This window comes from Haloarcula terrestris, from assembly GCF_031624315.1.
Taxonomy (GTDB): domain Archaea; phylum Halobacteriota; class Halobacteria; order Halobacteriales; family Haloarculaceae; genus Haloarcula; species Haloarcula terrestris.
On record NZ_JAMQOM010000008.1, the window covers coordinates 111264 to 152350 of the forward strand.

Sequence of the window (41087 nt, forward strand, 5' to 3'; positions counted from 1 at the left end):
AGGGCGTCGACATGTGGGTCCTGCCCGGCGGCGAACTCGACGGCGACGAGTCCCTGCAGGAGGCCGCACTGCGGGAGTTAGGCGAGGAAAGCGGCATCGAAGCGACAATCGAGGGACTGGCGATGCTCGGGCGCATCGAGTTCTACTGCGACGGCAACATGGCCTGGGGCGTCCTGCCGGTGTACGAGGCCCGAGCGGAGACGACCGACATCGCCGTCGACGACCCCGATCAGGAGATCAGCGAGGCTCGGTGGTTCGATGAACTGCCTGCCGATACGCGCGACCGCGAGGAAATTCTGGAGTGGCGCGGACAGCGGTTCGGCGGCGAGAGGTAGTCCGCTGAAACCGCTCACTCCGGCCCGAACGACTGCCCCTCACGCGCATCGGCGTTCATCCGCCGGATGGTCGCCCGGGCGTTGCTGGCGTCGTAGCCGAACAGCACGGTCTCGGCGTACTCCTCGGCCACCTCGACGGCCTTCGAGAGGTCGTCCACGTCCACGTCGACGGCGTACAGTTCGATGCTGAATGGGGTCGAAAGGCGGTCCTGCCAGCCCTTTGCGAGAATCTCCAGCCAGTAGGTCGTCGAGTAGGCCATATCGTAAATCGGGACGACGAACTCGTCGACGTACTCGGCGATGTCGTCGACGGCGACGCCCGAGCGGGCTTCGAGGTGGCCGGGGTAGGGATCGGGATACAGCGTCAGGTACATGTCGCCGGGCACACGCTCGCGGGCCTCGGCGACGAACTCCGTGATGACGTTTGTCCGCCAGGCCGACCAGTCCTCGAATTCGCTGTCGGCAAAGCGCTGCTCGCAGCGATCACAGTGGCAGTACTCGTCCCGGGGGAAGCCGACATCGTCGAGACGAACGTCCTCGTTGACGGCTGCCGCCTCCTCGATGATGTCGAGCAGGCCCTCGCGGTAGCGGTCGTGGGTCGGGCAGACGTACGTCCAGTCGAAATACGGTTGGTTCCGTGTGGCTGGCGTCCCCTCGTCGTCGAACGCGAGCAGGTCCTCCTCACTCTCGACCGCGTTGTCGCCGAAGCAGGACACCATGTTCACCGCGCCCGCAATCGGTTCGACAGCGCGGCCGGTCACGTCCTTGACCTCGTAGAACGCCCGGTCGAACTCGGACCACTCCGTCTCCTCCTCGTTGCGGGTGACGACGCCGTACATGCACGCTGGTACGGCGGTTCGCCGGGTAAGGGTTCGGAAAGCGACGGCGCTGTCGCTTGCGGTGCAGAAGCCGAAAAATACTGCCGACCGGCGGGGTTCGATCCTACCCCCCGCGATGCCACAGGCAGGGCGGCCGACAGCACGGTTCAGAGGGCGATACAGCCGATATTGCAGGCTTACCGCTTGACGTAGTACGCGAGGGCAAGCGCCATGACCGCGACCAGGGCGATGAGTTTCTTTTGCATCGTTTCAATAAACGAACACCGATTATAAAGAACTATCGCCGTGCTAATCGTCGGCACGCCCCTCTGGATCAGCACGCGTCTCGCCGTCAGGGGCGGGGATATCGGCCTCGTCGTGAGTGCCGACCGGCGGTCGGTTCACCTCCGCGGCGGGAGAGGCAGCGAGGTCAGTCCGGTCGTCGCCGTCGGCCTCGATCACGTCCATCTCACCGCCGTCGCGTGCGTCCTGATCGATGCGCATCGAACAGAACTCTACGCCGCACATCGAGCAAAAACGCGCTTCTTTGTAGTTGTCGCCGGGAAGCGTCTGGTCGTGGTATTCGCGGGCACGGTCGGGGTCAAGCGACAGGTCGAACTGCTCGCGCCAGTCGAAGGCATAGCGAGCCTCTGAGAGCGCGTCGTCCCAGTCCCGCGCGCCCTCCCGCCCGTTGGCTACGTCGGCGGCGTGGGCGGCGATGCGGTAGGCCGCGAGTCCGTCCCGCACGTCGGCTTTCTCCGGGAGGCCGAGATGCTCTTTGGGGGTCACGTAACAGAGCATCGCCGCGCCGGCCCGAGCGGCCTCCGTCGCGCCGATGGCGCTCGTAATGTGGTCATAGCCCGGTGCGACATCGGTCACGAGCGGTCCGAGGACGTAGAACGGTGCGCCGTCACAGACTTCCTGCTGGCGCTCGACCTGTTTGGCGACCTGGTCCATCGGGACGTGGCCCGGTCCCTCGACCATCACCTGCACGTCGTGGTCCCAGGCCGTTCGGGTGAGTTCACCGAGCGTGTCCAGTTCGGCGAACTGCGCGTCGTCGCCGGCGTCGGCGAGACACCCCGGCCGGAGGCCGTCGCCGAGGCTGAACGTCACGTCGTACTCGCGGAAAATCTCACAGATATCCTCGAAGTTCGCGTACAGCGGGTTCTCCATCCCGCGCTCCTCGATCCACTGGGCAAGGATCGAGCCGCCGCGGGAGACGATACCCGTTTTCCGACCATCGGTCAGGGGCAGGTGTTCCATCCGGACGCCGGCGTGGATGGTCATGTAATCGACCCCCTGTTTCGCCTGTTTCTCGATGACATCAAGCAGGAGTTCGTGGGTAATTTCGCTCGCGTCGCCGGCGCGCTTGACCGCCTCGTAGATGGGGACCGTTCCGATGGGGACTGGCGAATGCTCGACGTTGGCCGCCCGTATCTCATCGAGGTCGCTCCCCGTCGAGAGATCCATCACCGTGTCCGCGCCGTAGTGGACGGCGGTGTGGAGCTTCTCCAGTTCGCCCTCGATATCGCTTGTTTCCTCACTGTTGCCGATGTTTGCGTTGACCTTCGTCGCAAACTCCCGACCGATAATCATCGAGTCGAGCGCGTCGTGGCCGACGTTGGACGGGATCACCGCCTGTCCATCGGCGACCTGCTGGCGGACGAGCTCCGGCTCGACGCCCTCGCGCTCGGCGACTCGCGCCATCTCTTCGGTGATGGTCCCGTTCCGTGCGGCTGCTATCTGCGTCATAATCACTAAGTTATACTACTGGATTATAAATCTGCGGTGATCGGTCATCGAAAAGAGGCCCCGTCAATAATGGGTCCGACCCCAACACCGATGTGCGCGAACGAGAAATAACCGAACAATGGCCCGACAGACTCGTCGTGCGGTGCTTGCGGCACTGGGGAGCGGTATCGCCGCGACGGCGGGCTGTGGGGCGTTCGGTCGGGAGCGGGTGGACGTGCTGGTCGCAGGGAGCTTACAGAACGCGGCCAGCGAAACGCTCCAGTCCCGGACGGATGTCAAACTCGCCGTCGAAGCCCGGGGATCGGTACAGGCCGCCCGCCTGGTCGCCGAGGGGAAGCGCGACCCGGCCATCGTTGCACTGGCGGACCCGACCCTGTTCGACCGGATCATGAACACCGCCTGGCACGCCGTGGTCGCCAGCAACAAGATGGTGCTGGCGTACAACCCACAGACGGCCGGTGGCGAACGCGTCGCGGACGCGGCGCCATGGTACGGCCCGCTCCGGGGAAACGGCGTTTCACTGGGCCGAACCGATCCGACGCTCGACCCGCTTGGGTACCGGACGCTGTTCGTCCTCGACCTGGCCGCGGACTACTACGACGAGCCCGGTCTGGCCGACGCCGTCCTCTCGCCGGACCAGACCTACCCCGAGACGCAACTACTCGCGCAGTTCGAGACGGGGGCCGTCGACGCCGCCTTCGTCTACCGGAGCATGGCTATCGAGCGGGACTACCCCTTCCGGGAGTTCCCGCCGGAGATACATCTGGGCAACCCCGCCCACGCGGAGCGGTATCGAACCACCAGCTACGAACTGTCGGACGGCACGGCCATCACCGGCGGCCCCATCGAGTACGGTGCCGTCCGTCGCGACGAACAGGAATCAACGCGCACAGCCTTCGAGGCAGTCCTGTCCGGTGACTGGCTCGCACCACACGGATTTACCGTCCGCGAGGCGTATCCTCGGCTAGTGGGAGATGTCCCGAGCACTGTCACGCGGTGAGACCAGAGCCGGCCACACGGTCGGCGTCCGCGAACTCGTGCCCGTCCTGGGAGCGGTGCTGCTGCTGTACTTCGTCGTCCCCGTGACGGTGCTCGTGCTCACGTACTCCCCGGCGGCGCTGCTTTCGAGTCTGACGGAGACGTACGTCATCAACGCCGCCATCACTTCTCTCGTCGCCGCGCTCGGGAGCACCACCATCGCCGTCGTGTTTGGCCTGCCCCTGGCCTACTGGCTCTCGAAGAACACCGGCGCGCTGGCGACCGCCGCGATGGGGGCCGTGGTCCTCCCGCTCGTGCTCCCGCCGGTCGTCAGTGGGATGTTGCTGCTGACCGTCGTCGGCCCGAACGGGCTCGGCGGCCTCACCGACCTGGCGCTGACGCGGTCGCTGCTGGGCGTCGTCGCCGCCCAGACGTTCGTCGCGTCGCCGTTCTTCGTCGTCACCGCCAAGGCCGCCTTCGACGGCATCGACGACCACCTCGAAGAGGCCTCGCGGTCGCTCGGGCGCGACTGGGTCGGGACGATGCGCTCGGTGACGATTCCACTCGCAAAGCCCGGCCTGCTCGCCGGCCTCGTGCTGACCTTCGCACGCGCGATGGGCGAGTTCGGCGCGACGATGATGCTGGCGTACTACCCGCGGACGCTCCCCGTCCAAATCTGGGCTTCGTTCATCTCGGACGGCCTCGACGCGGCGCTGCCCGTGGCGGTAGTCCTGCTCGGTGTCGCGCTCGGGACACTACTCGTAGTGCATGCGCTCCGGGCGACACCGTGGCGATAGCGGTCGGCGGCGCGAAAAGAGCCCTATGACCGCTCGTGCGCCCAGAACTCCTCGTCGACGGTGACCTCCTTCTTGAACAGCGGCACTTCCTCTTTCAGACGGTTGATACCGTCCTCGACGGCGCGAAACGCCTCACCGCGGTGGCCGGCCAGAATGACGACGAAGACGATGTCCTCGCCGGCCTCGACGACGCCGGTCTTGTGGTGCAGTCGGACCGCGTAGACGCCGTCCCGCGATTCGAGGTCCCGCCGGAGCGCGGCCATCTTCTCGGCGGCGACCTCGTCGTAGCGCTCGAACTCCAGCAGTTCCGTCGGCGGGTCCTCTGGCCCTTCCTGTGCGCGGACGCGCCCGGTGAAGGTCGCAATCGCGCCGGAGTACACCTCGTCTGGGTCCCGTTTCACGTCCGCTACGAGGGTCTCCAGCGTGATGTAGGGGTCTCGTTCCTCCAGCGCCGCAATGATGTCGTCAAGATTAGCGTCCGCACCGTGGGGCGCACGATGGACGACGGGGTCGGCGACTTCGCGGTCACCCAAGACGACTTTCGGTATCGCCGCCTCGGAGTACCCCTCGACGAGCGCGTAGTCGTAGTCGGGCGCGAGCGCATCGAGCGTCTCGTCCAGCGTCCGCGAGTCGCCCGTCGCGTACCACTCGCCGTCGTCGGTGAGTGCGACCGTCTCGGCCGCGCCAGCGTCGCGGTGGCGAGCCGTGTCCTTCCCGTCCGTGTCGATATCGGGCGCGTGCGTGCAGTGTTTGACCGTCGCGACACGTCCGGACCCGGAGAGGCGCTGGGTCAGCCGCTCGATCAGCGTGGTCTTCCCCGACTCGGAGTGGCCGACGATACCGAGGACTTGCATGCACACGAGTAGCAGGGCGACGTAGATAGACCTTTTTCCTGGCAGCCGCGAATCAGTCGTCAGTGGCCGCGCTCAACGGTCGACGGTCTTCTCGACGACTCGAATATCCTCGATAGCCGTCGTTGGATACTCGCCGTCCTCGTCCTTTTCATTGGCCTTGACCATGTCCCAGACGACGTTGAGCCCCGTCGTCACGCCCTCCAGGGCCTCCATCTCGCAGCCGGTCTTGCCGACCGTCTCGACGGCGACGGTGATTTCGACGGCCTCGTCCCCGACGGTGAACTCGACTTCGACGTTCGTGATGGGTATCTGGTGGCACATCGGCACCGTCTCCCAGGTGTGTTTCACCGCCTGAATCGCGCCGATGCGTGCCGTCGTCAGCACGTCCCCCTTCTCCACCTCGTCGGCGTCGATGGCCGCCAGCGTGGACTCGGTGAGCCGAATCCGTCCGCGCGCGACCGCGCGGCGCTGGCTCTCCGCCTTTTCGCCGACGTCCACCATCTGTGCGTCCCCTTCCTCGTCGACGTGCGTGAACTCCTCGGGCATGGCTACCCGTAGCCGGCGGCGGCCCAAAACCGTGCGGGTCCGGGTTACCGGCGGAACCTACGGGGTCGGGTTACCGCCGGACGAGACCCAGCAGGTGACCTACGGCCGGCGCGACCAGTCGCTCCGCGCCCGTCCGGGCGGCGTTCTCGCTGCCGGGGAGACAAAACACCAGGCGGTCGTCGACGACGCCGGCGGTCGCCCGCGAGGCCATCGCCATCGCTCCGACCTCCTCGTAGGAGAGCCAGCGGAACAGCTCGCCGAAGCCGGGAATCGGCCGGTCGAACAGCGGTTCGATGGCGTCGACGGTCACGTCGTCGGGCGTGAGCCCGGTCCCGCCGGTCGTCAGAACGACATCGACGCCGTCATCGAGCAGCGCGGCGACGGCGTCCTCGATAGCATCCATTTCGTCGGCGACGAGCCGGCGGTCGACGACCTCGTGGCCAGCGTCTTCGCAGGCTTCGGCGATGACATCGCCGGCCGGGTCGTCATCGAGCGTTCGGGAGGACGACACTGTGAGAACCCCGATTCCAACCCCCTCGGCGTCGTGGGCGTGGTGGTCCTCGTGGTCGTGATCCGCATGGCTGTGGTCGTTGTCCTCGTGCCCGTGATCCGTATGGCTGTGGTCGTGGTCTCCATGATCGTGGGCCGCGTCGTCGTGGCCCGCCCCGTCGTGATCGTGTCCCATACCGGGCATGACAGCCGGCGGGGAAATATACCCTCGGCTGCGGGGCCGGCCCGGTAGTCGAAGGCAGCCCCGGATTGCCCCGGGTAGCCCAGCCTGCGAGGGCCTGAGTCAGCGGCCCCAGCGCCTCACTCGTAGTACGGCAGGCGCTCGACGATCTCCGCGAAGGCGACGTTCTCGCGGACCTGATCCATCTCGACGCGGAGGCGCTCGCCCACGTCGGCGTCGGAAACGATGACGACGTAGCCGCCGTCGATACGCGCGACGCCGTCGCCTTTGTCGCCGATGTTGTCGATCTCGACCACGCGCGTCTCGCCTTCTGCGACCGGCGGCCCCGAAGGTGCGAACTCCGGTTCGCCGCTCGGCTCATCGGAACGGGACCCGGACTGCGGGTCGGACCGGGACTGCTGTTCGGATCGGGACTGCGGCTGCGGGTCGGACTCGGAGCGAGATCGAGATTGCGACTGAGACTCTGAGTCGGACTGCTGGGACTCGGGTTCGGATTCGGGGAGCGCAGCATCGGATTGGAACAGTGCGATCCGGTACAGCGCTCCGGCACTCAGGGTTCCCAGCTCGACCTCCTGTTTCGGAATCTCGATCACGTACGAGTCGTCCTGCTCCTCGACGGGTGCGGTAAAGAGACAGTGAAGATCTGAATCGGTCGCCATTAATTAGCGAGGCTAGCACTGGAACTGCATTGATTCTGGTGTTTTCGATCCGACGGGTGCCGGTGGCGTGTGCTGGCCGGTACAGGCCGTTCACAGCCGCTTAGCGAGGGGTTCGTATTCGACTGCGTTGCGCGGCGACTACTCGAACTCGAACTGCCGACGGAGTTCGCGCTCGATGGCGTCAGTAAACGCCGACAGAACCGTGTCGAACGTCTCCTCGTCGCCCGGGAGAGACTGTGCGCGGGTCGCGGTGTCGTCCGGGAGTCGGATGTGAAACGCCCCGTCGCCCTCGTACACCGGCTCACTCTCGCTGAGAATCTGTCGGTCGATCCCGCGGAGGATCTCGGAGTCGTATTGGCCGTGCAGCTCCTGATACGCGTTCGAGTACGCCGTTTCGAGCTCCTCGAAGTAGTGGACGTATTTTTCCTCGAACTTCTCGGCGTCGAACTCGGTCATGGCTGCAGTGTCGCCGGGGCGAGGGTAAAGGGTTCTGTGACGGCGAGGATACGTCGCCCGGCGCTCGAACCGCTGGGAAATCCGTCAGTTTCGCCGGCATGGAGACTCAGCGCGTTTCGAGCAAGTCGTCGAGAAGCTTCCGCTGGGCGGCGGCGAGGTGTTCAGTAAACGTCGAGGTCGAGATGTCCAGCGCGTCGGCCACGTCGCCGGCGGTCGCCTCGCGCGGGTGCTCGAAGTAGCCCATCTCGTGGGCCTGACCGAGAACCTCGCGCTGGCGGCTGGTCAGTTTCGCGCGGTCGAGTACGACCGGCCGGTCCGCCTCCGATGACGTGTCTTCGAGTAGCCGCCGGAGTTTGACGGTCTCGCCTTCCGACTTGAGATCGGCGACAATCTCCCGCAGGGTCGGCATATCGTCGACGAGAAAGGTAACGACGATCGATTCGGTGTCAGCCGAGAACTCCTGAACGACGCAGCCGGCCGCTTCGATGCGTTCACAGACACAGCCCTGACCGGCCGCCCGAGACAGCTGGAAGACGTGTCGCTGGTCGTAGGCGAAGACGTGCTCGACGTTCGAACCGTCTCGCTGTCGTACTGACGGCGGCCCATCACCGCCCTTGAGCGTGAACTCCTCGACGACGCGGTCCGGCCCGCCACTCGTCGCGCTCCGGGAGACCTCCGACACCGACCACTCGTCGTCAGCGTGTGGCTGCACCTGGCACGACCGAGGACCGAACACTTCGACCTCGGCGAGCATTCGGCCCGACATACTCGATGGATGACTCGGCTCGCATAAGAAGGTCAATGCGAACATGTTCGCATAAAAAACCGCCATATAATGGGCCTAAGATGTCGGGCTGGCAGTTCATCGGGGTCCTGGGACAAACCCCGAACACAGCGACGTGGCGCAGCCGTTTGAATCGCTCACGAACCGAGATGACACAAGATTATGAGACGCAACACGATACTCATCGGTCTGTTGATAACAGCGGTGTTGCTGCCGATGTGGTACGTCGCCATGCACGGCGAGCCCCCATCGGAAGAGATCGCTATCGACGAGAGCGTCAGCGACATCCGGCCACTAGATGGTCCGGTAGAGACGCCGAACAAGCTGTCGCCGAGCCAGGTCGGCGTCATCGTCTGGGTCGCCCTGTTCGGCCTCGTGGGCGTGCTGACGGCCGCCCACCAGTTCATGAACAGAGCGGTTCGACCGCCGGATGACGCCGAGCCGGTCACCGACGGCGGCACCGTCTCGCTGCCGTGGCTCGACACGGAGAACCGCTGGGTCGTCGAGTACCACGACGCCTCGGACGCAATCGAAGGACTCGTCGCCATGAGCGGGCTGACGGTCCTGTCTATCGTCTTCGCGGCGTTGTTCACCGGCGAGTACCTCACGCTCGCCCGAACCCAGTACTTCGGGCTGTACGCGACCGGGATGTTCCTCTCGCTCGCACTTTCGACGGTCGCGTACTACGCCTGGTTCATGCCACACGTCGAAGTCGCCGAATTCAGGGGGCACGAATGATCGAGTATCCGAAACCCGACGACGACGAGGAACAGGGCGACGACTGCTCGTGTGACCAGGGCACCGGTACGTCACCGACGCTGTACGGCGACGCCCGTGCGGAACTCCGCCGTCGGGACTTCGCGAAGTTCCTCGCGACCGTCGGCGGCCTGACCGCTGTGGCCAGCCTCGCCGCGCCGCTCGCCAGCACCACGCAGGTGTTCGAGCGGGGGTACAGCGGACCGGTGTACTCAGACGGCATCCACCTCGTCGACAGCGAGGGCGAGCGCATCACCGAGAGTCGACTCTCGGAAGGCGAGCACATAACTGTCTTCCCGGAGCCCCGCCCCGGCATCGAGGACGCGCCGACGCTGCTGGTGCGCTACGGCGAATCCGACTACGGCAGCGACATCGCAGAGGGGTTCACCGTCAGCGGCTACGCCGCGTTCTCGAAGGTGTGTACCCACGCGGGCTGTATGGTCTCCGACAGGGAGGATGACCTGGTGGTCTGTCCCTGTCACTTCGGGAAATTCAACGTCCTGGAAGGGGCGGCGGTCAGTGGCGGTCCGCCGGGGCGCCCGCTCCCACAGCTTCCGATCACGGTGACCAGCGACGGATTCCTCGTTGCTACCGGTGATTTCGAGGGGCCAGTCGGCCCCGGAGGTGGATAATGTCCCGCGCGAAAGCCGTCTACGACTGGTTCGACACGCGCCTCGATCTGGAGAACGGCCAGAAGTTCCTCGGCAAGGCGTTCCCGGCCGAGGACTCGTTCTTGCTGGGCGAGGTGGCGCTGTTCTGTTTCCTCCTGCTCGTCCTGTCGGGGATTTTCCTCGGGTTCTTCTTCGAACCCTCGACCTCCGACGTTGAGTACGAGGGGAGCGTCCAGAAGTTCCAGGGCGAAGAGATGCCCGAGGCGTTCGTCTCGGTGTTGCACATCACCTACGACGTGCCCTTCGGGATGTTCATCCGCCGGCTCCACCACTGGGCGGCCCACCTCTTTGTCGCCTCCATCGGGTTGCACATGTTACGGGTGTTTTTCACCGGTGCGTACCGCAACCCGCGGGAGCCAAACTGGATCGTCGGCACGGGCCTGGCGGCCCTTTCGATGGGGGCGGCCTACACCGGGTACGCCCTGCCGTTCGACGAGTTCGCCGCCACGGCAACGAGCATCGGTTACAACCTCACGATATCCATCCCGCTGGCAGGTGATTTCCTCGGCCAAGTGGTGTTCGGGGGTGAGTTCCCCAGCAGTGCCACCATCCCGCGGCTGTACTTCCTGCACGTCCTCGTGATACCGGCGGCCATCGCTGTGGGCCTGGCCGTCCACATGGCCATTCTCATCCGGCAGAAACACACCGAGGCCCCACGCGAGGGTGACGTGACCGAGGGCCGCCAGGCCGTCGATGAGGACGACGACGACATCATCATCGGCCTGCCGGCGTTCCCGAACCAGGCCGCGGTCTCGGCCGTCGTGTTCTTCGTCACGGCGGCGACGCTGTCAGCGCTTGCGGGCCTGCTCCCGGTCCACAACGTCGCCGAGTACGGCCCGAACGACCCCGCGTCCACGCCGGCGCTCATCATGCCGGACTGGTTCTTGATGTGGGTGTATGGCTTCCTGAAGCTCCTGCCACAGATCAGCTTCAACGTCGGTCCCGCCCACATCAACGGGGAGTTCGTCGGTGGTATCGTCCTGCCGGGCCTGGTGTTTGCCGCGGTCGCCGCCTGGCCGTTCATCGACCGGACGGAGCCGACCCACTTCACCGCTGATCCGCTGGACCGGGCCTGGCAGACCGGCGTCGGCGTGGCCGCCGTCGCGTTCATCATGATCGCCTCGATTGCGGGCATGAACAACATCCTCGCCGATCAGGTGCTGGGAACGACGACGAACGTGGTCAACCCCATCCTGACCGCCGCGTTGCTCGTCGTCCCACCCGTCTTCGGCGGCATCACGTACCTGCTGTTGCGCGACGGCGAACCGACGCCGTCACAAGAAGGTGACGTGGCCGCCGATGGCGGCTCCGTCGGCGATGAAACGGAGACCACCGAGTCGGAGGGAGACGGATGACTTCGAGCGTCACACTCACCGAGCGACAGTATCGCCTGCTGGATACGACGAGCAAGCTGGTCGGCCTCGGGCTGGTCGCCGCCGGCCTCGAGGTCGGCGGGAGCACGCCCGCCGGCATCGTGCTGGCCGTGGCCGGCGCTGCCTGCGCGACTGCGACTGTGTTCATCACCAATGAGTAGAAACGACCTGACAGACGACGAGGCGGACAGTGCTGGAATCAGTCGCCGCGACTTCGTTCGCGGCCTCGGAGCGGCGTCGCTGCTGGGCGCGACGGGGCTGTCCTTCGCCGACAACGGCATGGACGGTCTGGAGGCCGTCGACGATCCCATCGGCAACTACCCCTACCGGGACTGGGAGGACCTCTACCGGGACGAGTGGGACTGGGACTCCGTCGCCCGCTCGACCCACAGCGTCAACTGTACCGGCTCCTGCTCGTGGAACGTCTACGTCAAGGACGGCCAGGTCTGGCGCGAGGAACAGGCCGGCGACTATCCGACGTTCGACGAGAGCCTCCCCGACCCGAACCCACGCGGGTGCCAGAAGGGGGCCTGCTACACGGACTACGTCAACGCCGACCAGCGCGTCCTCCATCCGCTCCGTCGCACCGGCGACCGCGGCGAGGGCCAGTGGGAGCGGATTAGCTGGGACGAGGCGCTGACCGAAATCGCCGACCACGTCATCGACGAGGTACAGGCGGGCCGCTACGACGCTATCTCGGGCTTTACGCCCATTCCGGCGATGTCGCCGGTCTCCTTCGCCAGCGGCAGCCGGCTGGTCAATCTGCTGGGCGGCGTCTCGCATAGCTTCTACGACTGGTACTCGGACCTGCCACCGGGCCAGCCGATCACCTGGGGCACCCAGACCGACAACGCCGAATCCGCCGACTGGCACAACTCGGACTACATCATCGCCTGGGGATCGAACATCAACGTCACGCGCATCCCCGACGCGAAGTACTTCCTCGACGCGGGCTACGAAGGCGCAAAGCGGGTCGGCATCTTCACCGACTACTCCCAGACGGCCATCCACACTGACGAATGGCTCTCACCGCACGGCGGCAGCGACACCGCGCTCGCGCTGGGCATGGCCCAGACCATCGTCGATGAAGGACTGGTTGACGAGGAGCATCTCAAAGAGCAGACGGACATGCCGCTGCTCGTCCGGGAGGACACCGGGAAGTTCCTCCGAGCCAGCGAGGTCGGCCTCGCCGAGGACGCCGACGACCCCGAGAAGGTGTTCGTCATGGTCGACGCCGACGGCACCCTCCGCCGTGCGCCCGGTTCGCTCGGGGAGCGGGACGGCCAGAACGACCACTCGGTGAGCATCGAACTCGACTTCGACCCGCAGCTATCGGTCGAGCGCAGCGTCGACACCGACGAGGGCAGCGTCGCAGTCCGGTCGGTCTGGGAGAACCTCACCGACGAACTCAGCCAGTACACGCCGGAAGTCGTCCACGAGGAGACCGGGGTCGGCGAGAACACCTACCAGCGGGTCGCCCGCGAGTTCGCCGAGGCCGACGCCGCCAAGATCATCCACGGCAAGGGCGTCAACGACTGGTATCACAACGACCTCGGCAACCGCGCCATCCAGTTGCTCGTGACGCTGACGGGCAATCTCGGCGACCCCGGCACCGGGCTGGACCACTACGTCGGCCAGGAGAAGATCTGGTCGTTCCACGGCTGGCAGGTGCTCTCGTTCCCGACCGGGAACGTCCGGGGCGTGCCAACGACGCTGTGGACGTACTTCCACGCCGGCATCCTCGACAACACGGACCCGGACACCGCTGAGAAGATCCGTGAGTCAATCGACAAGGGATGGATGCCGGTCTATCCCGAGGAGCGCGAGGACGGGAACCGACCGGATCCCTCCACGATGTTCGTCTGGCGCGGGAACTACTTCAACCAGGCCAAGGGCAACGTCGCCCTCGAAGAACAGCTCTGGCCCAAGCTCGACCTCGTCGTCGACATCAACTTCCGGATGGACTCGACGGCGATGTACTCCGACATCGTCCTGCCGGCGGCCAGCCACTACGAGAAGTACGACCTCTCGGAGACGGACATGCACACCTACGTGCATCCGTTCACGCCGGCCGTCGAGCCGCTCGGGGAGGCCAAGACCGACTGGGAGATATTCCGCCTGCTCGCCGAGAAGATACAGGAGCGCGCCCGGGAACGCAGTGTCGAGCCGGTCGAGGACCGGAAGTTCGACCGGACTATCGACCTCACGACCATCTACGACGACTACGTCCGCGACTGGGAAACCGGCGAGGAGGAAGGGCTGGTCGAGGACAGAGCCGCCGCGGAGTTCATCCTCGAACACTCGGAGGAGACCAACCCCGAGGACAGCGACGAGCAGATCACTTTCGACGATATCGACGAACAGCCACAGCGGTTCCTCACTGCGGGCGACCACTGGAGTTCGGACATCAAGGACGGCGAGGCCTACGTTCCGTGGCAGGACTACGTCCACGACAAGAACCCCTGGCCGACCTTCACCGGCCGCCAGCAGTACTACATCGACCACGACTGGTATCTCGAACTCGGCGAGGAACTCCCGACTCACAAGGAGGGGCCGGAGGACACCGGCGGCGACTACCCGCTGTCGTACAACACGCCCCACGGTCGCTGGTCCATCCACTCGACGTGGCGCGACGACACCAAGATGCTCAGGCTCCAGCGCGGCGAACCCGTGGTGTACATCAATCCGGAGGACGCCGCAGAACGGGGCATCGAGGACGGCGACACAGTCGAGGTGTACAACGACCTCGGGGCCGTCGAGGTACAGGCGAAGATCTACCCCTCCAGCGAACCGGGGACGCTCCGGCATTTCTTCTCCTGGGAGAAGTTCCAGTACCCCGACCGGGACAACTTCAACACGCTCGTCCCGATGTACATGAAGCCGACCCAGCTTGTGCAGTACCCGGAAGACACCGGGGAACACCTGTACTTCTTCCCGAACTACTGGGGGCCGACAGGGGTCAACAGCGACGTGCGCGTGGACGTGCGGCCCACTGGAGGTGACACCGAATGAGTACCGACCAACAGGACGACCAGGGAGAGGAGGACACGCTGGTCAACGTCGCCGACGGCGTCGACCACCAGGTCGCGATGGTGATGGACCTGAACAAATGTATCGGCTGCCAGACGTGTACCATCGCCTGCAAGAACCTCTGGACGGAGGACGGCGGCAGCGAGTACATGTACTGGAACAACGTCGAGACCAAACCCGGCGAGGGCTACCCGCGGGGCTGGGAGGACTCCGGCGGTGGCTGGGAGTCCGGCGAGCACTCCGACCGCGCGCCGGGTGAGATTCCCGACGAGGAGGACTACGGCCGCGCCTGGGAGTTCAACCACGAGGAAATCATGTACGAGGGCAGCGACGAGCCGCTGCGGCCCCGCGAAGGCGCGGAGTGGGGGCCGAACTGGGACGAGGACCAGGGGGCCGGCGAGTACCCCAACAGCTACTACTTCTACCTCCCGCGCATCTGCAACCACTGCACCCACCCCTCCTGTGTCGAGGCCTGCCCGCGCTCGGCGCTGTACAAGCGCCAGGAGGACGGCATCGTCCTCGTCGACCAGGAGCGCTGTCGGGGCTACCGCTACTGCGTCGAGGGCTGTCCCTACAAGAAGGTGTACTACAACACCGTTTCGAAGAAATCGGAGAAGTGCATCTTCTGTTACCCCCGCATCGAGGGGGAAGGCCCCGAGGGGGAGACGTTCGCACCGGCCTGCGCCGAGGAGTGTCCGCCACAGCTCCGGCTGGTCGGCTTCCTCGACGACGAGGAGGGGCCGATCCACAAGCTCGTCAACGAGTACGAGGTGGCCCTGCCGCTCCATCCGGAGTTCCGCACGCAGCCCAACGTCTACTACATTCCGCCCTTTGCGCCCGGCCAGCACACGGAGGACGGGGAGACGGTCGACATCGACCGCATCCCGCGGCAGTACCTCCGGAACCTGTTCGGCGACGGCGTCGACGAGGCACTCGACACCATCGACGCCCACCGACAACGCGTTCGACAGGGTGGAGAGAGCGAACTGATGGAACTGCTCCAGGACAAGAACCCGGCCAAACAGTACCGGCTGGAGGTCTTCGACGATGAGTGAGCACCGCGAACGAACGTCGAGCTCGGAAGACCAGCGGTCTTCCGGCGTTCGAACGAGCGAGCGTAGTGAGCGAGTTCGAATCCGCTGGCGAATACGCCAGCGGTGTTCGACGATGAGTAGCGAGCCGCGTAGCGGCTCGGAAACGCGAGCGGGCGATACCCGCGAGCGGCCCCAGTTGGCCACATCCGAGCTCGCTCTGGGGGTGGTCGACGATGGCTGACCACCGACGCACGCTCGCACTCACGGCGGTGCTTTCGGCGCTCGTCCTCGTCTCGGCGGTGGCCGCGCCGATGGCGAGCGCCCGGCCAGCGCACGAGATTCCAGTGAGAGACGTATCGGACGCCAACCTCGCCGGACCGACCGCCGACGGCTGGGCGGAAGTCCCGGCCTCGGACGTGCCGCTTGCGAGCGCCCCAAGTAGCGTCCCGAACGCCGACGACACGTCCATCGAGACGGTCGACGTGCAGGCAGCCCGGACGGACCAGCGGCTGTACGTCCGCCTCCAGTGGCAGGACGCGACCCGTGACATGAACGCCAACGCCACGCGGCAGTTCGCCGACGCCGTGGCGGTCCAGTTCCCCATCAACACGAGTTCCCGGCCGCCGATAGCGATGGGCGGCCCTGACAACCGCGTCAACGTCTGGTACTGGAGCGGGTCGACCGGGACCCAGGAACTGCTGGCCGGCGGCGCTGGCTCGACCACGCCGTTCCAGAACCCCAGCGTGCAGGCGAACGCGACTCACAGCGGCACGGGCGGGAACGCCACCTGGACGGTGGTCTACTCGCGACAGCTCGAATCGCCGAGCGAGAACCGGACCGACCTGCGGACCGACGGCGACCTCGACGTGGCCTTCGCCGTCTGGAACGGCTCCAACGGCGAGCGGTCCGGCCAGAAAGCCGTCAGCGAGTGGCACTACTACCCGTTCAGTGGTGGCCCGGAAGGGCCGCCCTACGAGACGCTGCTGTGGACCGTCGCCGGCATCGCCATCGTCGCGGTGGTCGGCGTCACCAGCTTCGGCATCTACCGCACGCGGGGGGCTGAGTGATGGCGACGACGCCAACTGACCCGATGGACGACATCGACGAGGACGCGGCCGCCCGCGGCGCGGTGTACGCGACGCTCGCCAAAGCGTTCGAGTACCCCGAGGAGTCGTTCCACAGCGCGGCGGCCGATGGGACGCTCGAAGCCGATGTGAGAGCGTGTCTCGACCGGACGACCTTCGACGTGGCAGTCCCGTCGCTGACCACCGACGACGACTACGAGACGCTCGCGGCCCGCTACAACGACATCTTCGAACTCGGTTACAGCGAGTACACGGACCGGACCGACGGCTCCTTGGAGGCGGAGGGGCCGCCGGTCCCGCTGTACGAGTCCAAATACCGGCCGGACCACTCCTGGAACGACGTGAACCTCGACCTCTCGCGGGCCTACAGCCACTACGGCCTGGAAATCGACCAGGACGAGCGGGACAACCACGACGCCCTGACCTACGAACTGGAGTTCGCGGGCTACCTGGCCCGCCGGGAAGCCGCCGTCGGCGAGGACGCCGCAATCGCTCGGCTCGACTTCCACGACCGCCATCTCGGCCACGCGGCCGCCGGCGTGGCGGACAGACTGGCCGACGAACCCGGGACAGACATCTACGGCGGCTTCGGCGAACTGCTTGAGGCGTTCGTCCGGGCCGACCGCAACGACCTCGCAGAACGGTTGGAGGACCAGCGATGACGGCGGCGTTACAGCAACGGGTCAGGCCGCTGCTGACAGTGGGGGGCCACTCGCCCGAGGACCTTGCGGTCGGCGCTGCGGCTGTCGCGGTGGCCGCCCGCTATCTCGCCGTCATGTTCGTCAACGCGCCGGGGTACGGCGGCGTCCCAGTCTCGCCCGGCCTGGCGACGGTCGTGTCCACGGCCGTCGTCGCGTCCGCCGCTATCGTCGTCGCCGTCACTGACGCCGACCCGCTCACCGGCATCGGGCTGCTGTTCGTCGGTGTGTTCGGCCTGCTGTCGCTGGTCAGTAGCGCGGCGGCGCTGCCGGCGGCCGTCGCAATCGTCCTCGGGACGGCGACCGTCGCAGCCGTCGCAGGACGCGATCTTGACCTCGTCTCGGCCGCCGCGGTCGCCCTGCTCGTCGCGGCGCTGAGCGTCGGGCTGGCCAGCGGCGTCGGCGGCTGGACGGGGCTCCGACTGGTCGCCTCGACCGTCGCGCTGCTGGGAATCGCCTCGACACCGGCCTTCGCGGCGACGGACTGGCGTTCGTTGTGGACGGCGGACTGGGGCGCGGTCCTGGGCGGCGTCGCGGCCTTCGCCGTCGTCCTCGCCGTCGGTCGCGCCGTCCCCTTTGTCACCGGCGCGGTCACGCTCACCGGGACCGGCGTCATCGGGACGAGCCTGCCGGTCGTCGCGCTGGCTGTCGCCGGCGCGGTGACGACCGCGAGCGCCGCGAGTCGAACCCGACGCTGGGCGCTGCTCGCCGGCGTCGCGCTCGTCGCGTTCGCGGGCGTCCCAGCCACACTCCCACGGGCGCTGCCGTTCGCGCTCGGCATCGCCGCGCTCACCGCACAGGAGGGCCAGCCATGACTGGCTGTCACGACGACGACGAGTTCGAGAAGCACCTCGAAGAGGACCCAGATCCACAGCTTGACCCCGAGCGCAGTCCGGGGCTGCACACCGACATCGAAGCGCTGGAAGACATCGAGGTGAGCCGGGAGGACGTGACTATCGGCGAGGCCACACCTGAAGAACTGGCCGCCAGCGACACCGAGCCCGTCGAGGACGACGCGGTGGCGTCGCTATTGTCGGATATCGAACACGGCGAAAAGACCGACCGACGGCGCGCCGCCCTCGAACTGAAAGACCGCGCGACCACGGACGAGATCGTGGCGGCGCTGGCCCGCGCCGCGACGACCGACGACGACAGCGACGTGCGCCAGTTCGCCGTCGAGGCGCTGACGGCCCACGGCGGCGAGCGGGCAGCAGCGGTGGCGGTGGAACTGCTCGACGACCCCGATCCGTGGGTCCGGGCCGAAGCCGTCGTCACGCTCGACAACGTCGACCGCGAGGCCCACGAGGACGACATCGAAGACGCCGTTCACGACGACCACCACGCCGTCCGGCGCAACGCGGCCATTTCGCTGTTCAAGCTCCGCGGCGAGGCGATGGCCGACCTGCTGTTAGAGCAGAGCCACGATGACAGCGAGCGGGTCCGCGAGTGGGCCGCTCACATGCTGGGCGGCGTCGACGAGGACCGCGCCCGCGAGCGGCTCCGCGAGCTCACCGACGACCCCGCTACCGTGGTCCGCCAGACCGCCGAGCGGTCCCTCGAAGCGGACCCCGGACGGTTCCGCCGACAGTTCGGTGGCGCGCTGGAGAACGACGCCCGACTACTGCCCGGCGAAGACAGACTCAATCGGATGCCCGACCTCTGACGATGACTGACGGAACGCCCACCACACTGACCGACCGCATCGAAGCCGCACTGCGAGACGTGCGCGACCCGAACGCCGACCTCTCCGTGTTCGACGCGGGCTTCGTCGAGAACATCGACGCGGCCGACGGCGAGGTGACCATCGAGGCCGACCTGACCGCCCTGGACGGCCAGACGAGCACGCAGGTCGTCCAGGCGATGCTGCACGCGGTCGACGACGTGGACGGCGTCGAGAGCGTCCACGTCGAGCGGACGACCCCCTCCAGCGAGGGCGACGGCGGGGTCGAGTCGTTCGACCACGTTATCGCCGTCGCCAGCGCCAAGGGCGGCGTCGGCAAGTCGACGGTCGCCACGCATCTCGCCTGTGCGCTGGCCGCCGACAGCGACGTGGCGCTGTTCGACGCCGACATCCACGGGCCGAACGTCCCCGAACTGCTTGACGTGAGCGGGCCGGTCCACTCCAGCGAGGCGGGCGACCCGCTCCCGGTCCGGGCGGGCGACATGGACGTGATGAGCGTCGGCCTGATGGAAAGCGGCGCACCGCTGGCCTGGCGCGGCGCGATGGCCCACGACGCGCTTGAGGACCTTTTCGAGAACACTGCCTGGCGAAACGACGAGACGCTGGTGCTCGACCTGCCGCCGGGGACGGGCGACGTGGTGCTGACGACGCTGCAGGAGGTCCCCGTTGACGGCGTCGTGGTCGTGACGACGCCGTTTCACGCGAGCGTCAGCGACACCAGCCGGACGGTGGAACTGTTCCGGGACAACGACGTGCCGGTGCTGGGGACCGTCGTCAACATGGCCGAGTACGTCTGTGACTGCTGTGGCGAGCCGAACGACCTGTTCACCGGCGACGCGTTGGCGGACCTCGATGCCGAGGTGCTGGCCGAACTCCCGTTCTCACAGGACCTCCAGGGGACGCCAGCGCCCGGCGACGTGCCCGCTTCGGTCGCCGATTTGGGCGCTGCCGTCGAATCAGCCCTCGACACCGCTGGCGAAGTGACGGTCGACCCAACCGTCGACATCCGCGGCCTGCCGCCACAGGAGCGCAAGGACCGGGTCCGCGAGCGGTTCACTGCGCTGGACAGCGGCGAGTCGTTCGTCCTTGTCAGCGACCGCGATCCGACGCCGGTCGGGCAGTTCCTGGGCCGGCTCGCCGAGGCGCCACGGGAAGCTTTCGACCCGTTCGAGGTCCGGCGAGAGACGCCCGATGCGTGGGTGCTGGAGACGGTGAAGCCCTGACGCGAAACGGGCGCCGGATACACCTTCTCTGGTCTCATGATGGTACGGGTGCCCGCAGGACCTCCTCCGTGCGGGCGCGACTGAAAGGCATACGGAGTGTCCGACGGCGGGACGCAAATAGACGGCGTCGGAGTCGGGGCCAGCGTGGTGATGTCACGAGATTCACAAGATAAATGCCGCCCCCGCCTGATACACCGACAATGGTCCTCTCGGACGTTTTGCTCGCCCCCCTGGGACTGGCGGCCCTCCTCCTTGCGGTGCCGATAGTGTTGCTGTACCTCATCCGACCGGACCCCCAGGAACTCGCGCTGCCGACGTTCCAGTTTCTCGTCGCCGAAGAGCGCCAGCAGTCAGCGACGCCGTTTCTCGAACGGATTTCCCGCAGCCTCCTCTTGCTGTTGCAGGTGCTGGTCGTGTTAGTGCTCGCGGTCGGGCTGGCGTCGCCCTACGTCACTGTTTCCGAGCGGGCCACTGTCGAGGAGACGGTCATCGTCGTGGATACGAGCGCGTCGATGGGAACCGATGCCGACGGCCAGACACGTTTCCAGCGGGCCGTCGCAGCCGCCCGGGAAGAGGTAACCGGAACGACTTCTATCGTCACGACCACCGATGGCGGCGAGGTGATACTCCAGCGCGGTACGCCGACAGCAGCCCGGGGAACACTCGACGGGCTCAGCCCGACGGACACGCCGGGGGAGCTCAGCGGCGCGATCTCACAGGCGGCTTCGATCGCCGGCGAGAACGCCAGAATCGTCGTGCTGAGCGACTTCGCTGGCGAGGAGTGGACCACGGCAGTCACGACGGCGCGCGGGCGCGGGCTCTCCGTCGACCTCCAGCAGTTCAACGGCGGGGGCGACGGAAACGTCGGCTTCATCGACCGCCGGTTTTCCGGGTCGTCGGTGACGCTGTCGGTGAAGAACTACGGCGACTCATCGGTCACCCGGACCGTTCGGCTCGGCAATACCCAGCAGGAGATGCAGCTCGGTCCCGACGACGTGGGATCGGTGACGATGCCGGTCCCGGCTGGGGGGAGCGAAGCCCAACTCAGCCCGGGCGACAGTTTCGCCACTGACGACAGCGTCTACGTCGCCGCGCCCGAGGACACTGCTGTCGACGTGCTGGTGCTGACAAACGACCGGAACCGGTATCTGATCACCGCACTGTCGGTGGTCGACCGGGTGAACGTGACGGTCAAACAGCCGCCGACGACGATTCAGGACGGGTACGACGTAATCCTGTACAGCAACGTCGAGCAGAGTTCGCTGCTCCCCGGCAACGTCGAGAGTGGACGTGAACTGGTCGAAGAGGGCGGCGGTGTGGCGGTACTCGCACAGGACGAGCTGCCACAGCGGTACCAGAACCTCCTGCTCATCGAACCCGGCGAGATCCGAACGGGCGCGACGGTTGGCCAGACCCAACAGACACAGCTCACCCGCGGCATCGACTTCCAGCCGCCTGACGAGTACGTATCCGGCTCGCTGCGCTCCGGGTCGGCCCAGGTACAACTGGGCGATGGGACGCCCCTCATCGCGACCGAGGAGCGAAACGGCGGGCGAATTATGTACTACGGCTACATCGAGGACCGGTCCAGCTTCAAGTTCAACTATCAGTACCCCGTGTTCTGGAAGCGGGCGGTGTATTACCTGGCCGACAGGGAACAGCTCCCGGCCCTGAACCACGAGACCGGCGAGACCGTCCGGTTCGGCAACACCACCGTCGAAGGACCGGCCGGCTCCGTCTCCGGGAACACGGTCTCGCTCCAGCGGGCCGGCTTCTATCGGACCGAGAGCCGACAGGTGAGCGCGTCGCTGCTCGACGAGGGCGAGTCAAGCACCAACGTCGACCCACTCGACCAGCGCTCCGGGACAGCCGGGAACCTGACTCGGACCGAACGGCGGTCGGTCCCACAGCCGTTGACCGAATACTTCGCGCTGGCCGGACTGGTGCTCGCACTGGTCGAGGTCGGCTATCTGCGCCGGCGAGGTGACCTCTGATGGCGGTTTCCTACACGCTCACAGAGGGGCTCACCGTCGGCGTCGAACACCTCTGGCCGCTGCTTGCCCTGCCGGTGGCGGTCGGCCTCCTTACGTATCTCATCAGACGCGGCGAGGGCGGGTCGCGGTCGGCCTCGAACCGGAGCCGGCGGCTCCTGCTTGCCAGCCGCGTGCTCATCGTCTGCCTGCTCGTCTTCGGCGCGATGGAACCGTACACCGTCCAGACCCGCGAGACGCCGGGTGAGCCGGGCGTGACGCTACTGACCGATGAATCCGCGAGCATGGGTATCTATCCGAACACGACCGGCGAACTGGTACAGGACATCGAGGACGAGGGCGTTCCCGTGACGCGAGCGACGATCGGCAGCGGGTCGAATTCCCGGATCGGCGACGGCGTGGCGGCAAACCTTCGAGAAAACGGGACGGTCGTTGTCGTCTCCGACGGCCGTGTCACGGAGGGGCGGAGCCTGGCGACGGCCGCGGAGGAAGCCACGTCGCTCAACGCGACCGTCCACAGCGTCACCCCGCAGTCCCCGCGCACCGAGCGCGCCGTGTCGATAGCGGGGCCGTCGACGGTGAGCCAGGGCGTCCGATCCCAGTACACCGTCTCCATGCAGGGTGTGAACGTCCGCGACCCCGTGCCCGTGGACGTGACCATCGACGGTGAGACGGTCACCGAGGGCGAACTCCAGCCCGACGGGTCGCTGACCGTCGACCACACGTTCGAGGAACTCGGCTCACACCGCGTGACTGCGACGCTGTCCGGCGACGACGAATACGCCCGGAACAACGTGTTCTACAAGAGCGTCCGCGTCGTCGAACAGCCCGACGTGCTGTACGTCTCACAGGGCGAGTACCCGCTGCAGAACTACCTCAACTCCCTGTACAACGTCTCGACGGCTTCTTCGGTACCGGCCGACCTCGATGACTACGCCGCCGTCGTCATGCAGGACACGCCGTCGGGCAACATCGGGAACGCCACCGCCCTGCAGGACTTCGTCATCAACGGCGGCGGGCTGGTCGTCGCGGGCGGCGACAACGCCTACGAGAACGGCGGCTACGAAACGTCCCCGGTGGCGTCGATGCTCCCGGTCCGCGTCGGGAACGCCACCGGCGGCGAGTCGAACATCGTCATCCTCGTCGATGTCTCCGGGAGCGCCGAGAGCGGCCTCTCGATACAGAAAGCCGTCGCGCTGGACGTGCTCGACCAGCTTGGCGACGAGAACCAGGTCGGGGTCGTCGCGTTCAACCACAAGGCCTACCGCGTTTCCGAGATGCAGGCGCTCGGGCAGAACCGGGCGGAGACCGCCGACAAGATACGGCGGCTCAGCAGCGGCGGTGCGACGGACATCGCCGTCGGCCTCCAGGGGGCCGACGAACTGCTTGGCGACCGCGAGGGGACGATCATCCTGCTCAGTGACGGCCAGGACCAGCTCGGCCCGCCGGCGGCCGTCGCCAACCAGCTCGGCCGCGAGGGGACACGGGTCGTCTCGGTCGGCGTCGGCAAGCGGGTCGGCGTCCCGACGATGCGCCAGATCGCCAGCGAGTCCGGCGGCTCGTACTTCGCCGCCGACGAGACCGAGCGGCTCCGGCTCCTCTTTGGCGGCTCCTCGCGGCGCTACCAGGGGGAAAACCTCACCATCGTCACGGAAGACACGTTCATCACCTCAGGCGTCGAGCTGACGGCAAACCCCGGCCAGGCCAACAACGTCCAGGTCAAGCCCGGGGCCGACTACCAGGTGGCCACCGCCGACGGGAAACCGGCCATCGCCTCCTGGCGGTTCGGGCTGGGCCGCGTCGTCTCGATCACCGCCTACGACGATGACAACACGATGGGCGGCCTGCTCGAACGACCGGACTCGCTTGTCGTCACGAAGTCCGTCAACTACGCGGTGGGCGACCCGATGCGCACACAGACCGGTGTCACGGCGGTCAGCGACGCCAGAGTTGGCAGCCCGGCGACGCTGACCTATCAGGGCGACGCCCGGCCGGATGCGCCGAACGCGTCCTTCCGCCAGGTCGGTGATGGCCGCTATCGTGGCGAGTTCACGCCACCGGAGGCGGGGTATCAGACGATACTCGACACCGAGTACGCCGCAAACTACCCCACCGAGTACAGTACCTTCGGCCCGAGCGACGACCTCGATTCGCTCGTCGAAGCGACAGGCGGACAAATCTTCAGTCCGAGTCAGGGCGAACAGATCGCCAGACAGGCTCGCCAGAAGTCCACCCGCGTCCGCACGGTCCGGGACACCTGGGACTGGGTCGCCGTGCTTGGCGCGCTCCTGCTGTTTACCGGCGAGGTGGTCGCCCGTCGTGTTCAAGTGTATCGCGGTCGCACCTCCCTGGAGAGTGGTCTCCCGTGAGCGCAATTGGCCGACGTATCAATGTCGGACTCGTGGTGTGTATCGTCCTCTCGATGATCGGAGCCAGCGGAGCGACGGTGCTGTACCAGGATTCCGCAAGTGAACTGCGGACCCAGAACGAGAACCTCCGACAGGAAAACGCCGAGTTGCGCCAGACGCTCGACGAGACCGAGAGCAATCTAGCGTCGACACGGACCAGAGTCAACGAGCTCGAAGAAACACTGGAGACGCGGTCGGCGGACGTAGACCAGGTTGCGACTAATCTGAACCAGACGGAGGAGCAGTTAAACGCCACGGAGAGCCAGCTGGCGGAGACCCGGCAGTCGCTCCGGGAGAGTCAGAACCGGGTCGGGGAGCTTGAGGGGACGGTCAGCGAACTGCGGAACGAGCGCGACACCCTCCAAGACGAGGTCGATGACCTCGAATCGACGATCGACGATCTGGAGACCGAAAACGAGGACCTGGAAGAAGAGCGCGACGAACTGGAAGAGCAGGTGTCTGACCTCCAGGACGAGATCGACGATCTGGAATCGGAGATTAGCTCGCTGGAAAGCGACATCGACGAGTTGGAAGACCAGAATCAGGAGCTGAGAGACGATATAGAGACGATCTGCAGCCGGATGGAAACGCCGGACCCGACCTGCGAGGGCTACTGATGGACGACCCAGACACGGACGACACACAGACAGACGGCGAGGACCCGTCTACGGGCGAACGGGCACGAGCACGCGAGCGGATGGCCGCCGCCCTCGACGAGGTCAGACGCGAGGGCAAGAAGGCGGCGTTCATCTACGCCGTTGTCGACGCAGTGCTCCTCTTTCTCGTCGTGAACGTCCTCCTGACGGTTCTCGCACCGAACGAACTCCCGACACAGCTGTCGCTTCCGACGGCGGTGACGGAACGGATCGGCGCGGCCGTCGGCCGCTCGATACCGAGGTTCTCGTTCCCCACAGGTGCGGTCGCCGGTCTCGCCGTCGGGACCCTCTGGTTTTTCGGGGAGTATCTGTACCGGGTCCGGAAGCCACTCGTCGAGCAGTTCGAGGCGGCGAACGCGAACGTCACCGACGCGCTCCGGACGGCGCGGGACGCGGTCGAAGACAGGGCTGAAACGCGGATGGCGGCCCGGCTCTACGAGGACGTGCTCGACGGCCTGAAACAGAGTTCAAGCATCGCGCTCGTCGACAGCCGGCGGCTCATCGGGACCCTCGTCGTCATCGTCGTGCTGAGCCTGGCGACGGTCCAGGTGGCCGTCGTCGATATCGGCCTGCTCGACCGCGGCCCGGCAGAGATGGAGTCGCCGAACGACCGGCCCAGCGAGTACGAGGGTCTCGAAGACGGCGACGCGATCCTCGGCGAAAGCGAGGACGTGCAGGCCGGCGACGAGAATCTCACTGCCCAGATCGATTCGACGGGCGGCGACGAGGAGATCGACCAAAACCAGGAGTTCCCGTCGTCGGATGCTGGGGGACCGGGGAGTGGCAGCGGCACAGTCGACAGCCAACAGGCCGGGTTCGCCGGTCCGGAGGAAGTCGAGGACGCGGATCTCATCCGCGAGTACAATCTCAGGATCCGAGAGCAAGACACGGACGACTCAGACACCGACCCATGAGCCCAGAGCAAGACATCGACGCGCTACAGCGAAAGATCGCGAAAGCACGCGAACAGATCGGCACGCGGATCGTCGGCCAGAAGGAGGTACTCGAGCAACTGCTCGTCTGTATCCTGGCCGACGGCAACGCCCTGCTCGAATCGAACCCCGGACTGGGGAAGACGACGATGGTCCGGACCGTCGCGGAGGTGACCGACCTCCAGTTCTCCCGTATTCAGAACACCCCTGACCTGATGCCGTCGGATATCACGGGGACCGAAATCATCCGCGAGACCGACAGCGGCCGCGAGTTCGTTTTCGAGAAGGGGCCGGTGTTCGCCAACGTCGTGCTGGCCGACGAGATCAACCGGGCGACGCCGAAGACACAGGCCGCCCTGCTGGAAGCGATGCAGGAGAAGCAAGTGACCGCCGCGGGCGAAACCTACGAACTGCCGCGGCCCTTTTTCATTCTGGCGACGCAGAACCCCATCGACCAGTCGGGGACCTACGCGCTCCCGGAGGCTCAGACCGACCGTTTCATGCTGAAGTTGCTGGTCGACTACCCCGACTACGACGAGGAGCGGACCATCGTCGACATGTACACCGCCGGTGCGGAGCAGGTGCCCGTCGAGCGCTCGCTGACCCGCTCGGAGATCCAGGAGATCCAGCAACTCGTCCGCGAAATGCCCATCGCTGACGACCTGCTGGACCGGGCGGTCCAGCTCGTCCGCCGGACCCGCGAGGCCGACGATATCGAGTTCGGAGCCAGCCCGCGTGCGAGCATGGCGCTCGTCCAGACGGCGAAGGCGCGGGCGTTCCTCCGGGGCCGCTCGCACGTCACCGGCGAGGACATCGAGGCGCTTGCCGCCCCCGTGCTCCGGCACCGGATTATCGTGGACTTCCGGGCCGAACGGGAGGGTCGGACGGCGGACGACCTCATCGCGGCGCTGATGGAATGACTCGCCCTGCGACCGCAGTTTGGCGGGCGGCCCGGCGAGAGTGGGAGGGCAAGCCGTGACTATCGAACCGGACTTTCTGGACGAACTCGGCCGGTTCACCGCGGCGCTCAACCGCCGGACCACCTCGATTCGACAGGGCGACCAGCAGTCACCGCGGGTCGGCGAGGGACTCACCTTCAGCGACTACCGGCGGTACTCGCCCGGGGACGACACGCGCCGCATCGACTGGAAGCTGTTCGCTCGCACAGAGGAGTATTTCATCAAGCAGTACGAGGAAGAGCGGAGCCTGACCGTCCACCTGCTCGTGGACACGAGCGCGTCGATGGACTACGGCGAAGGAGACATACACAAGTTCGAGTACGCCGCCAAGCTCGGGCTCGGCTTCGCCTATCTCACCGCCGAGGAGAACAACGACTTCCAGTTCTGTACGTTCCGCGACCGGGTGGACCGGATCGATACCGGCCAGTCGAACCGCGGTGAGCTCCTCTCGCTCATCGATCAGTTGAACGAGGTGACACCGGAAGGGAAGGCGGATTTCGAGTCGTCGCTTGAGGCCTACGCCGAACGCATCCGTTCGCGCTCGCTCGTTGTCGTGTTCAGCGACTGTCTGACCGAGCCGGAGGAGCTGGAGTCGGGTATCGCCGCGCTCGCGCGCAACGATGTCGACGTGTTACTCGTTCGGGTCGTCGCGCCGACGGAACGGGACCCCGGCGTGGTCGGCGACGTACTGTTTGCCGACCCCGAGAGCGACGAGACACGCCGGTCCTACTTCAGCGGCTCGCTGGCCGAGACGTACCAGTCGCGGCTCGACGCCCACATCGACTCGGTGTCAAACCGCGTCACGGCACTCGGCGCGGACCACGTCCTGGTCGACACTGGCGAAGACTACTTCGACTCATTTGCGAGCATCTGGCTGCAGTAGCCGGATCAGGGGGATTCGGCCCCGATCTACTCTGCGAGAATGTGTGCCGGCAGGTCGTCGCGGATGATCGTATCGCAGTACTCACAGCGGACGCCGTCGTCGCCGACGGCAAAGCGCGAGTCGACGGGTTCGTTCTCGGTGGTGATGCAGTTGTGGTTCGGGCATTCGAGGACGCCCTCGACGACCGACGGGCGCTCGACGCGGCGCTTTTCGATGACATCGTAGTCACGGATGATGTTGATCGTCGCTGCGGGCGCGATGAGCGAGAGTACGTCGACCTCGTCCTGGGAGAGTTCCCGGCCTTCGACCTTGACCACGTCCTTGTGGCCCAGGCGGTCCGAGGGCATGTTCATCGCAACGGAGACGGAATCGCCGCTGGTCCCGTCGATGCCCAGAATCGCGAGGACGTTCAGCGCCTGCCCGCCCGCAATGTGGTCGATGACGGTACCGTTTCGGATCTTCGAAACGCGGAGTTGCTGGTCGTTGTCGCTCATTGGTCGCCTCCGAGCATCAGGTCGAGCAGGGCCATCCGAACCGGGACGCCGTTGTGGGCCTGCTGGAAGTACTGTGCGTGGGTCGTCTCGTCGACATCGTGAGCGATCTCGTCGACACGCGGGAGCGGGTGCATTACGGTCAGGTCGTCCTTGGCCGCGTCTAGCGTTTCGGCGTCGATCTGGTACTGGCCCGCGACCTCGCGGTACTCGCTCTCGTCGGGGAACCGCTCGGCCTGAATGCGCGTCACGTAGAGCACGTCCAGTTCCGGGAGTATCTCGTCGAGTTCAGTGTGCTCGCGGACGCCCGCGCCGGCCTCGTGGAGGTCGTAGCGGACCGAGCGCGGGAGCTGGAGCGATTCGGGGCTGATGAAGTGCTGCCTGGCGTCGACGGTCGTGAGCGCGTGCGCGAGCGAGTGGACCGTCCGGCCGTACTTCAGATCGCCCATGATACCGATAGTCAGGTCATCAAAGCCCGCGTTCTCACGGATCGTGTAGAGATCGAGCAGCGTCTGTGTCGGGTGCTGGCCGGCCCCGTCGCCGGCGTTGACGAGCGGCACGTCGACGAACTCGCTCGCCATCTTCGCGGACCCCTCCATCGGGTGCCGGAGCACGAGCGCGTCGGTGTAGCCCTCGACGACGCGGACGGTGTCGGCCAGCGACTCGCCTTTCTTCACGCTGGAGGACTCCACGGAGCCCATGTCGACGATGTCGCCGCCAAGGCGTTTCATCGCCGTGGTGAAGCTCATCTTCGTCCGGGTGCTCGGCTCGAAAAAGAGGAGGCCAAGCAGCGTGTCGCTGTGCCGGTCCGCGAACGCCCCCGGGTCAGCCGCGATGTCGGCCGCGTGGTCGAGCACCGTGTCGATGTCGGCCCGCGAGAGTTGTTTCGCGCTGATGATGTGGTCGTGCCGCATTTCACTCGGTATCGCGCTCCGGACGGTCTTGAATCCCCCGACACGGGAACAGGACCTTCAGCCGTGGCGTCATGTGTGCCCAGGGATAGTCACCGGAAACAGGCCTATCAAGATCTAACAGCGGGATAGAGGAGCGTAGAACGGGAGACAGAGTGCCCGTTAGGGACGACTCTGCCAGACATCGACGCGGGGCTCCGTGTACGCTTTGCCGACGATGTCCGGGATACCGTCCCCGTCGAGGTCGACGACCTTCGCCTCGTGTGTCGCAATACCGGTATCAAGTTGTGTCTCCTCGAAGTTCCCCGCGCCGTCGTTGTGGAACACGAACTGTCGCGGTTCGTGTCCGGCCTCTAGGCCCATCTCCGCGACGAAGATATCAGGGTTTCCGTCACCGTCAAAGTCCGCCACGTCGAGACTGTGGGGGTTCGAGAGGTCGTCGTGCAGTAAGGTCAGGTCCCAGTCGGGCGGGTCGAACACGCCCAACCGGGCTGGGCGGTCGTCGAGATACGGTTCGTCACCCTCGACGAGGGCGATCTCCAGGTCGCCGTCGCCGTCGAAGTCCTCGATGGCGATGCGGGTACACTTCCAGTCCGGGGCGATCGACTCCCGGTCCCAGCCGTCTGCCGTCCGGTGGAAGATGTTGGGGCCAGCGATGATCTCGACCTCGCCGTCGCCGTCGACATCCTCGATAGCGACGCCCTCGACATCGAGATCCTCGGCAACGATGTGGCGGTTCGCCGCCGGCCATGGCTCTCGGGTCGGATCCTCGGGGATGTCGTAGTAGAACACGGTCTTGGACTCCTGGGACAGCCCGACGACCTCGTTTTCGCCGTCGCCGTCCACGTCCGCCACGGCGGTGTCGTGATACTTCTCGAACTCGTCGGTGATGAGCCGACGCGTCCACTGCTCCCGAGGATCGTCCGGTATCTCGAACCACCACAGTTTGTGCTGGTGGATGTTCTGGCCGGCGACCAGATCCGGGCGTCCGTTCCCCGTGATATCGCCGAGCGAACCACCGACGGAGAGTTTCGGTGCCTTGGCAACGTCGTGGCGCTCCCAGCCGGGGTTTTCGTACCAGAACACGTTCGTCTGGAGACGGCGGGCCACCGGCCCCATGCCGAAGACGGACAGCAAATCGACTGACTTGTCGACGAGCGGGAACTGCACCTCGTGTTTGTCGCCGAGCGCGCCGACGATGACATCCGGCCGACCGTTCCCCGTGAGGTCGGCTGTGAGACAGAAGCTCATCGTACTCGCCGGCGGCGAGGCTTCGATGCGCTCGTGCTGTAGATTCATGTCCCAGGCGTTCGCGTGTACGGGTATTGTTATAGCCGGGCTAACACCGTCCGGTCACTGACTCACAGCGGGAGCCTGCGCGGGACGCTGCGGCGTTTCACTCCCATCAAGCAGCCGCGCTAACGTGGCCGCCCCGTCTTCGATCTTCGCCTGTGGGTCGCTGTCGAGTTCGTTCTCGTATATTACCCAGTCGACGCCGGCGTCGGTCGCGGCATCGACGACCGCTTCCATGTCCACGAGGCCGTCGCCGTGTGGGACATCCTCGTATCCCCGAAACAGCCCGCCAGAGGCTACGTCCCGGAGGTGTATCATCTCGATGCGGTCGCCACACAGCGGGAAGAGAACGGTCGGGTCGTAGCCCGCCTCGCGGATTTCCGCTACCTCCGGTTCGAACGTGAGTTCCGACGGCGCGGTCCGAGCGATGAGGTTCCACATCGGGGTTTCGCTCGGTAGCGTCATCGGTTCGGTTGTGGAGAGCCTGGTAAGCAACTGCTGTGTGTACTCCCAGACCGCTTCGGGCACCGGCACGTCCTTATTAATATCGCCCGCCGCGTCCGGGAGGAAGGGGCGGAACGTCCGCCGGCCAGTGTGATACCCGAGTTCCATGCCGTGCGCTTCGAGGCCAGCCGCTACGTTCCGGAGCCGGTGAGAGAGCGAGCGGATATCGCTCCGGGTTCTGAGTTCGGACGCCGGGAGATGTGGAACGACGAGCGTATCACAGCCGACCGTTCGACAGCGGACCAGCAGATCCGACTCGCCGTCGAGGGTCGCCTCGATCTCGGAGAGGTCCGCGTGGACAGCGACCGGTTCGACGTTGGCGTCATCGAGTGCAGCTGCGACATCTTCGGGCGGTTCCTCCTGGAAGCGGCCGGCGAATTCGACGCCGTCGTAGCCGGCAGTGCCGACGCGGCGAACAATTTCGGAGAGCGATTCGGGAAGGGAGCGGCTACTATATAACTGGAAGGCCTTCTTGGGTCCACTACCCATACTTGGTGATAGCGGCTGTCACCATTATCGTTACACACAAGCTAGCAAGGGTCAATAAAAATGTAACCGACCGGTAGATCAGCTGATGCGCCTGCCAGGCATACTAGAAACCTGCTAATGATAGCGAACCGGCCTGTGCAATATAAAGTAGGCAATGACCAACCGCGATAAGGCTGTCTTTCTATCGCGCTTTCGAGAGCCGAAGTCCCGACCGGTTCGCACCTGACACATAGGTTCAAAAGCGATAGCGGGGCCAGCCACGGTATGCTCGCTATCGCTGGTGGCAAAGGCGGCTGTGGGAAGACGACGGTGGCCCTCGGAGTCGGCCAGGCGCTGGGTACGACAACTGACCAAACGCTGGTCGTCGACACCGACCGCGACATGCCGAACCTCCATCACCGTGCCGGCGTCGATCCGACACCCGGAATCGCCGATAGCAACGCCACGACTGAACCGGCCACGGTAGCCCAGCGCGCCACAACCGTCGAGAACGTCGACGTACTCCCCTGTCAGACCGCATCCGCGGCAGCTATCGGGAGTGCTATTGATAGCCTCTCCCGCTGTGATCGCCCTGTGCTCCTCGACTGTCCCGCGGGCGCTGGCCCGGACGCCGCCCGCCCGCTTCGAGGGGCTGACAGAACGGTACTCGTGAGCGAGCCACGACGACAGAGCCTCACTGACACGGCCAAAACAGCGGCGATGTCTCGGGCGCTCGATGCCCCACCAGTTCTCACGGTACTCGTCGGCAGTGACGGGTCTGTCGACCCGTCGAACCTGCTTTCCTGTCCCAGAACGGTCCATATTCCGTCGGTGTCGAAGCCGCTGGCATCGGACCTGACGACCCCGAAATACGTCGATATAGCGAACGTTCTCACCAAGCGGAATACTTAATCTCGTGGATGAGTAACTCCTCACTGGTATGGTCAACCGGTTGCGAACGGGCATCGATGTCCTCGACAGGAAGCTCGACGGTGGCATCCCTGCCGGGAGCATCGTCGTGCTCTCTGCCCAACCGGCCAGCCAGGCGGAACTGTTCCTGTACGAACTCACCGCCACGCGCGGAACCCTGTGGCTCTCACTGGACCGGACCGCTGAGTCGGTCATCGCGAGCATCGAGCAGACGCCCGCCAACACCGGTGACCCGACGGTGCGACACATCTCCGGCGAAGCACCGCTCGACAACGCCGGCAAGCTCGTCTCGGCGCTCCCGGAGACCTCGAACCTCATCGTCGATCCGCTCGACGTACTGGAGGCCCAGGAGCCGCATTCCCGGTTCCGCGCGTTTATGAACGACCTGCAGAACCACATCGTCAACACCGGCAGCCTCGCTATCGTCCACTGTCTGGACGGGCGCGACGTGCCGCCGCTCCGGGATACGACCGAACACTTCGCTGACGTGGTGTTCCAGCTCGATACGACGACGAACGGCGACGAGGTGGAGAACCGCCTCGCGATTCCGAAGTTCCGCGGCGGACGCGCCCCCACCGACGTGATCAAGCTCAACCTCGTCGAAGAGGTCAGCATCGACACCAGCCGCGACATCGCCTGATTCTATTTCCGGCCGGGCTGTGGCTCTCTGTCCGTCGATCCGAACTCCGTCCCGACGAGTATCAACACGAACAGTCCGAGGCCCACGCCGACACCCGCCAGCACACCGAGGACGGCGCTTGCAGTCAGCACGTACGTTCCCACGCCAAACGCGATTCCCGGCGGCAACGCGAGCAGCGACGGGTACACCAGCGACACGCGCATGGGTGGTGATGACATGCTACCCGTATAGTGGTTCTCCCGTGCAGACCAACAGAAAATAGCTGGCGCTATCGCTCGGTACCGCAGAACTGCTTGCTGCCGCTCACTACTGCAGAACGGATAGCGCCTCGTGGCGCTACTCTTCGGCGCCTTCGATCTCTTCGACGATCTCCTCGGCGTCCACGTCCGCGTCTTCGAGCGCGTCCTCGATGTCAGCGCCGCCGGCACCGCCCATGCCACCCATCATGCCGGGCATGCCCATGCCGCCGCCACCGATCTCTTCCTGCACGATGATACGGTCGATATCGAGCAGCTGCGTGAGCTGCTGGGCGATCTGCTGTTTGCCCATCATCCACTGCTGGTTCATCGTCAGCTGCGGCGTCGCCTCGATGTACAGCGTGTCCTTCTCGACTTCGACAGTCTCGTACTCAGGTTCGGACTCCTCGTCTTCGTCGTCGTCCTCGCTCTCGACGAGCTGTTCTTCCTCGACGGTGTCGGTCTCGAACCACACGTCGAGTTCCATGTCGAGCATCATCTTGATGATGCCCTGGGCCTTCTCCTCGCGGTCCGTGACCTCTTCGAGGATTTCGTAGTCGTACTCGACATCTTCGCCGGCCAGCGGGTGGTTGAAGTCCACTCGCGCGCGGCCGCCGATGATGGTCTCGACGTGACCGTGCTCGCCCTCGATGTCGACGTGTGCGCCGGGGTAGCGGTCGTCCTCGGGGATCTTGTCTTTCGAAACCGTTCGGACCTCTTCCTCGTCGTACTCGCCGAAGGCGTCGGCGGCGGCAACGGTTACGCTTCCCTCGTCGCCGACTTCCTTGCCGTAGATGTCCTGCTCGACATCCGGGAAAATGTGGTTCTCGCCCAGCACGATGGTGCGCGGGCCGAAATCCTGCTGTTCGGTGTCGATACCGTCGTCCTCAGCGACTTCCTCGTCGGTCGTATCGACGAGCTGGCCGCCGTCGACGGTGCGGGCGGTGTAGGCGAGCTTGACGACATCGCCTTTCTGCAGGCCTTCTGCCTGCTCTTCTTCGTCTGCGGTTTCCTCATCGACTTCAGTCTCGGACTCGTTGCTCATACCCTGTTCGTCAGTCGTGGCACTCTTAAGGACAACGTTTCCCGGCCAGCAGCGGACCAGCGACTTCGCTGACCGTCGGCTAATACTCGCGTTCAGCCAGCAGCCGTTCGAACTTCTCCCGGTCGATGTTCCGGCCCGAAACGGGGAGCACTACCGTCTCGCCGCGGATCTCGTCGCCGGCCTGAAACGCCGCGGCGACCGCGGTCGCACAGGCTCCTTCCATGACGATGCGATCCGTCTCGAACAGGCGTGCCACGGCATCAGCGATGGCGTCGTCGGAGACGAGTCGGAACCCAGCGAGCCCCTCCTGCAGTATTTCGGTGGGCACGGCAAACGGGACGCGGGTCGCGACGCCCTCGGCGATGGTGTCGACGCTGTCGAGTCCGTCCAGCGTCTCCTCGTGCCAGGCGCGGTACATCGCCGGCGCTCCTTCGGCCTGGACGCCGAAGATTGCTGCATCGGCCATCGCGCCGAGCGTGAGACAATATCCGGCCGCAGCAGTGCCGCCGCCGACCGGACAGAAGACGCGGTCGACATCGGGCCGCTCGTCGAGGATTTCGAGGCCTGCCGTTCCGACCCCGGCGATCAGCCTCGGTTCGTTGCCCGAATGGATATAGCGCGCCTCGCGCTCGACGGCCAGTTTCTCGATGTGTTCGCGCGCCTCGTCGTAATCGTCTCCGTAGGGAATGACCTCCGCCCCGAGTTGCTCCAGCGCGTCGACCTTTCCGGCGTTGGCGTCTTCCGGGACGCCGATAGTAACGGGCACGTCGAACTCACGCCCGGCCCAGGCAATAGATAGCCCGTGGTTCCCCGTGCTCGCGGCGAGCAGCCCGGCGTCGCGGAACTCATCGTTGAGGGACGCGACGAGGTTCACGCCACCGCGGACTTTGAACGCGCCGGTCGGGAGGGTGTCCTCCCGCTTGAGCAGGACCTCCGCGTCGAGGACCTCGGAGAGCGATTCGCTACGGACCAGGGGCGTCTCGGGGAGATGCTGGCGGATCCGTTGCCGGGCGCGTGCGACTGTCGCCACTGTCGGCGGCGTCAGGTCGTGATACGGGAAGAGGGTCGTCTCGTCCGGGGAGTCGATCGGTTCGTAGCGACCGGCCATACTACTACCCGGGAGAGCGGACACAGTAAATGACGCGGTCGACGGGAGCGCTTTTCACCAGTCCGGCCAAGCTATAGTACATGTACGAAGTCGAGGTGAAAGTGCCAGCGGACATCGAGGCCGTCGCGGACCGACTCGACGAACTCGATGCCGGGCAGGTGGATACGGTCATTCAGGAAGACACGTACTACGACGCGCCCCATCGGGACTTCGCCGAGACCGACGAGGCGTTCCGGGTCCGCCGAGAGACGCGGAAAGGGGAAACCACGACAAAAGTCACCTACAAGGGACCTCTCCTCGAAGCGGAGTCCAAGAGCCGCGAGGAGTTCGAAACAGGCGTCGAGGACGGCGACGACATCGACGCCATCGTCCAGCACCTGGGCTTCGAGCCGGTGGCGACGGTCCGGAAGAACCGCCGAGTGTACGAGGTCCGCCGGTACCACGTCACGCTTGACGCCGTCGACGACGTTGGCGAGTTCGTCGAAGTCGAACGCGAAACCGACGGTGAAATCGAGTCGATACGAGACGGTGCCTACGAGGTGCTGCGGGACCTCGACCTCGATCCGAACGACCAACAACGGACCTCCTACCTCGGCCTGCTACTCGATGATGCGGGCGAGTAATCATTTCACACTCATCTGTTCCCGTAAGTTATAGAACCCGGCCAACCGAAGTCGAGATAATGACCGAGCGGAACATCCACGTCCAACCTGCGAGCGGACTCGCCGTCGAAGACCAGGACATCGAAGTCGTAGAGCGAAAGGGCATCGGCCATCCGGACTCCATCTGTGACGGGGTCGCAGAGACAGTGTCGCGGGCGCTAGCACAAACGTACATCGACCGGTTCGGCACGGTGCTACACTACAACACCGACGAAACCCAGCTCGTCGCCGGCACTGCCGCGCCCGCCTACGGCGGCGGCGAAGTGCTCGAACCCATTTACCTGCTCGTGGTCGGCCGCGCAACCAAGGAGTACGACGGCGAGCGCATCCCCGCAGAAAGCATCGCCCTCCAGGCCGCACGCGACTATCTCGACGAGGAGTTCCCCCATCTCGATCTCGGCTCCGATGTCATCGTCGACGTACAACTCGGCGAGGGCTCGGGCGACCTCCAGACCGTGTTCGGCGACGACGAGGCGGTCCCGATGGCTAACGACACCAGCTACGGCGTCGGCCACGCGCCACTGACCGAAACCGAACAGATCGTCCGCAACACCGAACAGGAGCTAACCGGCGACTACGCCGAGTCGAACCCCGTCGTCGGCCAGGACGTGAAGGTGATGGGTAAACGCGAGGGCGACCACATCGACGTGACCGTCGCCGTCGCGATGGTCGACAAGCACGTTCCCGACCTTGAGGCGTACAAGACCGCCGTCTCAGACGTGAAAGCCTTCGTCACCGACCTCGCCGGGGAGTACACCGACCGGGACGTGACAGTCCACGTCAACACGGCTGACGACTACGACGCCGAATCGATCTACCTCACGACCACCGGCACGAGCGCCGAACAGGGCGACGACGGCTCCGTGGGCCGCGGGAACCGCGCGAACGGCCTCATCACACCGAACAGGCCGATGAGCATGGAAGCGACATCCGGAAAGAACCCCGTCAACCACATCGGGAAGATATACAATCTTCTCTCGACGGAGATCGCACAGTCAGTCGCGAGCGAGGTCGACGGCATCCGACAGGTCCAGATGCGCCTGCTCTCGCAGATCGGCTCGCCCATCGATGAACCCCACGTCGCCGACGCGACAGTTGTTACCGAAGACGGCGTCGCGGTCGGCGATGTCGAAGCGGACATCCAGGCCGCAATCGACGACGAACTGGCCGACGTGACTGACATCACGCGACAGGTCATCGACGGCAACCTCTCGACGTTCTGAGGCGGCGAGGCGACACCCCTTTACTCGCCGGTAGTCAACTCGCGGGCATGCACCCGCCAGACGCCGACAGCGTGCTCGTCCGCCACGGGGAACTCGGCGTCAAGAGCGAACAGGTCCGCCGAAAGATGGAGGGCCAACTGGCGGACAACATCCGTGCGATGCTCGACGCGCGCGGGCTGACCGGTGACATCGAACAGCGCCGAAACCGCTTGTTCATCCACACCGACCAGCCCGAGGACGTGACCGCGGCCGCAGCCGACACGTTCGGCGTCACCTCCGCTTCGGCCGTTATCACTGTCGACCCGACGCTGTCCGCAATCGAAGATGCACTGGCCGCGACTACGCGCGAAGAGTACGATGACGGCACTTTCGCCGTCAACGCCCGCCGCGCAGGTCCGGCAGAAGCACACCCCTTCTCCAGTACCGACATCGAGTCCGACGGTGGCACCGCCGTCTGGGAGACAATCGAGGAGCTTGGCGGCGACCCCGCGGTCGACCTCGACGACCCCGATTTCGAGCTGTTCGTCGAGTGTCGCGCCGAGGAGGCCTACGTCTTCTGTGAGAAGCGTACAGGACCCGGCGGTCTCCCGCTTGGCACCCAGCGGCCCGTCGTGGCCCTCGTCAGCGGCGGCATCGATTCGCCCGTCGCCGCCTGGGAGCTGATGAAACGCGGCGCGCCCGTGATACCCGTCTACGTCGACCTCGGTGACTACGGCGGCCCCGACCACCGAGCACGGGCGCTCTCGACCGTCTCCGAACTCGCGTCGTACGCGCCCGGCCACGACCTGTCCGTTACTGTCGTCGACGCCGGCGATGTCGTCGCCGACCTCTCACAAGAACTCGGATCGCTTCGGATGCTCGCGCTCCGCCGGTTCATGCTCGTGGTGGCCGAAGCTATTGCACGCGAGTGTGACGCCGTCGGCATCGTCACCGGCGAGGCTATCGGGCAGAAATCCAGTCAGACGAGCGCAAATATCGCCGTCACGGACGCCGCGACGGTGCTTCCGGTACATCGGCCGAACCTCACTGTCGACAAATCCGAGATCACTGACCACGCGCGGGCCATCGGGACGTTCGAGGACTCGACAATCGACACCGGATGCAACCGCGTCGCGCCGTCACACCCGGAAACCAACGGCTCACTCGAAGCGGTTCGAGCAGCCGAACCCGACGACCTGTTCGAGCGCGCCCGAGCCTGTGCCCGGGACCGTGTCGTGGTCCCCATCGAAAGCTAAATTTCCGGGGCGGGTCAGGGTTGAGCTATGACGCAGGTCTGTCTCGTCGGGAGCGAGGACGTGAACCTCCGGTACGAACTCCTCTCGCGCGAGACTGCGCGAAACGCACTCGCGACCTACGACCTGCAGGAACCGTTCTCGAACACCGTCGCCGTCGACACCGTGAGCCTCGGCGCGGCAGTGGCGCTCCTGAACGACCTGAACTGGTATCTCGTCCGGTTTGCCGACGCCGCGTTCGTCCGTGACCCATCGATCAGCGAGACGGAATGGCTCTCTCGGGACCTTGCGGCGGCGATCCGGGACGACGACATTGCACCCGAGGATACCGGTCGTTTTCTCAAGGTGTACGGGATTGTCGAGCCGGACGTAGACGGCGACAGTGACGACGAAGCTTCGTCAGAGGCTGATACGGACCCAGCGCTCGACACGCAGGCTGTGGAAACCGAGCGCCCACCCGAACTCGTCGAGCCGATGCTCCTGACACGTACCGGCGAGACGATTCCCGACTATGACCTGCGTGACGTGGACGACACGCTCGTCGTCAGAGTGACCGAATCTGAGTTCGGGGCCTGACTCGGGCCACGCTTCCGCGCGTACAGAACGACTTCGTTCTTAGTCGAACATCCCGGTGGACATGTACCGCTCGCCGCTGTCCCAGTAGACTGTGACGACGAGCGGGTCGTCGACGCCGTCCGCGACAAGCTGTTCGGCTACCTCGCGCGCGGCGAGGTTCGACCCGCCTGAGGACTGGCCGACGAGGATGCCCTCTTCGTGGGCGAGCCGCCGGCACTCTTCTTCCGCGGCCGCGAGTTCGACCGTTATCACGTCGTCCAGCAGATCGGTGTCCAAGTTGTTGCTAACGAAGCCCGGTCCCATCCCCTGGAAGCTGTCCTTGCCGGTTCCCGGTTCCATCCCGGAGAGAACGGCGTTGTCGGCTGGTTCGACTGCGACGATATCCATCTCGGGGAACGCCTCGCGCAGCCGGCGGCCCGTCCCGGTGATTGTGCCGCCAGTTCCGACGCCTGCCACCAGCGCGTCGACCGTCCGATCGCCGACCTGCTCGATGATTTCCTCGCCCGTCGTCTCGTAGTGAGCCTTCGGATTTGACGGATTATCGAACTGCCGTAACTGGACGTAGTCGTCGTGCTCGGTCAACTCGTCCGCGCGTTCTTTCGCGTCCGAGATGTCACCCTCGACGAGTTCGATCTCCGCACCGTAGGCCTTCATTATCTGGCGGCGCTCGGGCGACTTCGAGGACGGCATCACCAGTACCACATCGTATCCCTTCGTCGCCCCGACCATCGCCATCCCGATGCCGGTGTTGCCACTCGTCGGTTCGACGAGCGTATCACCCGATTCGAGCGAGCCGTTTCGCTCGGCGTCGTCGATCATGTACTTCGCCGGCCGGTCTTTCGCGGACCCACCGGGGTTGAACGACTCGACCTTCGCTGCGACCGTTGCCCCCTCCGGCGCGCGAACCGAGACCAGCGGCGACCCGATTGTATCGAGAATAGAATCTTTCATCGCCGTCGGCTACGCGCGCCCGACTTAAACGCCTACTGAAGGTCCCAAACAGTTCGTGGACTCCCGGCACGCGGCAGGGTTTTCGGCTGTCGATGGTATTTCACGAGAACATGTTGATGTCGTCGACCGGCAGGACCGAGTAATCGACAGACAGCGTGTCCTTCGTCGCCCGGACTTTACCCACGAACGCGGAGATGTCCTCTAGCTGGCCCTCCAGCACGAACAGTTCCATACAGTACCGATCCCCGACATGACTGTGGAAGTTCGACGCGACGATGGATTCGTGATCGTGGCGGAGGTGCATCATCTTCTCCTCAACAGTGGTCGTCTCGTAATCGAACAACACGGTGACCACCGCCATCAATTCGCGGTCCTCCAGTCGCTTGTCCTCGAACTCGCCCATCAGGTTCCGAACCGCTTCCCGCACGACTTCGCTTCGGCCCGTGTATCCGTGTTCGTCCGCAAACGTATCGATTCGCTCTTCCAGTTCGTCCGGCATCGAGATGCTGACTACGCCCATGTATTAACTCAACACCGGTGCAGTATTAAGAATTCATATCCGGTGGAGGACAGCGTTGCAACTACTCGAGCAAACATGCCCTGCTGTGTCGCTCTGCATAAATAGGAAAAGCCCACTCGAGGAGAGATGGGTCTCCTGAGTGGGCTATGAGGTATGAATGGTGGCGGCGAACCGCGTTTCCCAGAGGCTCGCGCACTCCAGTACTCCCCGGAACGCTGGTGGGCTTATCTTCCGTGTTCGGGATGGG

At 65.5% G+C, this 41087-nt stretch carries 45 protein-coding genes and 1 rRNA gene (1 of these 46 only partly in view); 27 read left to right on the forward strand and 19 right to left on the reverse strand.

All coding sequences use genetic code 11. The annotated features are described in order from the left end of the window. Positions 1–335, forward strand: the 3' portion of a protein-coding gene (locus NDI54_RS16645) for an NUDIX hydrolase (protein WP_310897565.1). The gene continues 235 nt to the left of window position 1, outside the view; only the last 335 of its 570 coding nucleotides appear in the window; its start codon lies off the left edge, out of view; the stop codon is at positions 333–335. 14 nt (positions 336–349) lie between these two features. Here the strand turns inward: NDI54_RS16645 and NDI54_RS16650 are convergent, their stop codons facing one another. The 3 genes from NDI54_RS16650 to thiC form a co-directional block, all read right to left on the reverse strand. Beyond that, positions 350–1174 carry a hypothetical protein gene (locus NDI54_RS16650; protein ID WP_310897566.1) on the reverse strand — a complete coding sequence of 275 codons (825 nt, stop codon included), beginning with the start codon at positions 1172–1174 and terminating at the stop codon, positions 350–352. A gap of 176 nt (positions 1175–1350) precedes the next feature. Next, on the reverse strand, positions 1351–1476 hold the full coding sequence (locus tag NDI54_RS16655; RefSeq protein ID WP_310897567.1) for a hypothetical protein: 126 nt from the start codon (positions 1474–1476) through the stop codon (positions 1351–1353). Then, positions 1463–2905, reverse strand: coding sequence for a phosphomethylpyrimidine synthase ThiC (gene thiC / locus NDI54_RS16660; RefSeq protein WP_310897568.1), 1443 nt, complete (start codon positions 2903–2905; stop codon positions 1463–1465). Before thiC ends, NDI54_RS16655 begins: the two co-directional genes overlap by 14 nt. Positions 2906–3023: 118 nt before the next feature. On the opposite strand from thiC, the gene NDI54_RS16665 reads away from it, so the two are divergent. Next, the gene (locus tag NDI54_RS16665; RefSeq protein ID WP_310897569.1) at positions 3024–3905 is read left to right on the forward strand and encodes an extracellular solute-binding protein; all 882 of its coding nucleotides are present in this window, start codon (positions 3024–3026) and stop codon (positions 3903–3905) included. Further along, on the forward strand, positions 3880–4680 hold the full coding sequence (locus NDI54_RS16670; protein WP_310897570.1) for an ABC transporter permease: 801 nt from the start codon (positions 3880–3882) through the stop codon (positions 4678–4680). Before NDI54_RS16665 ends, NDI54_RS16670 begins: the two co-directional genes overlap by 26 nt. A 23-nt stretch (positions 4681–4703) precedes the next feature. On the opposite strand, the gene NDI54_RS16675 is transcribed toward NDI54_RS16670, so the two are convergent. The 6 genes from NDI54_RS16675 to NDI54_RS16700 all read right to left on the reverse strand — a co-directional run bounded on the left by NDI54_RS16675 (position 4704) and on the right by NDI54_RS16700 (position 8652). Continuing rightward, a complete protein-coding gene (locus NDI54_RS16675; RefSeq protein WP_310897571.1) occupies positions 4704–5534 on the reverse strand; it encodes a molybdopterin synthase in 831 nt (276 codons plus the stop codon). 72 nt (positions 5535–5606) lie between these two features. Next, on the reverse strand, positions 5607–6080 hold the full coding sequence (gene moaC, locus NDI54_RS16680; RefSeq protein ID WP_310897572.1) for a cyclic pyranopterin monophosphate synthase MoaC: 474 nt from the start codon (positions 6078–6080) through the stop codon (positions 5607–5609). Between the two features lie 70 nt (positions 6081–6150). Continuing rightward, complete coding sequence (locus tag NDI54_RS16685; protein ID WP_310897573.1) at positions 6151–6765, reverse strand: MogA/MoaB family molybdenum cofactor biosynthesis protein; 615 nt, start codon at positions 6763–6765, stop codon at positions 6151–6153. A 125-nt stretch (positions 6766–6890) separates the two neighbouring features. Continuing rightward, positions 6891–7430: a TRAM domain-containing protein gene (locus NDI54_RS16690; RefSeq protein ID WP_310897574.1), complete on the reverse strand. Its 540-nt coding sequence runs from the start codon at positions 7428–7430 to the stop codon at positions 6891–6893. Between the two features lie 138 nt (positions 7431–7568). Continuing rightward, the gene (locus NDI54_RS16695; RefSeq protein WP_310897575.1) at positions 7569–7886 is read right to left on the reverse strand and encodes a DUF5783 family protein; all 318 of its coding nucleotides are present in this window, start codon (positions 7884–7886) and stop codon (positions 7569–7571) included. Between the two features lie 106 nt (positions 7887–7992). Further along, the gene (locus NDI54_RS16700; RefSeq protein WP_310897576.1) at positions 7993–8652 is read right to left on the reverse strand and encodes a helix-turn-helix domain-containing protein; all 660 of its coding nucleotides are present in this window, start codon (positions 8650–8652) and stop codon (positions 7993–7995) included. A gap of 180 nt (positions 8653–8832) precedes the next feature. On the opposite strand from NDI54_RS16700, the gene NDI54_RS16705 reads away from it, so the two are divergent. The 18 genes from NDI54_RS16705 to NDI54_RS16790 all read left to right on the forward strand — a co-directional run bounded on the left by NDI54_RS16705 (position 8833) and on the right by NDI54_RS16790 (position 28050). After that, positions 8833–9408 carry a hypothetical protein gene (locus NDI54_RS16705; RefSeq protein WP_310897577.1) on the forward strand — a complete coding sequence of 192 codons (576 nt, stop codon included), beginning with the start codon at positions 8833–8835 and terminating at the stop codon, positions 9406–9408. After that, positions 9405–10058, forward strand: coding sequence for a QcrA and Rieske domain-containing protein (locus tag NDI54_RS16710; protein WP_310897578.1), 654 nt, complete (start codon positions 9405–9407; stop codon positions 10056–10058). The genes NDI54_RS16705 and NDI54_RS16710 overlap by 4 nt, the downstream gene beginning before the upstream one ends. Beyond that, the gene (locus NDI54_RS16715) at positions 10058–11452 is read left to right on the forward strand and encodes a cytochrome b (RefSeq protein ID WP_310897579.1); all 1395 of its coding nucleotides are present in this window, start codon (positions 10058–10060) and stop codon (positions 11450–11452) included. The genes NDI54_RS16710 and NDI54_RS16715 overlap by 1 nt, the downstream gene beginning before the upstream one ends. After that, entirely contained in the window at positions 11449–11631 is a 183-nt protein-coding gene (locus NDI54_RS16720) for a hypothetical protein (protein WP_310897580.1), read from the forward strand. The genes NDI54_RS16715 and NDI54_RS16720 overlap by 4 nt, the downstream gene beginning before the upstream one ends. After that, the gene (locus NDI54_RS16725; RefSeq protein WP_310897581.1) at positions 11624–14482 is read left to right on the forward strand and encodes a nitrate reductase subunit alpha; all 2859 of its coding nucleotides are present in this window, start codon (positions 11624–11626) and stop codon (positions 14480–14482) included. The genes NDI54_RS16720 and NDI54_RS16725 overlap by 8 nt, the downstream gene beginning before the upstream one ends. Then, positions 14479–15555, forward strand: coding sequence for a nitrate reductase subunit beta (gene narH, locus NDI54_RS16730; RefSeq protein ID WP_310897582.1), 1077 nt, complete (start codon positions 14479–14481; stop codon positions 15553–15555). Before NDI54_RS16725 ends, narH begins: the two co-directional genes overlap by 4 nt. Continuing rightward, on the forward strand, positions 15548–15775 hold the full coding sequence (locus tag NDI54_RS16735; protein WP_310897583.1) for a hypothetical protein: 228 nt from the start codon (positions 15548–15550) through the stop codon (positions 15773–15775). The genes narH and NDI54_RS16735 overlap by 8 nt, the downstream gene beginning before the upstream one ends. After that, the gene (locus NDI54_RS16740; RefSeq protein WP_310897584.1) at positions 15768–16601 is read left to right on the forward strand and encodes an ethylbenzene dehydrogenase-related protein; all 834 of its coding nucleotides are present in this window, start codon (positions 15768–15770) and stop codon (positions 16599–16601) included. The genes NDI54_RS16735 and NDI54_RS16740 overlap by 8 nt, the downstream gene beginning before the upstream one ends. Next, on the forward strand, positions 16601–17281 hold the full coding sequence (locus NDI54_RS16745) for a molecular chaperone TorD family protein (protein WP_310897585.1): 681 nt from the start codon (positions 16601–16603) through the stop codon (positions 17279–17281). The genes NDI54_RS16740 and NDI54_RS16745 overlap by 1 nt, the downstream gene beginning before the upstream one ends. Continuing rightward, positions 17278–18132, forward strand: coding sequence for a phosphate ABC transporter permease (locus NDI54_RS16750; protein WP_310897586.1), 855 nt, complete (start codon positions 17278–17280; stop codon positions 18130–18132). Before NDI54_RS16745 ends, NDI54_RS16750 begins: the two co-directional genes overlap by 4 nt. Further along, entirely contained in the window at positions 18129–18980 is an 852-nt protein-coding gene (locus NDI54_RS16755; protein ID WP_310897587.1) for a HEAT repeat domain-containing protein, read from the forward strand. Before NDI54_RS16750 ends, NDI54_RS16755 begins: the two co-directional genes overlap by 4 nt. A gap of 2 nt (positions 18981–18982) precedes the next feature. After that, entirely contained in the window at positions 18983–20221 is a 1239-nt protein-coding gene (locus NDI54_RS16760; RefSeq protein ID WP_310897588.1) for a P-loop NTPase, read from the forward strand. Between the two features lie 200 nt (positions 20222–20421). Continuing rightward, entirely contained in the window at positions 20422–22215 is a 1794-nt protein-coding gene (locus tag NDI54_RS16765; RefSeq protein WP_310897589.1) for a VWA domain-containing protein, read from the forward strand. Continuing rightward, entirely contained in the window at positions 22215–24581 is a 2367-nt protein-coding gene (locus NDI54_RS16770) for a VWA domain-containing protein (RefSeq protein WP_310897590.1), read from the forward strand. The genes NDI54_RS16765 and NDI54_RS16770 overlap by 1 nt, the downstream gene beginning before the upstream one ends. Next, positions 24578–25237, forward strand: a complete 660-nt coding sequence (locus tag NDI54_RS16775; protein WP_310897591.1) for a chromosome partitioning protein — start codon at positions 24578–24580, stop codon at positions 25235–25237. The genes NDI54_RS16770 and NDI54_RS16775 overlap by 4 nt, the downstream gene beginning before the upstream one ends. Beyond that, complete coding sequence (locus NDI54_RS16780; protein WP_310897592.1) at positions 25237–26190, forward strand: DUF7502 family protein; 954 nt, start codon at positions 25237–25239, stop codon at positions 26188–26190. Before NDI54_RS16775 ends, NDI54_RS16780 begins: the two co-directional genes overlap by 1 nt. Then, a complete protein-coding gene (locus tag NDI54_RS16785; protein ID WP_310897593.1) occupies positions 26187–27128 on the forward strand; it encodes an AAA family ATPase in 942 nt (313 codons plus the stop codon). The genes NDI54_RS16780 and NDI54_RS16785 overlap by 4 nt, the downstream gene beginning before the upstream one ends. A 55-nt stretch (positions 27129–27183) precedes the next feature. After that, positions 27184–28050, forward strand: coding sequence for a DUF58 domain-containing protein (locus NDI54_RS16790; RefSeq protein WP_310897594.1), 867 nt, complete (start codon positions 27184–27186; stop codon positions 28048–28050). Positions 28051–28076: 26 nt separating this feature from the next. On the opposite strand, the gene pyrI is transcribed toward NDI54_RS16790, so the two are convergent. The 4 genes from pyrI to NDI54_RS16810 form a co-directional block, all read right to left on the reverse strand. Next, complete coding sequence (gene pyrI, locus NDI54_RS16795; RefSeq protein ID WP_151100023.1) at positions 28077–28544, reverse strand: aspartate carbamoyltransferase regulatory subunit; 468 nt, start codon at positions 28542–28544, stop codon at positions 28077–28079. Beyond that, positions 28541–29455, reverse strand: coding sequence for an aspartate carbamoyltransferase (gene pyrB, locus NDI54_RS16800; protein WP_310897595.1), 915 nt, complete (start codon positions 29453–29455; stop codon positions 28541–28543). Before pyrB ends, pyrI begins: the two co-directional genes overlap by 4 nt. Positions 29456–29614: 159 nt before the next feature. Beyond that, complete coding sequence (locus NDI54_RS16805; protein ID WP_310897596.1) at positions 29615–30751, reverse strand: FG-GAP repeat domain-containing protein; 1137 nt, start codon at positions 30749–30751, stop codon at positions 29615–29617. Positions 30752–30805: 54 nt separating this feature from the next. After that, positions 30806–31738 carry a sugar phosphate isomerase/epimerase family protein gene (locus NDI54_RS16810; RefSeq protein ID WP_310897597.1) on the reverse strand — a complete coding sequence of 311 codons (933 nt, stop codon included), beginning with the start codon at positions 31736–31738 and terminating at the stop codon, positions 30806–30808. A 264-nt stretch (positions 31739–32002) separates the two neighbouring features. Here NDI54_RS16810 and NDI54_RS16815 point away from each other — a divergent pair, with 264 nt between their 5' ends. After that, the gene (locus tag NDI54_RS16815) at positions 32003–32629 is read left to right on the forward strand and encodes a MinD/ParA family ATP-binding protein (protein ID WP_310897598.1); all 627 of its coding nucleotides are present in this window, start codon (positions 32003–32005) and stop codon (positions 32627–32629) included. A gap of 28 nt (positions 32630–32657) precedes the next feature. Further along, positions 32658–33287 carry an RAD55 family ATPase gene (locus NDI54_RS16820; protein ID WP_310897599.1) on the forward strand — a complete coding sequence of 210 codons (630 nt, stop codon included), beginning with the start codon at positions 32658–32660 and terminating at the stop codon, positions 33285–33287. 2 nt (positions 33288–33289) lie between these two features. Here NDI54_RS16820 and NDI54_RS16825 read toward each other — a convergent pair whose 3' ends face one another. The 3 genes from NDI54_RS16825 to NDI54_RS16835 all read right to left on the reverse strand — a co-directional run bounded on the left by NDI54_RS16825 (position 33290) and on the right by NDI54_RS16835 (position 35676). Further along, positions 33290–33490, reverse strand: a complete 201-nt coding sequence (locus NDI54_RS16825; RefSeq protein WP_310897600.1) for a hypothetical protein — start codon at positions 33488–33490, stop codon at positions 33290–33292. A 133-nt stretch (positions 33491–33623) separates the two neighbouring features. Beyond that, positions 33624–34568 (reverse strand): FKBP-type peptidyl-prolyl cis-trans isomerase, encoded by a 945-nt coding sequence (locus NDI54_RS16830; protein WP_310897601.1) that lies wholly within the window; start codon positions 34566–34568, stop codon positions 33624–33626. Positions 34569–34647: 79 nt separating this feature from the next. Further along, positions 34648–35676, reverse strand: coding sequence for a threonine ammonia-lyase (locus tag NDI54_RS16835; RefSeq protein ID WP_310897602.1), 1029 nt, complete (start codon positions 35674–35676; stop codon positions 34648–34650). 80 nt (positions 35677–35756) lie between these two features. Here NDI54_RS16835 and cyaB point away from each other — a divergent pair, with 80 nt between their 5' ends. The 4 genes from cyaB to NDI54_RS16855 are packed head-to-tail and all read left to right on the forward strand — an operon-like array spanning position 35757 to position 39369. After that, complete coding sequence (cyaB, locus tag NDI54_RS16840; RefSeq protein WP_310897603.1) at positions 35757–36299, forward strand: class IV adenylate cyclase; 543 nt, start codon at positions 35757–35759, stop codon at positions 36297–36299. A 59-nt stretch (positions 36300–36358) separates the two neighbouring features. After that, complete coding sequence (locus NDI54_RS16845; RefSeq protein ID WP_310897604.1) at positions 36359–37561, forward strand: methionine adenosyltransferase; 1203 nt, start codon at positions 36359–36361, stop codon at positions 37559–37561. A gap of 47 nt (positions 37562–37608) precedes the next feature. Next, positions 37609–38796, forward strand: a complete 1188-nt coding sequence (locus NDI54_RS16850; protein ID WP_310897605.1) for a tRNA sulfurtransferase — start codon at positions 37609–37611, stop codon at positions 38794–38796. A 27-nt stretch (positions 38797–38823) separates the two neighbouring features. Next, positions 38824–39369, forward strand: coding sequence for a DUF5804 family protein (locus NDI54_RS16855; RefSeq protein ID WP_310897606.1), 546 nt, complete (start codon positions 38824–38826; stop codon positions 39367–39369). A 39-nt stretch (positions 39370–39408) separates the two neighbouring features. Here NDI54_RS16855 and NDI54_RS16860 read toward each other — a convergent pair whose 3' ends face one another. The 3 genes from NDI54_RS16860 to rrf form a co-directional block, all read right to left on the reverse strand. Then, positions 39409–40320, reverse strand: a complete 912-nt coding sequence (locus NDI54_RS16860; protein ID WP_310897607.1) for a PLP-dependent cysteine synthase family protein — start codon at positions 40318–40320, stop codon at positions 39409–39411. A 100-nt stretch (positions 40321–40420) separates the two neighbouring features. Next, complete coding sequence (locus NDI54_RS16865) at positions 40421–40840, reverse strand: CopG family ribbon-helix-helix protein (RefSeq protein ID WP_053969282.1); 420 nt, start codon at positions 40838–40840, stop codon at positions 40421–40423. Between the two features lie 158 nt (positions 40841–40998). Then, positions 40999–41087: ribosomal RNA gene (gene rrf, locus NDI54_RS16870) — 5S ribosomal RNA — on the reverse strand; the annotation flags it as partial.

Excerpts from the sequence above, each read along its gene's own strand:
- NDI54_RS16650 (WP_310897566.1), bottom strand. The coding sequence starts at position 1,174 with ATGTACGGCGTCGTCACCCGCAACGAGGAGGAGACGGAGTGGTCCGAG.
- thiC (WP_310897568.1), bottom strand. The coding sequence starts at position 2,905 with ATGACGCAGATAGCAGCCGCACGGAACGGGACCATCACCGAAGAGATG.
- NDI54_RS16665 (WP_310897569.1), top strand. The coding sequence starts at position 3,024 with ATGGCCCGACAGACTCGTCGTGCGGTGCTTGCGGCACTGGGGAGCGGT.
- NDI54_RS16670 (WP_310897570.1), top strand. The coding sequence starts at position 3,880 with ATGTCCCGAGCACTGTCACGCGGTGAGACCAGAGCCGGCCACACGGTC.
- NDI54_RS16675 (WP_310897571.1), bottom strand. The coding sequence starts at position 5,534 with ATGCAAGTCCTCGGTATCGTCGGCCACTCCGAGTCGGGGAAGACCACG.
- moaC (WP_310897572.1), bottom strand. The coding sequence starts at position 6,080 with ATGCCCGAGGAGTTCACGCACGTCGACGAGGAAGGGGACGCACAGATG.
- NDI54_RS16685 (WP_310897573.1), bottom strand. The coding sequence starts at position 6,765 with ATGGGACACGATCACGACGGGGCGGGCCACGACGACGCGGCCCACGAT.
- NDI54_RS16690 (WP_310897574.1), bottom strand. The coding sequence starts at position 7,430 with ATGGCGACCGATTCAGATCTTCACTGTCTCTTTACCGCACCCGTCGAG.
- NDI54_RS16695 (WP_310897575.1), bottom strand. The coding sequence starts at position 7,886 with ATGACCGAGTTCGACGCCGAGAAGTTCGAGGAAAAATACGTCCACTAC.
- NDI54_RS16700 (WP_310897576.1), bottom strand. The coding sequence starts at position 8,652 with ATGTCGGGCCGAATGCTCGCCGAGGTCGAAGTGTTCGGTCCTCGGTCG.
- NDI54_RS16705 (WP_310897577.1), top strand. The coding sequence starts at position 8,833 with ATGAGACGCAACACGATACTCATCGGTCTGTTGATAACAGCGGTGTTG.
- NDI54_RS16710 (WP_310897578.1), top strand. The coding sequence starts at position 9,405 with ATGATCGAGTATCCGAAACCCGACGACGACGAGGAACAGGGCGACGAC.
- NDI54_RS16715 (WP_310897579.1), top strand. The coding sequence starts at position 10,058 with ATGTCCCGCGCGAAAGCCGTCTACGACTGGTTCGACACGCGCCTCGAT.
- NDI54_RS16720 (WP_310897580.1), top strand. The coding sequence starts at position 11,449 with ATGACTTCGAGCGTCACACTCACCGAGCGACAGTATCGCCTGCTGGAT.
- NDI54_RS16725 (WP_310897581.1), top strand. The coding sequence starts at position 11,624 with ATGAGTAGAAACGACCTGACAGACGACGAGGCGGACAGTGCTGGAATC.
- narH (WP_310897582.1), top strand. The coding sequence starts at position 14,479 with ATGAGTACCGACCAACAGGACGACCAGGGAGAGGAGGACACGCTGGTC.
- NDI54_RS16735 (WP_310897583.1), top strand. The coding sequence starts at position 15,548 with ATGAGTGAGCACCGCGAACGAACGTCGAGCTCGGAAGACCAGCGGTCT.
- NDI54_RS16740 (WP_310897584.1), top strand. The coding sequence starts at position 15,768 with ATGGCTGACCACCGACGCACGCTCGCACTCACGGCGGTGCTTTCGGCG.
- NDI54_RS16745 (WP_310897585.1), top strand. The coding sequence starts at position 16,601 with ATGGCGACGACGCCAACTGACCCGATGGACGACATCGACGAGGACGCG.
- NDI54_RS16750 (WP_310897586.1), top strand. The coding sequence starts at position 17,278 with ATGACGGCGGCGTTACAGCAACGGGTCAGGCCGCTGCTGACAGTGGGG.
- NDI54_RS16755 (WP_310897587.1), top strand. The coding sequence starts at position 18,129 with ATGACTGGCTGTCACGACGACGACGAGTTCGAGAAGCACCTCGAAGAG.
- NDI54_RS16760 (WP_310897588.1), top strand. The coding sequence starts at position 18,983 with ATGACTGACGGAACGCCCACCACACTGACCGACCGCATCGAAGCCGCA.
- NDI54_RS16765 (WP_310897589.1), top strand. The coding sequence starts at position 20,422 with ATGGTCCTCTCGGACGTTTTGCTCGCCCCCCTGGGACTGGCGGCCCTC.
- NDI54_RS16770 (WP_310897590.1), top strand. The coding sequence starts at position 22,215 with ATGGCGGTTTCCTACACGCTCACAGAGGGGCTCACCGTCGGCGTCGAA.
- NDI54_RS16780 (WP_310897592.1), top strand. The coding sequence starts at position 25,237 with ATGGACGACCCAGACACGGACGACACACAGACAGACGGCGAGGACCCG.
- NDI54_RS16785 (WP_310897593.1), top strand. The coding sequence starts at position 26,187 with ATGAGCCCAGAGCAAGACATCGACGCGCTACAGCGAAAGATCGCGAAA.
- pyrI (WP_151100023.1), bottom strand. The coding sequence starts at position 28,544 with ATGAGCGACAACGACCAGCAACTCCGCGTTTCGAAGATCCGAAACGGT.
- pyrB (WP_310897595.1), bottom strand. The coding sequence starts at position 29,455 with ATGCGGCACGACCACATCATCAGCGCGAAACAACTCTCGCGGGCCGAC.
- NDI54_RS16805 (WP_310897596.1), bottom strand. The coding sequence starts at position 30,751 with ATGAATCTACAGCACGAGCGCATCGAAGCCTCGCCGCCGGCGAGTACG.
- NDI54_RS16810 (WP_310897597.1), bottom strand. The coding sequence starts at position 31,738 with ATGGGTAGTGGACCCAAGAAGGCCTTCCAGTTATATAGTAGCCGCTCC.
- NDI54_RS16815 (WP_310897598.1), top strand. The coding sequence starts at position 32,003 with ATGCTCGCTATCGCTGGTGGCAAAGGCGGCTGTGGGAAGACGACGGTG.
- NDI54_RS16820 (WP_310897599.1), top strand. The coding sequence starts at position 32,658 with ATGGTCAACCGGTTGCGAACGGGCATCGATGTCCTCGACAGGAAGCTC.
- NDI54_RS16825 (WP_310897600.1), bottom strand. The coding sequence starts at position 33,490 with ATGCGCGTGTCGCTGGTGTACCCGTCGCTGCTCGCGTTGCCGCCGGGA.
- NDI54_RS16830 (WP_310897601.1), bottom strand. The coding sequence starts at position 34,568 with ATGAGCAACGAGTCCGAGACTGAAGTCGATGAGGAAACCGCAGACGAA.
- NDI54_RS16835 (WP_310897602.1), bottom strand. The coding sequence starts at position 35,676 with ATGGCCGGTCGCTACGAACCGATCGACTCCCCGGACGAGACGACCCTC.
- cyaB (WP_310897603.1), top strand. The coding sequence starts at position 35,757 with ATGTACGAAGTCGAGGTGAAAGTGCCAGCGGACATCGAGGCCGTCGCG.
- NDI54_RS16845 (WP_310897604.1), top strand. The coding sequence starts at position 36,359 with ATGACCGAGCGGAACATCCACGTCCAACCTGCGAGCGGACTCGCCGTC.
- NDI54_RS16850 (WP_310897605.1), top strand. The coding sequence starts at position 37,609 with ATGCACCCGCCAGACGCCGACAGCGTGCTCGTCCGCCACGGGGAACTC.
- NDI54_RS16855 (WP_310897606.1), top strand. The coding sequence starts at position 38,824 with ATGACGCAGGTCTGTCTCGTCGGGAGCGAGGACGTGAACCTCCGGTAC.
- NDI54_RS16860 (WP_310897607.1), bottom strand. The coding sequence starts at position 40,320 with ATGAAAGATTCTATTCTCGATACAATCGGGTCGCCGCTGGTCTCGGTT.
- NDI54_RS16865 (WP_053969282.1), bottom strand. The coding sequence starts at position 40,840 with ATGGGCGTAGTCAGCATCTCGATGCCGGACGAACTGGAAGAGCGAATC.